Annotated in this window: 54 protein-coding genes and 1 pseudogene (1 of these 55 running past the window's edge); 23 read left to right on the top strand and 32 right to left on the bottom strand. The window is 68.8% G+C overall.

Annotation, left to right across the window (positions count from 1 at the left end; all coding sequences use genetic code 11):
- From VKQ35_RS13970 to flbT, 6 genes are all read right to left on the bottom strand, one after another.
- Nucleotides 1-462, bottom strand: the beginning of a protein-coding gene (locus VKQ35_RS13970; protein ID WP_324362608.1) for a hypothetical protein. The gene continues 2,421 nt to the left of window position 1, outside the view; 462 of the gene's 2,883 nt are visible here — the first part of the coding sequence; it begins with the start codon at nt 460-462; its stop codon lies beyond the left edge, outside the window.
- 191 nt (nt 463-653) lie between these two features.
- Nucleotides 654-1,481 carry a flagellin gene (locus tag VKQ35_RS13965; protein WP_324362606.1) on the bottom strand — a complete coding sequence of 276 codons (828 nt, stop codon included), beginning with the start codon at nt 1,479-1,481 and terminating at the stop codon, nt 654-656.
- Nucleotides 1,482-1,650: 169 nt separating this feature from the next.
- Nucleotides 1,651-1,944: a flagellar protein FlaG gene (locus VKQ35_RS13960; RefSeq protein ID WP_324362604.1), complete on the bottom strand. Its 294-nt coding sequence runs from the start codon at nt 1,942-1,944 to the stop codon at nt 1,651-1,653.
- 91 nt (nt 1,945-2,035) lie between these two features.
- Complete coding sequence (locus tag VKQ35_RS13955) at nt 2,036-2,863, bottom strand: flagellin (RefSeq protein WP_324362601.1); 828 nt, start codon at nt 2,861-2,863, stop codon at nt 2,036-2,038.
- Between the two features lie 302 nt (nt 2,864-3,165).
- On the bottom strand, nt 3,166-3,540 hold the full coding sequence (gene flaF, locus VKQ35_RS13950) for a flagellar biosynthesis regulator FlaF (protein ID WP_324362599.1): 375 nt from the start codon (nt 3,538-3,540) through the stop codon (nt 3,166-3,168).
- The gene (gene flbT, locus VKQ35_RS13945) at nt 3,506-3,925 is read right to left on the bottom strand and encodes a flagellar biosynthesis repressor FlbT (RefSeq protein ID WP_324362597.1); all 420 of its coding nucleotides are present in this window, start codon (nt 3,923-3,925) and stop codon (nt 3,506-3,508) included. Before flbT ends, flaF begins: the two co-directional genes overlap by 35 nt.
- 236 nt (nt 3,926-4,161) lie before the next feature.
- On the opposite strand from flbT, the gene VKQ35_RS13940 reads away from it, so the two are divergent.
- Both VKQ35_RS13940 and VKQ35_RS13935 read left to right on the top strand, forming a co-directional pair.
- Nucleotides 4,162-5,949, top strand: a complete 1,788-nt coding sequence (locus VKQ35_RS13940; protein WP_324362595.1) for a tetratricopeptide repeat protein — start codon at nt 4,162-4,164, stop codon at nt 5,947-5,949.
- Between the two features lie 42 nt (nt 5,950-5,991).
- On the top strand, nt 5,992-6,492 hold the full coding sequence (locus tag VKQ35_RS13935) for a hypothetical protein (protein WP_324362592.1): 501 nt from the start codon (nt 5,992-5,994) through the stop codon (nt 6,490-6,492).
- On the opposite strand, the gene pseH is transcribed toward VKQ35_RS13935, so the two are convergent.
- Both pseH and VKQ35_RS13925 read right to left on the bottom strand, forming a co-directional pair.
- Nucleotides 6,489-7,061, bottom strand: a complete 573-nt coding sequence (gene pseH / locus VKQ35_RS13930) for a UDP-4-amino-4,6-dideoxy-N-acetyl-beta-L-altrosamine N-acetyltransferase (RefSeq protein ID WP_324362590.1) — start codon at nt 7,059-7,061, stop codon at nt 6,489-6,491. The genes VKQ35_RS13935 and pseH overlap by 4 nt on opposite strands.
- Nucleotides 7,058-7,756, bottom strand: coding sequence for a glycosyltransferase family protein (locus tag VKQ35_RS13925; RefSeq protein WP_324362588.1), 699 nt, complete (start codon nt 7,754-7,756; stop codon nt 7,058-7,060). Before VKQ35_RS13925 ends, pseH begins: the two co-directional genes overlap by 4 nt.
- Before the next feature lie 179 nt (nt 7,757-7,935).
- Between VKQ35_RS13925 and VKQ35_RS13920 the strand changes: the two genes are divergently transcribed.
- The 3 genes from VKQ35_RS13920 to VKQ35_RS13910 all read left to right on the top strand — a co-directional run bounded on the left by VKQ35_RS13920 (nt 7,936) and on the right by VKQ35_RS13910 (nt 10,193).
- Entirely contained in the window at nt 7,936-8,805 is an 870-nt protein-coding gene (locus tag VKQ35_RS13920; RefSeq protein ID WP_324362586.1) for a MoxR family ATPase, read from the top strand.
- A gap of 92 nt (nt 8,806-8,897) precedes the next feature.
- Nucleotides 8,898-9,755 (top strand): hypothetical protein, encoded by an 858-nt coding sequence (locus tag VKQ35_RS13915; protein WP_324362584.1) that lies wholly within the window; start codon nt 8,898-8,900, stop codon nt 9,753-9,755.
- 114 nt (nt 9,756-9,869) lie between these two features.
- On the top strand, nt 9,870-10,193 hold the full coding sequence (locus VKQ35_RS13910) for a hypothetical protein (RefSeq protein WP_324362582.1): 324 nt from the start codon (nt 9,870-9,872) through the stop codon (nt 10,191-10,193).
- Between the two features lie 3 nt (nt 10,194-10,196).
- On the opposite strand, the gene VKQ35_RS13905 is transcribed toward VKQ35_RS13910, so the two are convergent.
- Together VKQ35_RS13905 and VKQ35_RS13900 are read right to left on the bottom strand one after the other, a co-directional pair.
- A complete protein-coding gene (locus VKQ35_RS13905) occupies nt 10,197-10,571 on the bottom strand; it encodes a hypothetical protein (RefSeq protein ID WP_324362580.1) in 375 nt (124 codons plus the stop codon).
- Nucleotides 10,572-10,590: 19 nt separating this feature from the next.
- A complete protein-coding gene (locus VKQ35_RS13900; RefSeq protein ID WP_324362578.1) occupies nt 10,591-11,403 on the bottom strand; it encodes a universal stress protein in 813 nt (270 codons plus the stop codon).
- Between the two features lie 136 nt (nt 11,404-11,539).
- On the opposite strand from VKQ35_RS13900, the gene VKQ35_RS13895 reads away from it, so the two are divergent.
- From VKQ35_RS13895 to VKQ35_RS13885, 3 genes and pseudogenes are all read left to right on the top strand, one after another.
- On the top strand, nt 11,540-12,184 hold the full coding sequence (locus VKQ35_RS13895; protein ID WP_414692345.1) for a YfbR-like 5'-deoxynucleotidase: 645 nt from the start codon (nt 11,540-11,542) through the stop codon (nt 12,182-12,184).
- Entirely contained in the window at nt 12,181-13,182 is a 1,002-nt protein-coding gene (locus tag VKQ35_RS13890; RefSeq protein ID WP_324362576.1) for an NUDIX hydrolase, read from the top strand. Before VKQ35_RS13895 ends, VKQ35_RS13890 begins: the two co-directional genes overlap by 4 nt.
- Nucleotides 13,183-13,217: 35 nt before the next feature.
- Nucleotides 13,218-13,334: pseudogene (locus tag VKQ35_RS13885) on the top strand (hypothetical protein); the annotation flags it as partial.
- A gap of 29 nt (nt 13,335-13,363) precedes the next feature.
- Here the strand turns inward: VKQ35_RS13885 and VKQ35_RS13880 are convergent.
- The 3 genes from VKQ35_RS13880 to VKQ35_RS13870 all read right to left on the bottom strand — a co-directional run bounded on the left by VKQ35_RS13880 (nt 13,364) and on the right by VKQ35_RS13870 (nt 15,303).
- A complete protein-coding gene (locus VKQ35_RS13880; protein ID WP_324362574.1) occupies nt 13,364-14,278 on the bottom strand; it encodes a sterol desaturase family protein in 915 nt (304 codons plus the stop codon).
- Complete coding sequence (locus VKQ35_RS13875) at nt 14,275-14,664, bottom strand: hypothetical protein (RefSeq protein WP_324362572.1); 390 nt, start codon at nt 14,662-14,664, stop codon at nt 14,275-14,277. The genes VKQ35_RS13880 and VKQ35_RS13875 overlap by 4 nt, the downstream gene beginning before the upstream one ends.
- Nucleotides 14,665-14,757: 93 nt before the next feature.
- A complete protein-coding gene (locus VKQ35_RS13870) occupies nt 14,758-15,303 on the bottom strand; it encodes a porin family protein (protein WP_324362570.1) in 546 nt (181 codons plus the stop codon).
- 226 nt (nt 15,304-15,529) lie between these two features.
- Between VKQ35_RS13870 and VKQ35_RS13865 the strand changes: the two genes are divergently transcribed.
- Entirely contained in the window at nt 15,530-16,648 is a 1,119-nt protein-coding gene (locus VKQ35_RS13865; RefSeq protein WP_324362568.1) for a beta-ketoacyl-ACP synthase III, read from the top strand.
- A gap of 51 nt (nt 16,649-16,699) precedes the next feature.
- Here the strand turns inward: VKQ35_RS13865 and VKQ35_RS13860 are convergent, their stop codons facing one another.
- A complete protein-coding gene (locus VKQ35_RS13860) occupies nt 16,700-17,938 on the bottom strand; it encodes a M48 family metallopeptidase (protein ID WP_324362567.1) in 1,239 nt (412 codons plus the stop codon).
- 104 nt (nt 17,939-18,042) lie between these two features.
- Here VKQ35_RS13860 and VKQ35_RS13855 point away from each other — a divergent pair, with 104 nt between their 5' ends.
- Complete coding sequence (locus VKQ35_RS13855; protein ID WP_324362565.1) at nt 18,043-19,776, top strand: D-aminoacylase; 1,734 nt, start codon at nt 18,043-18,045, stop codon at nt 19,774-19,776.
- Nucleotides 19,777-19,790: 14 nt separating this feature from the next.
- The gene (locus VKQ35_RS13850) at nt 19,791-22,421 is read left to right on the top strand and encodes a M1 family metallopeptidase (RefSeq protein ID WP_324362563.1); all 2,631 of its coding nucleotides are present in this window, start codon (nt 19,791-19,793) and stop codon (nt 22,419-22,421) included.
- Here the strand turns inward: VKQ35_RS13850 and ppdK are convergent, their stop codons facing one another.
- The 6 genes from ppdK to VKQ35_RS13820 all read right to left on the bottom strand — a co-directional run bounded on the left by ppdK (nt 22,422) and on the right by VKQ35_RS13820 (nt 29,763).
- Nucleotides 22,422-25,118, bottom strand: coding sequence for a pyruvate, phosphate dikinase (gene ppdK, locus VKQ35_RS13845; RefSeq protein ID WP_324362560.1), 2,697 nt, complete (start codon nt 25,116-25,118; stop codon nt 22,422-22,424).
- Between the two features lie 14 nt (nt 25,119-25,132).
- A complete protein-coding gene (gene glyS / locus VKQ35_RS13840) occupies nt 25,133-27,256 on the bottom strand; it encodes a glycine--tRNA ligase subunit beta (RefSeq protein ID WP_324362558.1) in 2,124 nt (707 codons plus the stop codon).
- A 2-nt stretch (nt 27,257-27,258) separates the two neighbouring features.
- Complete coding sequence (locus tag VKQ35_RS22055; protein ID WP_414692347.1) at nt 27,259-27,702, bottom strand: endonuclease domain-containing protein; 444 nt, start codon at nt 27,700-27,702, stop codon at nt 27,259-27,261.
- Between the two features lie 62 nt (nt 27,703-27,764).
- Nucleotides 27,765-28,649: a glycine--tRNA ligase subunit alpha gene (locus tag VKQ35_RS13830; RefSeq protein ID WP_324362554.1), complete on the bottom strand. Its 885-nt coding sequence runs from the start codon at nt 28,647-28,649 to the stop codon at nt 27,765-27,767.
- A gap of 109 nt (nt 28,650-28,758) precedes the next feature.
- The gene (locus tag VKQ35_RS13825) at nt 28,759-29,073 is read right to left on the bottom strand and encodes a hypothetical protein (protein ID WP_324362552.1); all 315 of its coding nucleotides are present in this window, start codon (nt 29,071-29,073) and stop codon (nt 28,759-28,761) included.
- Between the two features lie 57 nt (nt 29,074-29,130).
- A complete protein-coding gene (locus VKQ35_RS13820; protein ID WP_324362550.1) occupies nt 29,131-29,763 on the bottom strand; it encodes a fasciclin domain-containing protein in 633 nt (210 codons plus the stop codon).
- Between the two features lie 364 nt (nt 29,764-30,127).
- Between VKQ35_RS13820 and VKQ35_RS13815 the strand changes: the two genes are divergently transcribed.
- The 3 genes from VKQ35_RS13815 to VKQ35_RS13805 all read left to right on the top strand — a co-directional run bounded on the left by VKQ35_RS13815 (nt 30,128) and on the right by VKQ35_RS13805 (nt 32,462).
- Nucleotides 30,128-30,466, top strand: coding sequence for a P-II family nitrogen regulator (locus VKQ35_RS13815; protein WP_293372711.1), 339 nt, complete (start codon nt 30,128-30,130; stop codon nt 30,464-30,466).
- A 27-nt stretch (nt 30,467-30,493) separates the two neighbouring features.
- Nucleotides 30,494-32,023: an ammonium transporter gene (locus VKQ35_RS13810; protein ID WP_324362546.1), complete on the top strand. Its 1,530-nt coding sequence runs from the start codon at nt 30,494-30,496 to the stop codon at nt 32,021-32,023.
- 118 nt (nt 32,024-32,141) lie between these two features.
- On the top strand, nt 32,142-32,462 hold the full coding sequence (locus VKQ35_RS13805; RefSeq protein ID WP_324362545.1) for a hypothetical protein: 321 nt from the start codon (nt 32,142-32,144) through the stop codon (nt 32,460-32,462).
- A gap of 18 nt (nt 32,463-32,480) precedes the next feature.
- Here VKQ35_RS13805 and VKQ35_RS13800 read toward each other — a convergent pair whose 3' ends face one another.
- From VKQ35_RS13800 to VKQ35_RS13790, 3 genes are all read right to left on the bottom strand, one after another.
- Nucleotides 32,481-33,374 (bottom strand): 4-(cytidine 5'-diphospho)-2-C-methyl-D-erythritol kinase, encoded by an 894-nt coding sequence (locus VKQ35_RS13800; protein ID WP_324362543.1) that lies wholly within the window; start codon nt 33,372-33,374, stop codon nt 32,481-32,483.
- A complete protein-coding gene (locus tag VKQ35_RS13795; protein ID WP_324362541.1) occupies nt 33,371-35,083 on the bottom strand; it encodes a tetratricopeptide repeat protein in 1,713 nt (570 codons plus the stop codon). Before VKQ35_RS13795 ends, VKQ35_RS13800 begins: the two co-directional genes overlap by 4 nt.
- Before the next feature lie 66 nt (nt 35,084-35,149).
- Nucleotides 35,150-36,823: an electron transfer flavoprotein-ubiquinone oxidoreductase gene (locus tag VKQ35_RS13790; protein WP_324362539.1), complete on the bottom strand. Its 1,674-nt coding sequence runs from the start codon at nt 36,821-36,823 to the stop codon at nt 35,150-35,152.
- A 97-nt stretch (nt 36,824-36,920) separates the two neighbouring features.
- Between VKQ35_RS13790 and VKQ35_RS13785 the strand changes: the two genes are divergently transcribed.
- A complete protein-coding gene (locus tag VKQ35_RS13785; protein WP_324362537.1) occupies nt 36,921-38,117 on the top strand; it encodes an SGNH/GDSL hydrolase family protein in 1,197 nt (398 codons plus the stop codon).
- On the opposite strand, the gene VKQ35_RS13780 is transcribed toward VKQ35_RS13785, so the two are convergent.
- Nucleotides 38,114-38,578: a VOC family protein gene (locus VKQ35_RS13780; protein WP_324362535.1), complete on the bottom strand. Its 465-nt coding sequence runs from the start codon at nt 38,576-38,578 to the stop codon at nt 38,114-38,116. The genes VKQ35_RS13785 and VKQ35_RS13780 overlap by 4 nt on opposite strands.
- 113 nt (nt 38,579-38,691) lie before the next feature.
- On the opposite strand from VKQ35_RS13780, the gene VKQ35_RS13775 reads away from it, so the two are divergent.
- Both VKQ35_RS13775 and VKQ35_RS13770 read left to right on the top strand, forming a co-directional pair.
- Entirely contained in the window at nt 38,692-39,120 is a 429-nt protein-coding gene (locus VKQ35_RS13775; RefSeq protein WP_324362533.1) for a hypothetical protein, read from the top strand.
- 10 nt (nt 39,121-39,130) lie between these two features.
- Nucleotides 39,131-39,298, top strand: coding sequence for a hypothetical protein (locus tag VKQ35_RS13770; protein WP_324362531.1), 168 nt, complete (start codon nt 39,131-39,133; stop codon nt 39,296-39,298).
- Here the strand turns inward: VKQ35_RS13770 and VKQ35_RS13765 are convergent.
- On the bottom strand, nt 39,295-39,912 hold the full coding sequence (locus tag VKQ35_RS13765) for a DUF938 domain-containing protein (RefSeq protein WP_324362529.1): 618 nt from the start codon (nt 39,910-39,912) through the stop codon (nt 39,295-39,297). The two genes, VKQ35_RS13770 and VKQ35_RS13765, sit on opposite strands and share 4 nt — an antisense overlap.
- Nucleotides 39,913-40,022: 110 nt before the next feature.
- Here VKQ35_RS13765 and VKQ35_RS13760 point away from each other — a divergent pair, with 110 nt between their 5' ends.
- Entirely contained in the window at nt 40,023-41,162 is a 1,140-nt protein-coding gene (locus VKQ35_RS13760; protein ID WP_324362527.1) for a zinc-binding dehydrogenase, read from the top strand.
- Between the two features lie 20 nt (nt 41,163-41,182).
- Nucleotides 41,183-42,370, top strand: coding sequence for a class I SAM-dependent methyltransferase (locus VKQ35_RS13755; RefSeq protein WP_324362525.1), 1,188 nt, complete (start codon nt 41,183-41,185; stop codon nt 42,368-42,370).
- Here the strand turns inward: VKQ35_RS13755 and VKQ35_RS13750 are convergent.
- Nucleotides 42,367-43,638, bottom strand: a complete 1,272-nt coding sequence (locus VKQ35_RS13750) for a cytochrome P450 (RefSeq protein ID WP_324362523.1) — start codon at nt 43,636-43,638, stop codon at nt 42,367-42,369. The two genes, VKQ35_RS13755 and VKQ35_RS13750, sit on opposite strands and share 4 nt — an antisense overlap.
- A 119-nt stretch (nt 43,639-43,757) precedes the next feature.
- Here VKQ35_RS13750 and VKQ35_RS13745 point away from each other — a divergent pair, with 119 nt between their 5' ends.
- Both VKQ35_RS13745 and VKQ35_RS13740 read left to right on the top strand, forming a co-directional pair.
- Complete coding sequence (locus VKQ35_RS13745; protein ID WP_324362521.1) at nt 43,758-44,582, top strand: uracil-DNA glycosylase; 825 nt, start codon at nt 43,758-43,760, stop codon at nt 44,580-44,582.
- Nucleotides 44,583-44,719: 137 nt separating this feature from the next.
- Nucleotides 44,720-46,342, top strand: coding sequence for a lytic transglycosylase domain-containing protein (locus tag VKQ35_RS13740; RefSeq protein WP_324362519.1), 1,623 nt, complete (start codon nt 44,720-44,722; stop codon nt 46,340-46,342).
- On the opposite strand, the gene VKQ35_RS13735 is transcribed toward VKQ35_RS13740, so the two are convergent.
- The 3 genes from VKQ35_RS13735 to VKQ35_RS13725 form a co-directional block, all read right to left on the bottom strand.
- A complete protein-coding gene (locus tag VKQ35_RS13735) occupies nt 46,277-46,720 on the bottom strand; it encodes a cell wall biosynthesis glycosyltransferase (protein WP_324362517.1) in 444 nt (147 codons plus the stop codon). The two genes, VKQ35_RS13740 and VKQ35_RS13735, sit on opposite strands and share 66 nt — an antisense overlap.
- A 49-nt stretch (nt 46,721-46,769) precedes the next feature.
- Complete coding sequence (locus VKQ35_RS13730; RefSeq protein WP_324362516.1) at nt 46,770-47,855, bottom strand: PA0069 family radical SAM protein; 1,086 nt, start codon at nt 47,853-47,855, stop codon at nt 46,770-46,772.
- Between the two features lie 72 nt (nt 47,856-47,927).
- Nucleotides 47,928-49,130, bottom strand: coding sequence for a class I SAM-dependent RNA methyltransferase (locus VKQ35_RS13725; protein ID WP_324362678.1), 1,203 nt, complete (start codon nt 49,128-49,130; stop codon nt 47,928-47,930).
- Nucleotides 49,131-49,402: 272 nt separating this feature from the next.
- Between VKQ35_RS13725 and VKQ35_RS13720 the strand changes: the two genes are divergently transcribed.
- The gene (locus VKQ35_RS13720; protein WP_324362515.1) at nt 49,403-50,047 is read left to right on the top strand and encodes a glycine zipper 2TM domain-containing protein; all 645 of its coding nucleotides are present in this window, start codon (nt 49,403-49,405) and stop codon (nt 50,045-50,047) included.
- A gap of 80 nt (nt 50,048-50,127) precedes the next feature.
- Here the strand turns inward: VKQ35_RS13720 and VKQ35_RS13715 are convergent, their stop codons facing one another.
- A complete protein-coding gene (locus VKQ35_RS13715; protein WP_324362514.1) occupies nt 50,128-50,856 on the bottom strand; it encodes a TlyA family RNA methyltransferase in 729 nt (242 codons plus the stop codon).
- Nucleotides 50,857-51,022: 166 nt separating this feature from the next.
- Here VKQ35_RS13715 and VKQ35_RS13710 point away from each other — a divergent pair, with 166 nt between their 5' ends.
- Nucleotides 51,023-52,132, top strand: coding sequence for a hypothetical protein (locus VKQ35_RS13710; RefSeq protein ID WP_324362513.1), 1,110 nt, complete (start codon nt 51,023-51,025; stop codon nt 52,130-52,132).
- Here the strand turns inward: VKQ35_RS13710 and VKQ35_RS13705 are convergent, their stop codons facing one another.
- Nucleotides 52,133-53,887 carry a class I adenylate-forming enzyme family protein gene (locus VKQ35_RS13705; protein WP_324362511.1) on the bottom strand — a complete coding sequence of 585 codons (1,755 nt, stop codon included), beginning with the start codon at nt 53,885-53,887 and terminating at the stop codon, nt 52,133-52,135. It abuts the gene before it with no gap.
- A gap of 361 nt (nt 53,888-54,248) precedes the next feature.
- Nucleotides 54,249-54,530, bottom strand: a 282-nt coding sequence (locus VKQ35_RS13700; RefSeq protein WP_324362509.1) for a hypothetical protein, incomplete at its 5' end; no start/stop codon positions are given.

The following is a 54,530-nucleotide window of genomic DNA, read 5'->3' as shown; positions in this document are numbered from 1 at the left end:
CAGGCTGCTGGTGTCGATGTATTGCGAAAGCTGCGACAGGCCGCTGTCGAAGGCCTTGGAGAGCTGCGCCTGATACTGCGGCGAGATGCCCCCGGACGCCGCATTGGCCAGGTCCATCAGGGTCGACAGACCCTGGTACATTGTGAAGAGCTTTCGATAGTCCGTTGACGCGCCAGGCAAATCCAGTTGCGCGGCGCCCTCGTTGATGATCGCCTGCCCCGACAGGGCGGCGGTCACGTTGCTGTTGGATTGGTCGGCGGTCTCGCTCGAATTCCACGGCGGCGTCGGCGCCACGGGCTTGCTGGGCGTCGAGGAGTCGGAGCTGCTCGAGCTCGGCGCGATCAGGCTGGACAGGTCCATGCTGATGATGCCGTGGCTGTCGGCGGAGTTCGTCGTGCTGAACAGCCCCAGCAGGTAGCTATTGTTGACCGAGGAGACCATGACGCGCCTTGCGCGGAGCACACTGCTCCGCGCGTGGACTTTGCGGCCGCAACCCCTGCCCATTCGTTAAGACTTGGCCGATTTCACCTCGGCGGACCCGTTAATTCGGCCGTGTAAAACGGCCGCCGCGGGGTGGCCTTTCAGGCAAAGAAAAGGCCCGAGCGCCACTGCGGCCCGGGCCTTTCCTCACTAACGCCCCAACGGAACGGGTTTTACTTGAACAGCGACAGGATGATCTGCGGCGCCTGGTTGGCGATCGACAGCGCCTGGGTGCCGAGCTGCTGCTGCACCTGCAGCGACTGCAGACGGGCGCTTTCCCGCGCCAGGTCGGCGTCGACGAGGTTGCCGACACCGGTCTGCAGCTGATCGGACAGCTTCTGCACGAAGAGGTTGTGGTTGGAGATTTCCTTGGCCTGCGAGCCCAGGTTGCCCAACGCCTGGTTGGTGTTGAGGATCGAGGCCGAAAGCTGCGCCAGCGCGATACTGGCGGTGGCCACGCTGGTGATCGACGAGGTCGACGGCAGGGTGATGATCGCGCCGCCGAGCGTCAGGTTCTGGCTGGAAAGCGTGATCGTGCCCGTGGCGTCCGCATTGGCGATGAACTTGATCTGAGCCACGCTGCCGTCGAGCAGGTTCGCGCCATCGAAGTTGGCGTTCTGCACGATCGAGGTGATCTGCCGAAGTTCGGACTTGAAGGCCGAGTCCAGCGCATTGCGCGAGGCGGTGTCGATCGACGGGTCGAGCGCGCCGACCACGTTGGCCTTCATCTGCACCAGCAGATCGGAGATCGTGGCGCCGGCGGTGGACGCCACGTCGGCGATCGAGGTCGCCCGGTTCAGGCTGGACTGCACCGACCCCAGCGAGCCGATATCGGCCCGCTGCCCCTGGGCGATGGCCCAGACCGCGGCGTTGTCCTTGGCGTTGTTGATCGCCAGGCCGGTGCTGATGCGATTCTGCACGTCCTGCAGTTGAGTGCTGGTGTTGTTCAGGTTCTGCAGCGCGATCAGGGCTGCATCGTTGGTATGTACGCTCAGCGCCATTGCGGATCTCCTCGTGCCCGCCCTGATCGCAATTAAGCGAGTCGCGGGCCTGTTCGCCGAGGAAGCTATGGAATCGTGGTTGGCAGATGGTTAACGACAACGCCGATTGCCGCCTCGGATGACCGAAGCGGTTAAGACTTTTCAGTTCGCTCCCTCGTGGGGAGCCGGATCAGGCCTTGGTTCTTACGACGTTGCCGGCTTCGTAATCGAGCTGCTCCCGGAGCTGCAGCACCTGCTCTCTGGGCAGCTGCTGGATCACTTCACCGGTGAGCCGATTGACCGTCTTGTACACGTAGGAATTGGTGGCCTTGTCCTCTTCGATGACCAAACGCATGTCCACCGGATCCGGGCCTTGCGCGACACTCTTGGCGGCGGACCCTGTGTCGGGGCGCTGCTGAGGGGGCGTTTTCTGGCCGAAGGTGGGATCGGGGGTGGCTGCGAAGGCCGCAACCTTGTTGTCCATCTCTGCTGTCGCAGGCGCTCACGCGCCGGCGCTCCAATGAAGGAAAAAGCGTCGGCGGGAGGCTAGAAGCCCCCCGCCGCCGCCAAACGACCTACTTGAAGAGGCCGAGAAGGATCGAGGACGACTGGTTGGCGATCGAGAGCGCCTGAATGCCCAGTTGCTGCTTGGTCTGCAGCGCCTGGAGATTGGCGCTTTCCTTCGCCAGGTCGGCGTCCACCAGGTTACCCACGCCCACGTCGATCGTGTTCTGCAGGTTCGTGATGAACGTCTGGTGCGACCCCAGCGCCTTGCTGCCCGTACCGAGCTTCCCGAGGGCGCTCGAAACGTTGGCGATCGAGGCGTTGAGCGCCGCGATCTGGATGCTGGCGGCGGCGGTGGTGCCGATGGAAGCGGCCGCCGCAACCGTGACGTTCGCACCGCCCAGAGTCAGGCTCTGGTGCGCGACGCTGATCACCTGGCTGCCGGAATCGTTGGCCAGGGCCTGCAGCTGCGTGGTGCCGCCGTCGATCAGGTTCGCGCCGTTGAACACGGCGTTGGACGTGACCGTCGTGATCTGATTGCGCAACGAGATGAATTCGTTGTTCAGAGCCGCGCGGCTGGTGGTGTCCAGAGTGACGTCAACGGCCGCCAGGGCCTTTTCCTTCATCTGGTTCAGCAGGTCAGAGACGGTGGAGCCGGCCGACAGCGCCACATCGACGGTCGATTGACCGCGTTGCAGCGAAGAGATGACCGAGTTCAGCGCCTGAGAGGTCGCACGCTGGTTCTGCGCGATACCGAAGATAGCGGCGTTGTCCTTAGCGGACGACACCTTGAGGCCGGTGTTGATGCGGTTCTGAGTCGTCTGCAGTTGCGACTGCGTGGTGCTCAGGTTTTGGAGCGCAATCAGGGCGCCGGCATTGGTGTTGACGGAAAAGCTCATTGGGTAGTCCTTTTCTCAGGTCTTCGGCCGTCGTTTTGGCAGCCGTGAGCGTTTTGCTCGGGGGCGTAAGCAGCAAGCATCGGGCCATTTCGCCCACCTCGGGACTCACTCATAAGCTATTGAAATTATGCCGTTATACCCTCATTAAGCACGTTCTGGCCCGGCAGTTTTTGCCGAGCTGGAGCCCTGATCGGCAATTCCTGCCGGGCTCACTCGGCAGAATGCGCAGGGCGCCATGGAAAACGCCCGCGCAGGGGCTGCGCGGGCGTTCGGAACTCCGGCGGAAACGAGGGTTTCGGCGATCAGGCGGCGACGCCCGCGGCCACCGACTTGGGGGCCAGACCCTGCATGATCATGCGGTTGATCTCGATCAGCGACTCGATGGTGTCCTCGCGGCGAACCACCTTGCTCGTCTGGCGGCCGACCCAGATGGCCAGCGAGATGATCGAGGCGCGCAGCTGCGCCGGCAGGGCGTTGCCCGGATTCGAGCAGTCCTCGCTGAGCGCCGTCCAGACACGGCGATTCCAATCCAGCGCATCGATGCGCGCGGCGACGTCGTGGGGATCGGCCTTGGCCGCCTCCATCAGGGCCAGGGTGACCTGCGCGAACAGCCGATATTCGGTCTCGCGCGGACTTTCCGTCCTAACCGCCGCCTGGTGGTACGCTCGAAGGGACATTCCCGAGCCTCTCCTCTTCGTAGTCCATCAATTTGCGGCAGCGCATCAGCGCCTTGTAGTATTCCCGCTCCATGCAGTTCTTGGAGATCTCCACACATTCGGTGAGGATCGCGGGATTGCCGATCACGTTCATGAATTCGGTCAGGCGGCGCACGAACTCGTCGTAGTAGCGGTCGGCTCCGGCCTCATCGAGATACATCATCATGACCGGGAAATAGATATGCCGGGCAGGCGTATTGACCTCGTCTTCCTGCATGATGTCCTTCTCACGAAGGACGGAGGCCTTGTTCTGCAGGACGAGCACGCCTCGGCGGTCTCCGTTCTGCACGACGGCGCCGTTGAGAACGAACTTCTCCCCCGGCTTCAGCGACAATTTTAGCGGCAAACCCGCCTCCCGATCTCAGCGCGTGACGAACCGCCTCTCGCGATTCGAATGACCCATAGTCGCCTTCTGCAGGGCCCGGCGCACGAGAGAGTTAGTCGGCGCCGGGTTAACGCCCGATTGCTCGCCGAGATTTTGCGCGAACTTGCGTAACCACACTCAGGTTCAGGCGCGACCTTAAGCTGGCATTAGCCATGTTCGCCGAAAAGCTGGAGCTTCCATCGGGAGACTTCAGTCCTATGCCGCGCCAGGCCTTGCCGACCGCCACCTCCGCCCAGGCGCTGCACTCCGCGATCCCGGCGCAACCCGGGTTTTCGTCCGGCGTCGCCGGCGAGGCCGGGTCCAACGCGGCGCTCGAGAAGCTGAACGCCGCCGTCGCCGAGCTCAAGGCGCTGGCGCTGGCGCCCCTGCTGCAACGCGCCATCGACGCCATCCGGGCCGAGGACGCCACCACGGCCTACGAGTGCGCCGTCAAGGCGCTCGAACTGGATGAGCACAGCGGCCTTGGTTGGTATCTCCTGGGGATCGCGCTGGAGCGGCGCGGCGATTTCGCCAACTCCATCCGCGCCTATGAAGCGGCGCTGAAGCTGTTGCCGGACCACGGCGAGGTGGCCTGCGACCTGGGACGCCTGGCGCTGCGGCTGGGCATGAAGCCGGAAGCCGAAGAGCTGTTCCGGCGCTTTCTCGCGCGCTACCCCGACGACGCGGAGGCCGCCAACAACCTGGTCTGCGCGCTGCGCGACCAGGGCCGCGCCGACGAGGCCATCGAGAACCTGCGGGCGGCGATCCTCAAGGCGCCCGACAACCCCATGCTGTGGAACACCATGGGCACGATCATGTCCGACCAGGGCGACTTCCCCAACGCCCAGGTGTTCTTCACCGAAGCCCTGCGGCTCGATCCCGAATTCCCCAAGGCGCGGCACAACCTCGCCACCGTCTTGCTGATGCAGGGCGACATCGAGGGCGCCCTGGTCGAGAACCAGGCGGCGATCGCCAAGGTCAGGGCCGAGGACGACCGCCAGATGATGCGGCTCGCCCGCTCGACCATGCTGCATTGCGTGGGGCGGATCGGCGAAGGCTGGGACGAGTACGAATCCCGCATCCATCCGCAGTTCAACGGCCGCACCGCCTTCGCGATCGACCGTCCGCGCTGGGAGCCCGGCGCGGACCTGGCCGGCAAGTCGTTCCTGGTAATCTGCGAGCAGGGCCTGGGCGACGAGATCCTGTTCGCCAACGTCCTGCCCGACGTGCTCGAGCGCCTGGGACCCAAGGGCAAGCTGACGCTGGCCGTGGAGGCGCGGCTCGTGCCGTTCTTCCAGCGTTCGTTCCCCACCGCGACGGTCGGCGCGCACGCGACCTACGAAATCAGCGGCCGGCTGACCCGCGTGGTGCCGTTCATCGGCGACGGCGCGGCGATCGACCTGTGGGCGCCGGAAGCCTCGCTGATGCGCGAGTTCCGCCGCTCGCTGGCGGACTTCCCGGCCCGGCCCAGCTTCATGACCGCTGACCCCAAGCGCGTCGCCCATTGGCGCAAGGTGCTGCAGACGGCGCCGGCGGGCCTAAAGGTCGGCCTCCTCTGGAAAAGCGCGATCAGCCGCGATTCCCGTCACCGTTATTTCTCCCCGTTCGCGGCCTGGGCGCCGGTGCTGGCGCAAAAGGGCGTGACCTTCGTCAACCTGCAGTACGGCGACTGTTCCGAGGAACTGGCCGCCGCCAAGCGCGATTTCGGCGTCGAGATCTGGTCGCCGCCCGGCATCGATCTGAAGCAGGACCTGGACGAGGTCGCCGCCCTCTGTTGCGCCATGGACCTGGTGGTCGGGTTCGCCAACGCCACCTGGAACATCGCCGCCGCCTGCGGCGTGCCGAACTACCTGATCTCGGTGCCCGGCGCCTGGACGCGGCTGGGGACCCTCACCTCGCCATGGTATCCCGCCACCCGGGTCTTCCTGCCGCCGGGCTTTGGCGAATGGGATACGGTCATGGGCGAGATGGCCGACGCGCTGGGCGCCTTCGTCTCGGAACACTGACGCTGATTTGGGGTTCATCCCTCGAAGCCGAGGAGACGCCCGATGCCAGATCCGAACGACGCCTTCGACGACGCCGACCCGCAGGACAGCGCCGAGGCCTTTGACGAGGACAACCTCGATTCCGACGAACTGCGCGGCGAGATGCGAACCTTCGAGGAACTGGACGACGTCCTGGACGTGACCCAGGCCGATGGCGACCGCGACGAGGACGAGGCGCTGGCCCTCGACGCCGACGCGTTCGACGAAGACGCCGTCGACGACGCCGACACCGAGGAAGATCACGAACTGAACTACCGCGCCGCCGCCGAGACACGTGAGGACGACCTTGACGGCCAGGGTCCGGAGGACGGCTACGATGAAGACCGCCTGTCCGCCCGCGACCTCGAAGGCCTGGACCAGATCGGCGACGCCGACACGGTCGAGGGGGGCGAGGACGACGTCACCGACTTCCAGGCGACGAACCTCTCCGACGCCGACCTGCAATCGATGGGCTATTCGGAGGCCGGGCGCGACGGGACGGTGCGCGCCAAGTCAGACACCTAAGCGGGCAGGTCGAAGCCCCGGGTCACGAGGCGGGTGCGGCTGGCCGCCCGCGCCGCCGCCCAGTCGGATTTCAGGAGGCCCAGACCCACGACATCGGCGGGCAGGCCGTCCTTACGCACGTGCTGGCGGAACAGGGCCTCGCGCTGGAAGCCAAATCCCTCGTGCAGCCGCCAGACCGGCTCGTTGTCGACCAGCACCTCGCACCAGAGCTTGTTGAGTCCCAACTCGCCGAACACGTGCTCGATCACCCAGTACTCCACGAAGGCGCCGATCCCCTGCCCGCGCGTCGACGGATCGGCCAGGTAGTAGGCCCAGGAGGTGCGGCCATGCTCGGGGGCCAGGTCGTAGAGGTTGGCCAGGCCGACCGGCGTCCCGTCGGCCTCGATGATCCAATAGCGCCGGCGCGCGTCGCCCAGCGCGCCGACGAACCACAGGTCGTGCTCCTCGGCGCTGATCAGGTGGTCGGAGTACATCCAGCGCGCGACCTCCGGCAGGTTGCGCCAGACCAGCAGCCGCCCGCTGTCCTCGGCCGCCAGGGGCCGCAGCACCACCTTCACCGCGCCGCTCATGCCGGGACCTTGGCGGAGTTCACCGGCAGGGCGACGACCGCCTCCGAGGTAAAGGCCGGATCGAAGGGATAGAGCTTGGCGTAGACCTCGCGCACGAAGACCAGATCCTCCGGCAGATCCACCGTCCAGCGCAGCGCCGCCCAGCTGTCGTGCCGCGCCACCCCGGCCAGCTTATAGGTCTGCGGCCGGCGGTAGATATAGGGCGTCACGTGCTCGCGCTCATAGGGGTCGGCGGCGAGTTCGGCGGCTTCTATCAACACCTGCGTGCGGATCACCTCGGCGTCGAGGCCATGCGGATAGGTGCGGGTCCCGAGCGTGTTGGAGGTGTAGTCCGCGCCCACGGCGTGATGGTGCTCGATCACCTGGTCGATCAGGCCGGGGTCGGCCAAGGGGCAATCGGCGGTCAGCCGCACCACGGCGGCCGCGCCTGGCAGCAGGGCGGCCGCGCCCCGGAAGCGCTCCAGCACATCGTCCAGCGGCCCGCGGTAGACCGGCAGGCCCAGGCGCTCGATATAGGCCGCCAACGGGTCGTCGCTGGCGTCGACGCTGGTCGCCACGACCAGCATGTCGATGCGCTTCGAACGGCGCAGCCGCTCCAGCTGGCGGCCGATCATCGGCTCGCCCAGCACCGGCGCCATGACCTTTCCCGGCAGCCGGGACGAGGTCATGCGGGCCTGTAGGATGGCGAGGTTCAAGTGGCTTTGGCCTCTAAAGACGCCTCACCTAGCGCCGACTCTGCACGCCCGACAACCTGACGCTTACGCCGCAGCCGTCTGCGGGCAAAGCCGCTTGCAAGCCGCGCGCACGGCTTTAGGCTGGCGCAAACAAACAACTGTTCGAACTTGGGCTTAGACGCCCACCCGCGGGGATCCCAATGAGCCAGCGTTTCGAAGGCACCGAGAACTACATAGCCACCGAGGACCTGAAGGTCGCGGTGAACGCCGCCGTGGCGTTGGAGCGGCCGCTGCTGATCAAGGGCGAACCCGGCACCGGCAAGACGGTCCTGGCCTACGAGATCGCCAATGCGCTCGGCGCCGAGCTGATCACCTGGCACATCAAGTCGACGACCAAGGCCGCCCAGGGCCTCTACGAGTACGACGCCGTCACCCGCCTGCGCGACAGCCAGCTGGGCGACGAGCGGGTCAAGGACGTCCGCAACTACATCAAGAAGGGCAAGCTCTGGGAGGCGTTCACCGCCGAGAAGCGCCCGGTCCTGCTGATCGACGAGATCGACAAGGCCGACATCGAGTTCCCGAACGACCTGCTGCAAGAACTCGATCGGATGGAGTTCTACGTCTACGAGACCAATGAGACGATCAAGGCCGCGGTCCGGCCGATCGTGATCATCACCTCGAACAACGAAAAAGAGCTGCCGGACGCCTTCCTGCGCCGCTGCTTCTTCCACTACATCCGCTTCCCGGAAGCCGAGACGATGAACGAGATCGTCGATGTGCACTATCCGAACATCAAGCAGAAGCTGGTCGCCGAGGCGCTGCGGATTTTCTACGACATGCGCAAGGTGCCGGGCCTGAAGAAGAAGCCCTCCACCTCGGAGCTGCTCGACTGGCTGAAGCTCCTGATGGTCGAGGACATCGACGCCGAGGCGCTGAAGGAAAAGGACCCCACCAAGCTGATCCCGCCGCTGCACGGGGCGCTCTTGAAGAACGAGCAGGACGTGCACCTCTTCGAGCGCCTGGCGTTCCTGGCGCGGCGCGAGGGCGCGGGGTCGCGGCCTGGGCAATAGGCGCCACGTAACCGGCGTTACATCGAATTCACTCGCCTTTTGAAGGGGCTCCGGTCAGGTTTCGCAACGAGAGGGACTGGAGCCTTTTTCATATGAAGCCGCTGTTCACGCTTTCCGCCTGCGGGCTCGCGCTGATGAGCCTTTCGGCCTGCGGCCCCACCACGCCGCCGACCGCGCGCGTGGCGCTGGACTGCCCGTCGGATCAGGGCGACCTGAAGCTTTCGACCGTGGCGCCGGACAAGAAGACCTGCAGCTACACGAGCCGCAATGGCGATGAGGTGTCGCTGCGCCTGCTCCCGGTGTCCTCCACCTACGAAGCGGCCTTGCTGCCCATCGAAACCGAACTTCAGGGCGAGCAGGAGGTCGCGGCGCCGGGCGCCGACGCCAAGGCGGCGGGAACGCCGGTCGACACCAAGGCCGCCAAAAACGCCGCCGCCGACGCGGCCAAGGCCGCCCAGCAGGCCGAGAGCGACGCCTTCAACGATCTGCGCAAGGCGCGCAAGGAGGCCGACAGCGACGGCGACCACGACAAGGGCAATGGCTCCGACCACGTCTCGATCGGCGGCGGCACGATCGTCGCCGACTCCGGCGCGCATGGCGACCACGCCAACATCAACCTGCCCGGCATCCACATCAGCGCCGACGACGACAAGGCCAATGTCAGCGTGGGCGGGGTGCATGTGGACGCCGGCGAGGACGGGGCGACGGTGCGCATGTCGCGCGACGTGCGCCTGCGCGGCGAGGCGCTGTCACGTGAGCGCCGCGGCTTCCGGGCGACCTACATCCTGGCCAAGGACAATCTGAAGGACGGCTGGAAGGCCGTCGGCTACGAGGCGGCTGGGCCCAAGTCCGGCCCGATCACCGTGGCGGTGTTCAAGGCCCATCACGGCGATCATCACGACGTCTCCGAAGACGTCAAACGCCTGGTCCGCAAGAACGCGGGGGTCTAACCTCCGGCGCGCACGATCTTTTTGAGCGTTTGACAGCGCTCGGTCGGCTTTTTCGAGCGCGTGACAATGCAACGCCCGTGGCTAAGCTTTTCCTGAGTTTTCAGGAGGCGAGCGATGATCGGCGCCATCTTTTCCACGGCGGTGCTGTTGCTGCTGCAGGCCGCGCCCGAGGCGGCCGCGCCAGCTTCGACTCCAGTGTCCGCGCCAACGGCGGCGCCGGCCACTCACGCGGTGAGCCCGGTGACCGTCACCTCGGGGCGAAAGGCGAGCGCGCCCGACCCGGCGGAGATGATCTGCCATAAGGAGCCGGTGATCGGCAGCCTGTTCCCCAAGGAGGTCTGCGCCCGGCGGGACGAGATCGCCGAACGCCGCCGCGTCGACCAGGCCACCACGCGAGCCGCCCAGGCTCAGCGTCCGTGGAAGGATCCCGGCGGCTGATCCTCAGCCGGCGGGCTGCACCTCGACCACCTTGTAGGTGAGCGGCCGGCCGTCCTCGTCGGTGACGGTGACGTATTCGCCGACCGCGAAGCGGTGCTGGCCAAGGCGGAAGGGCTGTTCGTCCTCGGCCACGTCGTCCTCGTCATAGTCGAAGAACCAGCGCTGGCCCTTGCGCGAGAGGCGCCCGTCGCTGGGGTCCTCGTCCGGCGCGAAGCGGCGCACGGTGCAGGCGTCGCGCGCCTTGGCGTAGGCCGCCTCGTCCAGGTGTCCGTCATCGGTCAGCGGCGCGGTGAGCGCATAGCCGCGGTGGTCGTCGCCACCGGCGAATTCGGTGCCAGGGTTGCGGGCAAGCCGCATGACGATGCGCGACAGAGTCATTGGACGTCCTCGATGACAGCTAGTGAGATAGAAACAGCGAAGGCTCGTCAGAGTTCAACAGACTGCGCGTTGTGCCGCCAAAAATGAACTCCTGGAGACGCGGATGGCCAAAGGCGCCGGCCACCAGGATATCGGCCCCCGCCTTCTTGGCCGCATAGAGCAGCAGCGGGGCGGCGTCGCCGCTGTCGGGCAGGATATCGATCTGGGCGTCGACGCCGCGCGCGGCGTAGTAGGATTTCAGCCGCCCGGGATCGAAACTGCGGGAGCTCGCCTTGGGCGCGGCCAGGATCACCGCCTTCTTGGCCTTTTCCAGCAGCGGCAGGGCCAGCCGCGCGGCGCGGCTGGCCTCCTTGCCGCCGTCCCAGGCCACCGCGACCGTGCCGCCGACCTTGAGGCCCTCGCGCGCGATCAGCACCGGGCGCTGTTCGTCGGCCACCATTTGCTGGAAAGCCTCGGCCAGGGGGCCCCGGCCCCGCGCGGAGTCCGAGGTGAACACCACCACGTCGGAAAGCCGGCTCTCCGCCGAAAGCCCCGCCCAGACAGGGGTCTGCAGGGCGATGAAGCGGGCCTTGGCGTAGGTGGTGGTCTCCAGCGCGGCCCGAGCGCTCTTCTCGCCGGCGTCGGCGGCTTCCTTCAGGGACTCCAGCGCGGCGGTCTGCACACCGCCCAGGAACCCCTCGCCCATCCAGGGCATCACGTCGGCCACATCGGCGGGGGTGTAGGCGGCGACCATCTCGGCGTCGAACGGTTTGGCCAGCATCACCGCCGCCGCCACCGCCGCCTTGTCGCCCGCGCCGCCGGACAGCGGCGCCATGATCCGAGCCCAGCTCATCGGTTCGGCTCCTTCTTGCGTGAACGTCAGCCCCATTTTGGCGATTGGGGGCCTATGCTCGCATTGATATTTGCCAAGGCATGGGTCAGGTCACGCTCTTGCGTGGGATTGGCTTGACTGTGGAGGGAATGCTTTCGTGAGGAAAGGGCTGCGTCGTTCAAAGTCGGAACCCCGCGCCTGGCAACGCATGCTGTCGGGCCGCCGGTTGGACCTGCTCGACCCCTCGCCGATGGACATCGAGATCGAGGATATCGCCCATGGCCTGGCCCGCGTCGCGCGCTGGAACGGCCAGACCACCGGCGAGCACGCCTTCTCCGTCGCCCAGCATTCGGTCGTGGTCGAGGAGATCGTCGCCCACATCCAGCCGGGGGTGGCGCCGCGCTGGCGGCTGGCCGCCCTGCTGCACGATGCGTCGGAGTATGTGATCGGCGACATGATCTCGCCGTTCAAGGCGGCGCTCGGCGTCAACTACAAGGATTTCGAGGAGCGGCTGGAGACCGCGATCCACGTCCGCTTCGGTCTGCCCGCCAAGACACCGGGCGAGATCAAGCGGCTGATCAAACAGGCCGACCGGGCCTGCGCCTTCTTCGAGGCGACCCAGCTGGCGGGGTTCAACCACGCGGAATCCCTGGCGTTTTTCGACGCGCCGCCAAAGGGCTACAGCCTGACCATCGACCCCCTGCCGCCGGCCGCGGCCCAGGCGCGCTACATCGAGCGCTTCCATGTGCTCTCGGACGCCGCCGGCTACACCACCGGCGCCGGGGCTTTCGACACCGAATGAGCGGCGCCGCCGACAGCCCCCGGTCCGATGGGAACGTCGTCATCGGCCTCTCGGCCGTGGTGGTGGCGATCCAGGACGACGACGCCGTCGTGCTGACCGTGCGCCCGCCCGGCGCGACCGCCGAGGGCCTGCCGTTCGGACCGTTCGATCCGCTCGGGCACCGCACCTTCGAGCTCGCCATGCGGGCCTTCGTGACCGAGCAGACCCGCTTCACGCTCGGCTATGTCGAGCAGCTCTACACCTTCGGCGACAAGGGCCGCGACGCGCCGCTGGCCGACATGAGCGGTGGGGCCGATATGGGCGCGCGCTCCGACCATGGCCGGGTGATCTCCGTGGGCTACCTGGCGCTGGCGACGGCGGCGGTGGACACCCATGCGCCGGGCTCGGAGTGGCGGCCCTGGACGCGGTTCTTCCCCTACGAGGACTGGCGGGAGGGCCGGCCCGCCGCCCTGCCGCTGATCGAGGACGCGCTCTGGCGATGGGCGGCCAACGACGGGCAGCGCATGGCGCGTGCGCGCCTGCTGTTCGCGCTCGACGGCGCGCCCTGGAACGAGGAGCGGGTGCTGGAGCGCTATGAGCTGCTTTACGAAGCCGGCCTGGCCCCGGAGGCCGCCCGCGACCGGGGCGAGGTCGCCGCGGCCATGTCCGGCCCGCTCAGCGCCGCGCTCGGCGAGCCCATGCTGAGCGACCACCGCCGCATCCTGGCGACCGCCGTCTCCCGCCTGCGGGGCAAGCTGAAGTACCGCCCGGTGGTGTTCGAGCTGATGCCCGAGGCCTTCACGCTCTCGGCCCTGCAGCGGGCGGTGGAGGCGATCGCCGGCGTGCCGCTGCACAAGCAGAACTTCCGCCGCGCCCTGGAGCGCGCCGAACTGGTCGAGGGCCTGGGCCGCATGGACGCCGACACCGGCGGGCGCCCCGCCGAACTCTACCGCTTCCGCCGCGAGATCCTGGGCGCGCGCCCGGTGTCGGGGCTCAGCCTGCCGCTGCTGCGCGACTAGGTTGAAGACTCAATTATTCGCACGCTCAAATCCGTCATCCCGGCCGCAGCGTAGCGGAGAGCCGGGACCCAGGGGTTCAGGCTGTGCGGTTGCCCCTGGGTCCCGGGTCGGCTCTACGGCCGCCCGGGATGACGGGAATTTTAAGATATTGATTTTTATATACTATAATTGAGTTTTCAGCCTAGACCGCCTCACGCGCGGCGGGCGGTGCGCCTTGGCGCGCCGCCCATTCCGCTTTCAGCTTGGCGCTGGTGTCGCGGCTGCCGTCGGGGGTCCAGCCGGGGGCGCCGAACAGCCAGCCCAGGATGTGGCGGGGCGAACGCGCGATGTCCTGGGCGATGCCGATCCACTCGTGGAAGGCGACGCGCACGATGTTGAAGGTGCCCAGGTTGTGGACCAGGCCGTAGCGCGGCGCCTCTTCGTCCAGCTCCGGCTGGAAGGTGCCAAACAGGCGGTCCCAGATGATCAGGATGCCGGCGTAGTTCCGGTCGAGGTAGCGCGGGTTCCTGGCGTGGTGCACCCGGTGGTGCGAGGGGGTGTTGAACACCGCCTCGATGGGCCTGGGCAGCCGGCGGATCGCCTCGGTGTGGATCCAGTACTGGTAGACCAGGCTGACGTTCTTCTCGATCAGCACCATGACCGGCGGGAAGCCCAGCAGCGACAGCGGCAGCCACAGCGCCCAGGTCCCCGCGATCCCGCCGGTCCAGGTCTGCCGGAGCGCCGTCGAGAGATTGTAGTGCTGCGAGGAGTGGTGGTTGACGTGCGCCGCCCACCAGAGCCGCCGCTCGTGGCTGAGGCGATGGAACCAGTAGTAGGTCAGGTCCTCGGCGAAGAACACCAGAACCCAGGCCCAGACGGCGGTCATCGGGATCGTGAAGATGCGGTGCTGATAGATCCAAATGGCGGCGGCGAAGCTGGCGCCGGCGGTCAGCAGGCCGGCCAGAGAAGACACCAGGCCCATGGTCAGCGAAACCGCGGTGTCGGCGGTCTCATAGTCGGCTTTCAGCTTGCCGAACCGCGCCAGCACGATCTCCAGGATCACCGTCAGGACGAAGAAAGGCGTGGCCAGGGTGATGACCAGATCGGGGTTCGTCACGCAGCCAACTCCTTCGGCGGCCAGGCCGTCATGGCCAGCACCGCGCGCGGTGCGGCGACGTCGCCGAAGGCGATGCTGAGGCGGCCGTCCCGGAAGCTCGCCGCGGCGGCCTGGCGCCAGGGGACCTGGCGGGCGGCGTAGCCGAGGCCCATGCGGGTGAGCACCAGGGCCCGGTCGCCGGAGCGCGCGACGCATCCCTTGCCGTCCGCCGCCAGCCAGAGCCCGTCGAGGGTCCGGCCGGGAAACTCGTCGGCAAGCCACCGGCGGGCCGTGGCCTCGTCCAGCGGCGGCGCAGGGCGCCCCTGCGTCGCCCAGGCGGCCAGACCCACCATGGCGGCGACGGCGACGGCGGAAATGGCGAACTGGATGAGGGCGGCGCTGTTCACCGCCGGAAGCTGGCGATGCTCGCCCTCCGGGTCAAGAAAAAGCCCTCCCGCGAACGGGAGGGCTTTCCGACGCGGCCTTACGCCCGCGAGGTCTTAGAACTTCCGGACGTAGGCGACCGACCAGACGTTGGCGTCGCCGCCTTTGTTCTGGAACTGCTCGCGGGTGTAGTCGGCGCGGATGCCGTTCTTGCCGTCGAAGCTGTACTGGCCGCCGACGCCGTAGTTCCAGGAGTCGCCCTTGGCGTCCGCCGTCACGCCCGCCACCGAGCCTGTGCCGTCGGAGTGGCCATACCCGACCCGAGCCAGCAGGTCGAAGTTGGGCGAGAGCGGCAGGAAGCCCACGCCGTAGATGGCCTCCTGGCTCTTCAGCTTCACCTTCGCGTCCACGCCGCCCACGGTGACGGTGTCATCCTTGACGCCGCCGGCCAGTTCGCCCTCGACGCCGAAGTACTGGCCGAAGCGGGCGCCCAGGCGGCCCTGGATCGAACCCAGGTTCACGTGGTCGAGGTCGGTGTCGGCGTAGCCGAGGGTTCCGTAGAAGGTCGTGCCGGTATTGGCCGCGGCGGTCTGCGCCATGGCGGCGGCCGGCAGGGAAAGCGCGATCGCCGCGGCGGAGACGGCGAGAGTGGAAAGTTTCATTGGAGTAGATCCTTACGAGTACACACAAACAGCCCAACCCTTGTGGGGTTCGGCTCCAAACGCGGCCCTGCGTTGTCGGTTCGGCCTTATTGATATGGCGAACGCCGTATGTGGCTCGTGGGCCACGCACGCCCCTCGGGGGGCGGCTTGCGGCCACTCAACCTGCGGGAGCTTTTGAGCGGGGCGCGGCGTGCTATCACTCCGCCTTCGCCGCCGGAGAGAGCCCTTGACCGAAGCCGTGATCGCCGCCACCGGGCTCTATACGCCGCCCTACAGCCTCTCCAACGCCGAGCTAGTGGAGACCTTCAACGCCTATGTGGAGCGCTTCAACGCGGCCAACGCGCAGGCGATCGCGGCCGGCGAGACGGCGGCCCTGACACCCTCCTCGGTCGAGTTCATCGAGAAGGCCTCGGGCATCAAGGCGCGGTATGTGGTCGACAAGACCGGCCTGGTGGACCCCGACGTCATGCGTCCGAACATCCCCGAACGCTCCAATGAGGAGCTTTCGGTGCTGGCCGAGATGGCGGTCGTGGCGGCCAGGCAGGCGATCGAGCGCTGGGGCAAGCCCGCCAGCGAGATCGACGCGGTGATCTGCGCCGCGTCGAACATGCAACGCGCCTATCCGGCCATGGCCATCGAGGTGCAGCAGGCGCTGGGCGTCGGCGGCTTCGCCTTCGACATGAACGTCGCCTGTTCCTCCGCCACGTTCGGGATCAAGACGGCGGCGGACTTCGTGACCTCGGGCTCGGCGCGGGCCGTGCTGATGGTCAATCCGGAGATCTGTTCGGGGCACCTGAACTTCCGCGACCGCGACAGCCACTTCATCTTCGGCGATGTGGCGACCGCGGTGATCGTCGAGGCTTCGGACCGGGCGGGCGCCGGCGGCTGGGACATCCTGGGCACGCGGCTGAAGACCCAGTTCTCGAACAACATCCGCAACAACTTCGGCTTCCTGAACCGCGCGGCGCCGGAAGGGGTTGGGGCCGTCGACAAGCTGTTCGTGCAGGAGGGCCGCAAGGTGTTCCGCGAGGTGGTGCCGCTGGTCAGCGACATGATCGTCGAGCACGCCGGCGACCTGGGGATCGACCCGACGGGCCTAAAGCGCCTCTGGCTGCACCAGGCCAACATCAACATGAACGAGATGATCGGCCGCAAGGTGCTGGGCCGCGATCCGGCGCCCGGCGAGAACGTCATCATCCTGGACGAGTTCGCCAACACCTCCTCGGCCGGCTCGATCATCGCCTTCCACCGCGCCAACGACGACTTCGCGCCGGGCGAGATGGGCCTGATCTGCTCGTTCGGGGCGGGCTACTCAGCCGGGACCGTGTTCGTCAGGAAGCGCTGACCCAAATCCGTTCATCCCGGCGAAAGCCGGGACCCACGGGGCGTTTGCGCCTCAGTGCGGCGCTTCAGACTCGGCTTGGGCCCCGGCGTTCGCCGGGGTGATCGGTGTTTGAGAGGGCGGATGCGCCGCCTTCCAGTCCATCATCGCCTGCACCCGCGCGCGCACCGAGGGGTGGTCGTAGAAGATGAACTCCTCAAGCTTGGACGGGCTGTCGGCGCGGTATTCGATGGTCTTGACCAGCGCCTTGGCCAGGCCGTCCGGCTCGTTGAAGTGGACCACCGAGAAGTGGTCGGCGTCGGCCTCGCCCCAGCGGCTGAAGCTGTTGGTGATCGGCGTCGCCAAGAGGGTCAGCACGGTGATGATGATCGAGATCACCGGGAAGCCGGCCGGGTCGGCGATGCCGGTGACGCCCTTGGCGCCCAGCACCCTCGCCGTCCAGCCGAAGAGGCGGCTCACCAGGAACAGGCCGACCAGCGCCACCAGCCCCTGGAACAGCGCGCCCAAGAGGACGTGCTTGCGCACATAGTGGCCCATCTCGTGGCCCACCACGCCCTTCACCTCGGCGAGGTCGGCGTCCTTCTTGAACATCACGTCGCTCATGGCGACGCGGCCGTAGCCGAACAGGCCGCCGGCGTTGGCGGTGTAGCGGTTGGATTGCTTGGAGCCGTTGTAGATCAGGATCTTGTCGGACGGCACGCCCACCTGCTTGGCCATGGCGACGACCTCGTCGCGGACCGCGCCGGGCGGCGCCGGCTTGTAGGTGTTGAACAGCGGCTCGATCAGGAAGAGCCCGATGATGAAGAAGACGATGGTGACGACGGTGGTCGCCACGCCCGCCCACAGCCACCAGGTTCTGGGCGCCCGGCGGATCAGCCAGTAGAGCAGCGAATAGACGATGAGCGAGCTCACCACCCCGATCGCCAGGCCCATGCCGTGCTCGGTGAACCAGCCGGCGAAGGGCTGGCTGGTCAGGCCGTAGCCCTTCTCCCGCCACCAGCGGGCGTAGGCGTCCCAGGGGACGGAGAGCAGGCCTTCGATGACGAAATCCACGAGGAGGACGACGAGCACCGCCAGCCAGGGCCTGGGCTTGCGCCCCTCGACGCCCGCGCGCACCCGCACCAGCACCCCTGACTTCAGCACGAGCCACGAGATCAGCACGCCCACCACGGCGGTCCACAGCAGCACCCAGTGGCCGCCCTGGGTGTAGGCGGTCGCCTTGGCGTGGGCCTCCGGCGACAGGGTCGCCAGATAGGCGTTGGTCGCCGCGACCGGATCGAATCCCTGGGCCATCTAGGCCTCCCCCGTTTCCTCGGAGGCGCAGGAGGCCAGAGATTGTCTCGCTTGTCAGGCGATAAAGCGCGCTAGTCTGTGCCCCAAAATCAGGGAGTCGACGGATGAAACTGCTCGCCACCGCATCCTTGGCCGTCCTGGCCGCCGCGCTCAGCCTGGGCGCGGCGAAAGCGCCGGCGGCGGCCTATGATGTGGTGGTGCGCGGCGGCGAGATCCTCGACGGCTCCGGCGGCAAGCCGTTCGTCGGCGACGTGGCGGTGAAGGGCGACAGGATCGCCTATGTCGGTCCGCACGCGCCGGGCCGCGGAAAACGCGAGATCGACGCCCACGGCAAGGCGGTCGCGCCGGGCTTCATCAACATGCTCTCTCACTCCGAGGACAGTTTCATGGCCGACGGCCGGGGACTCTCGGAACTGCGCCAGGGCGTGACGCTCGAGGTGATGGGCGAAGGCGGCTCGATCGGTCCCTTGACGCCCAAGATGCAGACGCTGGAGGCGCAGCGGCAGCACGACATCAAATACCCCGTCACCTGGACGACGCTGGACGGCGGCCTGGAGGCGATGGTCAAGAAGGGCGTGTCGCTGAACGTCGCCTCCTTCGTCGGCGCCGCGACGGTGCGGGTCAATGTGCTGGGCGAGGACGATGTGCAGCCGACGCCCGCGCAGCTTGAGCAGATGAAGGCGCTGGTGCGCCAGGCTATGCAGCAGGGCGCCATGGGCGTCGGCTCGGCCCTGATCTACGCGCCCGGGACCTTCGCCCGCACCGACGAACTGGCCGCGCTGATGACCGAGGCCGGCAAGTGCGGCGGCATCTACATCAGCCACATGCGCTCGGAAGGCGACCGGCTGATCGAGGCCACCGATGAGCTGATCGAGATTTCCCGCCGCTCCGGCGCCCCGGCCGAGATCTTCCACATGAAGGTCAGCGGCCGCGACAACTGGCCCAAGGAAGGCGAGCTGATCGCCGACATCCAGAAGGCCCGCGCCCGCGGCCAGCGGATCACGGCGGACATGTACACCTACCCCGCCGGCTCGACGGGCTTCGACGCGGCCATGCCGACGTGGGTGCAGGCGGGTGGCACGGAGGCGTGGATAGCGCGCCTGAAGGACCCGGCGACCCGCGCCAAGGTGCTGGCCGAGATGCATCAGATGCACCCCAAGGACTGGGAAAACCTGTTCGGCCAGGCCGGACCCGAGGGCACCATCCTCGTCGGCTTCAAGAACCCGGCGCTGAAGCCGCTCACCGGCAAGACCCTGGCCGAGGTCGCCAAGTCCCGCGGCACGTCACCGGAGGACACGGTCATCGACCTGGTCATCGCCGACGGGAGCCGCGTGCAGGTGGTCTATTTCCTGATGGATGAGGCCAATGTCGCCAAGCAGATGACCCTGCCCTGGGTCAGCTTCGGGTCCGACGCCTCGGCCCAGGCGCCGGAAGGCGTCTTCCTGCTCTCTTCCACCCACCCGCGGGCCTATGGCAACTTCGTCCGCGTCCTGGGCAAATATGCGCGAGACGAAAAGCTGCTGACCCTTCCCGAAGCCGTGCGGCGCCTGGCCGCCCTGCCCGCCCACAATCTCGGCCTGCACGACCGCGGCATGCTGAGGGTTGGGAACTACGCCGATGTGGTGGTCTTCGACCCCAGGACGGTGGCCGACCACGCGACCTACACCCAGCCGCAGCAGCTGGCGACCGGCGTCACCGACGTGCTGGTCAACGGCCAGCAGGTGTTGAGGGACAGCCAGGCGACGGGGGCCAACGCCGGCCGCGTGGTGCGCGGCCGCGGCTGGACCGGCTGGAAGGACGGCGGATGCCGCAAGAGCGCCAAGGACTGGGCCTGGTGAGCGGGGCCTCTTCCATGCTCCGTTCAGCCCTTGCGCTCGTCGCCCTGCTCATGGGCCTCAGCGCGGCGCCGGCGTTCGCCGCGCCGCAGGTCCCGACCCAGCTGCCGACCGGGGTCGAGCCGGTCAGCTACGACCTGACCGTCACCCCCGACGCCCAGAAGCTGACCTTCGCCGGCCACCTGAGCGTCAGCCTGATGAGCGACCGCGGCGTTGGCCGCATCGTGCTGAATTCGCTGGACCTCGACATCTCTTCGGCCGCCATCGACGGCGCGACGGCCGGCGTGGCCATCGATCCCAAGACCCAGACCGCCAGCTTCACGCCGTCGAAGAGCCTCGGCGCGGGCCTGCACACCCTGGTGCTCGACTACACGGGCAAGATCGGCGGCAGCGCCACCGGCTTCTTCCACGTGGACTACGCCGGCGGGCGGATGCTGACGACGCAGTTCGAGCCGGCCGACGCGCGCCGCTTCCTGCCGGTCTTCGACGAGCCCTCCAAGAAGGCGGTCTTCAGCCTCACCGCCATCGTGCCGCAGGATCAGCTGGCGGTCTCCAACATGCCGCAGGCCGCCAGCGAACCGCTGCTCGGCGGCCTCAAGCGGGTGACCTTCAAGCCGACCCCCAAGATGAGCAGCTACCTGCTGTTCTTCGGCGTCGGCGACCTGGAGCGGGTCAGCAAGGAGGTCGGCGGCGTCACCGTCAGCGTGGTGATCCGCAAGGGGCAGACGGCCCAGGCGGCCTATGCGCTGGCCAGCGCCGAACAGCTGCTCGGCTACTACAACGACTATTTCGGTGTGAAATACCCGCTGCCCAAGCTCGACCTGGTGGCGGCGCCGGGCGACGTCTCCGGTTCCATGGAGAACTGGGGCGCGATCCTGTTCTCCCAGTCTAACGTCATCTACGACCCCAAGCTCTCCAGCGTCGGCGATCAGCAGGACGTCTTCCGGATCGTCGCCCACGAGATGGCCCACCTGTGGTCCGGCGACCTGGTGACCATGGCCTGGTGGGACGACCTGTGGCTGAACGAGGGCTTCGCCTCGTGGATGTCCACCAAGGCCACCGACCACTTCCATCCCGAATGGCGGCCGCTGCTGGTGGCGCTGGCCGACAAGGACGAGGCCATGAACCTCGACGCCCGGGCCGGCAGCCATGCGATCGTCCAGCGCGTCGCCTCCGTCGCCCAGGCCGAGCAGGCCTTCGACCCGATCACCTACAAGAAGGGCGAGGCGGTGATCCGCATGCTGGAGGCCTATGCCGGCCCTGACGCCTGGCAGGCCGGCGTGCGCGCCTACATGGCCGAGCACGCCTATGGCAACGCCACCAGCGACGACCTGTGGAAGGCTATCGACAAGGCGGCGGGCAAGCCGGTGTCGGCGGTCGCGCGCGACTTCACCACCCAGCCTGGCGTGCCGCTGATCCGTGTGGCGTCCAGCTCGGCGGGGACCAACCTCACCCAGGCCCGGCTGGCCAGCGACGCCCAGATGCAGAGCCTCAACATCGCCCAGAGCCAGCAGGACGTCGACGCCGCCCAGGCGCGAATCCTCTCCTGGCGCGCGCCGGTGAAGCTGCAGTCGCCGGACGGCGGGCCGGTCCGGGAACGCCTGGTCTCGCGCACCTCGCCGCAGTCGGCGGAGGGCGCCGTGGTCGTCAACGCCGGCCAGCTCGGCTACTTCCGCGTCGCCTATGACCGCCCCGCCTTCGCGCCTCTGGTGGAGAACCTGGGCAAGCTGCCGGCCGCCGACCAGTTCGGCCTGTTGAACGACGGCCTGGCGCTGGGCATGGGCGGCGAGGAGCCGATCTCCAACTATCTGCGCCTGACCGCAGCGCTCCCGCCCATGGCCGACGCGGTGGTCTGGCGCGACCAGGCCCGCACGCTCGCCGGCCTCGAGGGCTACTATGGCCCGGGCCCCGGCAAGACCGCCTTCCGCGCCTGGGCGTCGGGTGTGCTGGCCCCGGTGCTGAAGCGGGTGGGCTTCGATTCCCGGCCCGGCGAGCCGGCCACCGAGGCGGTGCTGCGCGAGACCCTGCTGCTGGCGCTGAGCCAGATCGGCGACCCCACCGTCAGCGCCGAGGCGCGCCAGCGGTTCGCCGCCGCGGCCAGCGATCTTTCCAGGCTCGCGCCCGGCGAGCGGCGCTGGGTGGTGGTGGGCGCGGCCCGCGCCGCCGATCCGCAGACCTTCCAGACGCTGCGCAGCCTGGCCAAAGCCGCCAAGGACCCGCTGGAGCGCAACGAGCTCTACATTGACCTAGCCGCCGTCGAGGACGAGACCCTGGCCGCCCAGGTGCTGGCGTTGTCGATCACCGACGAAGCGCCGACCAATATGGCGCCGGTGCTGGTTCGCGAGGTGGCCGCGGTGCATCCAGCGCTCGCCTGGCGCTTCACCATGGACAATGTGGCGACGATCACCAGGAACCTGGACACCTTGAACCGCTCGACCTTCGTGCCCCGCGTGGCGGAGTCGTCGAACGATCCCAAGATGGTCGCGGAGCTTTCCGCCTACGCCGCCAAGAACATCCCGCCCGACGCCATGCGCGAGGTGAAGGTCGCGGTCTCGCGGATCCGCAACAACGCCGACATCCAGGCCCGGCGCCTCACCCAGATCGACGCCTGGATCGCCGAGAAGCGCGGCGTCGCGGCGGGGCGCTAGCTAGCGGTCCTTCTCGCGCTCGCCGACGGCGGCCTGGGCGGCCGCGAGGCGGGCGATCGGCACGCGGTAGGCCGAGCAGCTGACGTAGTCCAGGCCGACGCTTTCGCAGAAGGTGATCGAGGCCGGATCGCCCCCGTGCTCGCCGCAGATGCCGAGCTTGACGTCGGGCCGCGCGGCGCGCCCGCGCTCGGCGGCGATGCGGATCAGGTCGCCGACGCCCTCCTGGTCGAGGCTGACGAAGGGGTCCTTCTCGAAGATGCCCTTGTCGATATAGGCGTTCAGGAACCGACCGGAATCGTCGCGGCTGATGCCGAAGGTGGTCTGGGTCAGGTCGTTGGTGCCGAACGAGAAGAACTCCGCGTGCTCGGCCAGATCGGCGGCGCGGATGGCCGCACGCGGCAGCTCCACCATGGTGCCGACGAGGTATTCGATCTCGCGCCCCTTCTCGGCGATCACCTGCCTGGCGACGCGGTCCGTCAGCACACGGAGGAACTTCATCTCCTCGCCCTTGGCGACCAGCGGATGCATGATCTCCGGGATCGGTGCGGGCCGCCCGGATGCGGCCACTTCGCAGGCCGCCTCGATGATGGCGCGGACCTGCATCTCGTAGATTTCGGGATAGCTCACGCCCAGGCGGCAGCCGCGGTGGCCCAGCATGGGGTTCACCTCGTGCAGCTCCTGCGCCCGGCGCAGCAGCTTGCCGGCGTCGAGGCCCGTGGCGGCGGCCACGGCGGCGACGTCTTCCTCCGTATGCGGAAGGAATTCATGCAGCGGCGGGTCGAGCAGGCGGATGGTGACCGGCAGGCCTTCCATGATCCCGAACAGTTCGACGAAGTCGTCCCGCTGCATGGGCAGGATCTTCTCCAGCGCCGCGCGGCGGCCGGCCTCGTCGTCGGCGAGGATCATTTCGCGCACGGCGGCGATCCGGGTGGGGTCGAAGAACATGTGCTCGGTGCGGCAAAGGCCGATGCCCTCGGCGCCGAACTGCCGCGCGGTCCGGGCGTCGACGGCGGTCTCGGCGTTGGCGCGGACCTTCAGGCGGCGCACCCCGTCGGCCCAACTCATCAGGGTCGCGAAATCGCCCGACAACTCCGGTTCGATCATCTTGACGACACCGGACAGCACCTCACCGGTCGAGCCGTCGATGGTGATCACGTCGCCGGCCCGGAAGGTGCGCCCGCGCGCCCGCAGTTCGCCGGCCCGCAGGTCGATGTGGATCTCGCCGGCGCCGGAAACGCAGGGACGGCCCATGCCGCGCGCCACCACCGCGGCATGGCTGGTCATGCCGCCGCGCGCCGTGACGATGCCGCGCGCCGCGTCCATGCCGCGGATGTCCTCAGGACTGGTCTCTTCGCGCACCAGGATCACCGCGCCGGCCGATCCGCCCTGGATCTCCGCCTCGGCGGCGGTGAAGACGATCTTGCCGGTGGCGGCGCCCGGCGAGGCCGGCAGGCCGGTGGCGATGACCTCGCGGTTCGAGGCCGGGTCGATGGTCGGGTGCAGCAGCTGGTCGAGCGAGCCGGGCTCGACCCGCATCACCGCCTCTTCCTTGCTGATCAGGCCCTCGGAGGCGAGGTCGACGGCGACCTTCAGCGCGGCCTTGGCGGTGCGCTTGCCGTTGCGCGTCTGCAGCATGTAGAGCCGGCCTTTTTCGACCGTGAACTCGATGTCCTGCATGTCGCGGTAGTGGGTCTCGAGCTTCTCGACGACCGCCTTGAACTGCACGAAGACCTCGGGCAGCGCCTCCTCCATGGAGGGGTTCTTCTCGCCCATTTCCTCGCGGGCGATCTTGGTCAGCGCCTGGGGCGTGCGGATGCCGGCCACCACGTCTTCGCCCTGCGCATTGATCAGATATTCGCCGTAGAGCCGGTTCTCGCCGGTCGACGGATTGCGGGTGAAGGCGACACCGGTGGCCGAGGTCTCGCCCATGTTGCCGAACACCATGGACTGGATATTGACCGCGGTGCCCCAGCTTTCCGGGATGTCGTGCATGCGGCGATAGAACTTCGCCCGGTCGTTCATCCAGCTGGCGAACACCGCGCCCATGGCGCCCCAGAGCTGGGCTTGCGGGTCCTGCGGGAACGGCTGGCCTAGCTCGTCAGCGACGACGCGCTTGTAGTCGGCGACCACCGCCTCCCAGTCGTCGGCGGAGAGCGCGGTGTCGATGGTGACGTCGAGACGTTCCTTATGTTCGTCAAGGATTTCCTCGAACATGTGATGATCGAGGTCGAGGACCACGTTCGAGTACATCTGGATGAAGCGGCGATAGGAATCGAAGGCGAAGCGGCGGTCGCCGGCCAGTTTCGCCAGACCTTCGACGGTCTCGTCGTTGAGGCCCAGGTTCAGGACCGTGTCCATCATCCCGGGCATCGAGGCCCGGGCGCCCGAGCGCACCGAGACCAAGAGCGGATTGGCCGCGTCGCCGAACGCCTTGCCGGTCTGCTGTTCGACGATGGCCAGCGCCGCGTCGACCTGCGCCTTCAGCTCGGCGGGGTATTGCTTGTCGTTGGCGTAGTAGTGGACGCAGGCCTCGGTGGTGATGGTGAAGCCCGGCGGCACCGGCAGGCCCAGCGCCGACATCTCGGCCAGGTTCGCGCCCTTGCCGCCCAAGAGGTCCTTCATCGAGGCGTCGCCGTCCGCGCGCCCGCCGCCAAAGGCGTAGACCCAACGCGTCTTGGTCATCGTCTCGGCCGGCATCAAGTGTCCCTCGTCTATCCGGTGATCTGGCCGAAGTCGGCGACGCGGCCCATGGCGTCGCGCACCTTCATCAAGAGCTTCAACCGGTTCTCGCGTTCCGTAGCTATGTCGGAGTTCACTAAGACCTTGTCAAAGAAGGCGTCCACCGGTTCGCGCAACTCCGCCAGCGCGGTCATCGCCGCGGCGTAGTCTTCCTTGGCCAGCGCCTTGCCGACCTCGACCTCCATGTGGCCGACGGCATTGGTCAGAGCGCCCTCCTCGCCCGGCGCGGAGTCGTTGGGCTCCCCGCTCGGCAGCGGGCCCTTCTTCTCCTCGGCCTTGAGGATGTTCACCGCGCGCTTGTAGCCGGCCAAGAGGTTCTTGCCGTCCTCGGTCCCGAGGAAGCCGGACAGCGCGTTGACCTTCGAGACGATGCGCACAATGTCGTCGTCTCCGAGTGCGAAGACCGCGTCGACCAGATCGTGCCGTTCACCCTGCTCCCGCAGGAGCACTTTCAGACGATCGATGAAGAAGGTTCGAAGCTCCTGTGCGAGCGGCAGATAGACGTTGCGGCGGAACTGATCGCCTTCGCTTAGGAAATCGATCCCCGCGGCAGGGGGAGCATTCGGCCCCACCATGCTGTCCACCGGCAACCCCCAGAAGCTTCGCTCAGCGGGCCCGGGAACGGACATTCGAATTCGATTTTGGAGAATAATGCGGATTGCGCCAAGTGCGGCGCGGCGCAGGGCATAGGGGTCGCGGCTCCCGGTCGGCTTCTCGCCGATGGCGAAGAAGCTCACCAAGGTGTCGAGCTTGTCGGCCAGCGCCACGGTGGCGGCCACCGCCTGCACCGGCACGTCATCGGTCGGGCCCTGCGGCTTGTAGTGCCAGCGGATCGCGTCGACGACCTCCGGCTCCAGGCCTTCCTTCTCGGCGTAGTAGCTGCCCATGATCCCCTGCAGCTCGGGGAACTCTCCGACCATGCCGGTCCCAAGGTCGGCCTTGCAGAGCAGCGCCGCCTGCTGGGCCTTGGTCTTGGTGGCGCCGTCGTCGCGGACGTAGGGGGCCAGTTCGCCGGCCAGCGCCACGATCCGCTCGACGCGCTCGTACATCGTCCCGAGCTTGGCGTGGAAGGTGACGCCCTTCAGCTTCTCCAGGCGGTCCTCCAGCCGGACCTTCTGGTCCTCGGTCCAGAAAAATCGGGCGTCGGCGAGCCGCGCGGCCAACACGCGGGCGTTGCCGGTGGCGATGGTCTTGCCGCCATCGGTCGCTTCGATATTGGCGACGGTGATGAAGTGCGGGACCAGGAAGCCGGTCTGCGGGTCACGCACGGCGAAGAACCGCTGGTGGACGCGCATGGAGGTGCGGATCACCTCCGGCGGCAGGTCCAGGAACTCAGGGTCCATGTCGCCCATCACCGGCGTCGGCCATTCGGCAAGGCCCGCGACCTCGTCCAGCAGGCCCTCGTCCTCCACCAGCTCGAAATTGCGCGCGAAACAGAGGGTGCGCGCGGCGTCCATGATCCGCTCGCGCCGCTCCTGCGGGTCGATGACCACGAAGTTCTTCGCCAGCCCGTCGGCATAGTCGTCGAAATTGCGCACGTGGAAGGCCTGGCCGGTCCCCATGAACCGATGGCCCTGGGTCAGGTCGCCCGCCACGTGGCCGTCGATCTCGAAGGGCACGACCTCGCCGTCGAAGACGCAGAGGATGCGCTGCAGGGGCCTGACCCAGCGCAGCTTGGAGACGCCCGAAACCATCGACTTGGGCCAGGGGAAGTTGCGCACGATCGCCTCGACCATCTCGGCGATGATCTCCGGCGTCGGGCGGCCGGCCTTGTGGATATGCGCGAAATAGAGCCCGTCGCGCTCGGTGAGCTGGTCGCGGGTGAGGCCGGTGGAGCGCAGGAAGCCCTCGATCGCCTGGTCGGGCGAGCCGACGCGGGGCCCCTTGCGCTCCTCATGCCGCTCGGCCTGGGCGGCGGCGAGCCCTTCGGCCACCAGGGTCAGGCGCCTGGGCCCCGCAAACGCCGTCAGCGCCTCCGGCAGCAGCCCCTCGGCCGCCAGCTTCTCCCGCGCCAGCCGCTCAAGGTCCTTCGCCGCCTGCGCCTGCATGCGCGCCGGGATCTCTTCGGAGAACAGTTCAAGCAAGAGTTGGGGCATGGCTAAGCTCCCTTTCCCCTCGATGGGGAAAGGGTTGGGGATTGGGGTGAGTGCGGAGCGGCCGAATAGTGAGCGCCGTTTGGCGCCGACGCCAATTCGCACCCAATCGTCCCTTCAGGCGTCACACCCCATCCCAACCCTTCCCCATCGAGGGGAAGGGCTAGGTGGCGTTCGATCTCGCGCACCACCGAACCAACGTCGGCGTCGACCTGCCGGTTGGTGAAGCGAACGATACGGTAGCCCTGACTGCGAAGCCATTCCGCCCGTTCGAAGTCTCTCAACACGACGTCGTCCAGTCGTTCGTGAATGTCGCCATCCACCTCGATCACCAACCTGCGAGCGTGGCAGGCGAAATCGGCGATGAAAGCGCCGATGGGCGCCTGGCGTCGGATATGAACGTCAAGCTTCCGTAACGCCTTCCAGAGGCGCTGCTCCGATGGCGTCATCGCCTCACGAAGTCGGCGGCCGCGCGCGACAGCGCCCTTGGCATGCCCCTCATGCTCGAACATCAGGCGTTCCCGCCCTGCTGGGCCACATAGACCTCGGCGCACTGTTTGCAGAGGTCGCGGATGCGGCCGATGTAGCTCTGCCGTTCGGCCACCGCGATGGCGCCGCGGGCGTCCATGATGTTGAACATGTGGCTGGCCTTCAGCACGTGGTCGTAGGCCGGTAGCACCAGTTGTTCGCCCTTGCGGCCGCGCGATCCCAGGATGATCGGCACCTGGCGTTCCATGTCCTCGAAGTGGCGTTTGAAGACGTCCACGTCGGCGACTTCCAGCTCGAAGGCCGAGAACTGCTGCTCGTTGGCCAGGAACACCTCGCCGTAGGTGAATTCGTCGTTGTAGCGCAGGTCGTAGACGCTATCGACGTTCTGCAGGTAGAGGCTGAGCCGCTCCAGGCCGATGGTCAGCTCGCCCGCGACTGGGAACACGTCCAGGCCGCCGACCTGCTGGAAATAGGTGTACTGGGTGATCTCCATCCCGTCGCACCAGACCTCCCAGCCCAGGCCCCAGGCGCCGACGGTGGGGTTTTCCCAGTCGTCCTCGACGAAGCGGATGTCGTGCACCTTGGGATCGATGCCGATGGCCTCCAGCGAGCCCAGGTAGAGCTCCTGCAGGTTGGCCGGATTGGGCTTGAGGATCACCTGGTACTGGTGGTGCTGGCGCAGCCGGTTGGGGTTCTCGCCATAGCGCCCGTCGGCCGGCCGGCGCGAGGGCTGCACATAGGCGACCTTCCAGGGCTTGGGGCCGAGCGCGCGCAGCACCGTCGCCGGGTTGAGCGTGCCCGCGCCGACCTCGACGTCATAGGCCTGCAGGATCACGCAGTCCTGGCGGCTCCAATAGTCGTGCAGCTTCAGGATCAGGTCCTGAAACGAAAGCGGCTTGTCGGGCATAGGAATGGGGCTTTGGGGGCTTGTTCGCAGGCGCAAAAAAAGTCGGCGGACCATAGGGCCCGCCGACTGTGGCTTCAACCCGCTCGTAAAGAGCGGAAGAGCGCCTTGGTTAGTTGCCCTTGGCCGGGGTGCGCTTGCCGGCATGGGACATGGGCTGGCCGTACTTGGCGCGGTTCTCGGGGGTGTCCGGCACCGGGCCATTGGTGGTCAGGGTATTGGTCACCGAGGCGCCCGTCGCTGGGTCGACGGCTGTCGTCGAGGTCGAGGTGGCCGTACCGGTGGGCGCAGCCGTCGTCCCAGTCGACGTCGTGGCCGCCGGCGCCGGCGTCGTCACGGTGGTGGTCGTGGTGGATTGTTGCGCGTAGGCCGCGCCGCTGATGAGAGCGGTCGCGGCGGCGGCGGTCAGCAGGTGAGCGATCTTCATGGCGGGGGCCTCCAAATGCCTTTGTCGGCATCTAAAGCGCCCCACGCCGGTGAAGGTTCATTTCTTCTTCTTGGCCGGGGCCTTGGCGGCGGGCTTTTCCGGCTCCGGCGCCGGGGCGGCGGCCGGCGCTTCCGGCGGCGGCGGCAGGGTCTCGGGCACCGATCCCGGGACGAGGACGGCGTCGATCACGTGGATCACGCCGTTGGACACCATCACATCGGGCTGGATGATGGTGGCGTTGTCGGCCTTCAGCGCGCCGTCGGCCGCCGTGCCGTCCACCACGATCTTGTCGCCGGCGCCGGTCGGCAGGCCGCCGTGGGCGCCCTTGATCTTCGAAGAGTCGATCTTGGCGTTGATGATGTAGTGCAGCAGGGTCTTCTGCAGGGCGTTCTTGTCCGCCGAGATGGCCGCCAGCTTGTCAGCCGTCAGGGCTTCGTTGGTCGGCGCGAAGACCGTCAGGCCTGGGCTGGCTTTCAGCAGCGACATCAGGTTCACCGCGGTCAGCGCCTTCACGAAATTGCTGAAGTCGGCGTTGGTCTGCAGGGTGGTGTCCAGGCCGCCGTTGGCGACCAGCTTGCCGGCGGAGGCGGCCGCCGGCGCGGCGGCGGCCGGAGCCGGGGTCTGCGCCGCAGCGGCGCCGGCGATCAGGGAAACGGCCGCGGCCGCAGTCAGCAAACGATGGAACGGCATCAGGTCCTCAGATTTGAAGGCGAACAACTCCGCCACGCGTATGCATCGGCAGGGTTCGCGGTGTCTACGGGCAGCGCAGCCTAGGCCGCCTCGTCACGGCTTCGTGAACGCGGCGTTTCCCAGCCTAGAACAAACCCGCTGGGCGTCCCAATCGCCCAATTTTCGGGCGCCTGCCGCCAGAGCCGCCCAGGAATCGGGCGAGCGGCGGCTTCTTGTCCAGCTTGGCCCGCCAGCCGGGCGCGCCGCCGTCCGGCCCCGATAGCGTCAGCCGACCGCTGCGAGACGGGGATGGGGACACTTCGCGGCGGCGCACACTCAACACTGACGGCCGGTCCAGCCTCAAGGACCGCGCGGGAGCGAGCGGATGAAACTGATCATGGCGATCGTCAAACCCTTCAAGCTGGACGACGTGCGCGAAGCGCTCGTCGGCGCCGGCGTCGAGGGCCTGACGGTTTCGGAAGTCAAAGGCTACGGCCGGCAAAAGGGACAGACCGAGATCTACCGGGGCGCTGAGTACCAGGTGAACTTCCTGCCCAAGGTGAAACTGGAGGCGGTCGTCGATGACGCCGCTGTCGGCAAGGCGGTCGAGGCGGTCAAGGCCGCCGCGGCCACGGGCAAGATCGGCGACGGCAAGATCTTCGTCCTCAACGTCGAAGACGCCGTGCGCATTCGGACCGGTGAGACCGGCGCTGCGGCGCTCTAGCGGTCAAAGAACAGGGGACATTTGAAAATGAAGCTCATCGGATTGAAAAGGCTGGCGGGGCTCGCGCTCGCCGCCGCCGTGATCGGGGGTCCGCTCGCCGGGTCCGCGATCGCCCAGACCGCACCTGCGCCCGCCACGCCGGCGCCCGCCGCGGCAGCTCCGGCGGCGACGCCGGCGCCTGACGCAACAGCTCCTGCGGCCGCCGCCGCGGCTCCGGCCGCGCCCGCGGCCGCCGCGGCTCCGCCGGCGCCCGACTCCTGCGCGGCGCTCAAGAACTGCGCGACCCAGACCTACCCCAAGGACTCCGTCAACTCCGGCGACACCGCCTGGATGCTGACCTCCTCGGTGCTGGTGCTGATGATGACCATTCCGGGTCTCGCCCTCTTCTACGCGGGCATGGTGCGCAAGAAGAACATCCTGGACACCCTGGCCCAGAGCTTCGGCGCGACGGCGGTGATCACCGTGCTGTGGATGATCATCGGCTACTCGATCGCGTTCACGGGCAAGAATCCGTACATCGGCGACTTCAAATACTTCCTGCTCGCGCCGCTGAACGGGGACATCAATATCGCCAACACGGACCTGGCCCCGACCATTCCAGAGACCGTGTACATGTTCTTCCAGATGACGTTCGCGATCATCACGCCGGCCCTGATCGCCGGCGCGGTGGCCGACCGCATGAAGTACTCGGCGTTCCTGTGGTTCATGGCCCTGTGGCTGCTGCTGGTCTATTGCCCGGTCGCGCACTGGGTGTGGTCCGCCAAGGGCTGGCTGGGCGCGGGCGGCATCGGCGCGCTGGACTTCGCCGGCGGCACGGTGGTGCACCTGAACGCCGGCACCGCCGGCCTGGTCGCCGCGATCATGCTCGGCAAGCGCAAAGGCCTCGGCACCGAGAACATGGCGCCGTTCAACCCCGCCTACGCGGTCATCGGCGCCTCGCTGCTGTGGGTCGGTTGGTTCGGGTTCAACGCCGGTTCGGCGGTGGAGTCGCATGACGGCCAAGCCGGCATGGCGGCGGCCGCCACCCAAATCGCGACCGCCATGGCGGCCGTGGCGTGGATGGCCATGGAATGGCTCATCGCCAAGAAGCCCACCGTCATCGGCATGGCTTCGGGCGCGGTGGCGGGGCTGGTGGCGATCACCCCGGCTTCCGGCTACGTGAACCCGACCGGCGCGCTCTGGATCGGCCTGGCGGCAGGCATCGTCTGCTACTTCGCGGCCGTTCACATGAAGAAGGCGCTGGGCTTCTACGACGACGCGCTGGACTGCTTCGGCGTCCACGGGGTCGGCGGGGCGCTGGGCGCGATCATGACCGGCATGTTCGCCTCGAAGGCCATCAACAGCAGCATCCCGTCCAAGGGCGGCTGGCTGATCGACCACAACTTCGATCAGATGCGCCTGCAACTCATCGACGTGGGGGTCGTGTTCGTCTTCTGCGGCGTCGTCACCTTCCTGATCCTCGCGGTGCTGAAGTACACGATCGGCATCCGTGTCAGCGAAGAGGTCGAGGTCGAAGGCCTGGACATCAACCTCCACGGCGAGGTGGTGCAGGGCTGATCGGCGATCGTCCGATCGAAGATCAAGACTGGAGAGCGTTGGGAGCGGGGGTCCTTTTTGGGGCCCCCGCTTTCATTTGGGTCTGGCGCCCGTTCGCCGGATGGAGGATGCAATTCGCATGACCACGCAGCGCCAATCGCCCGTCGCCAAGTTCACCGGCTTCCCGGCCGCCGGCATAGCCTACGGGCTCGTCGTCGCTCTCGCCCTAGGCTTCGGCTGCGGCCTCGTCCATGCGCCCTTCCTGGCGGTGGTGGTCCTGGGCCTGATCGTGGCGGGAGGGAGCCTCTGGGCCGAGCGCGACGCCCTGACCCTGGGGCCGAACGGACAGCGACGGACGAACATCCGGCTGCAGCTGGCCGCCGCCTACGTCTTCATGGCCATCGTGGCGATCGGCCTGGTCAGCCTGGGCTATTTCCTGCGCACGGCCATGCGCCACTGAGGGCCGCCTGGACGGCGCCTAGGCCGGGTCTGGCCAGGGGCCGCCCAGGCGGCAGCGCTGGACCCACCAGGTCGGCGACATCGCCTCAAGGCGCTCTGCGAGGCCCTCGGCCTCGATGTCGCCCGAGCAGAGCGCAAAGCAGGTTCCGCCGGAGCCGCTGACCCGCGCCAGCAGAGTCTCGGGCTCGCCGGCGAGCGTCTCCAGCACCGCGCCGACCTGTGGCGCGATCGCGATGGCCGGCGCTTCCAGGTCGTTGCGCTGGGTGGCCAGCCAGCCGGCCAACTCGGCGGCGTCCTCGAAGGCGTCCGGCCAGGCTGGCGGGCGCACGTCGCCGAAGCGCCCCGCGGCGTCGAAGGCGCGGTAGACCGCCGCCGTGGAGACCGGGACCGGCGGGCGCACCAGCACCGCGTCCAGGGTTGGCAGGCCCGGCGCCGCGGACAGGCGCTCCCCGCGTCCCTGCGCGATCGCCGGCGCGCCCCAGAGACAGGCCGCCCCGTCCGCGCCCAGCGCGGCCGCCAGCGCCTCCAGGGCGTCGTTGCTCTGGTCCAGGCCCAACTCTTCCCGCAGCAGCCGCAGAGCCGCGCCCGCGTCGCCCGAGCCGCCGCCGAGCCCCGAGGCCACCGGCAGGCGCTTTTCCAGCCGAAGTCCGATGGGCGCCACCGGCCGTTTGGCCTGCGCGATCAGGGCGCGGGCGGCGCGCAGGACGAGGTTGTCCCCTTCGCCTGCCAGCTCGCCCGCGAACGGCCCGGCGATGCGCAGCGTCAAGGCGTCGGCGGCGAAACTCGACACCACGTCGCCGACATCGGCGAAGGCCATCAGGCTGCAGATCGGGTGATAGCCGCCCTCGCCTTCCGGCGGGCCTACGTGCAGGAAGAGGTTGACCTTGGCCGGCGCGAAGGCGCTGCGGCTCATGGCTCCTTGGCGAGCTTCGGGGTCGGGCCATCAGGACCCAGGCCCGAGGCCAGCTTGGCCTCGGCGCTGGCCTTGATCTTGTCATCCGGCTTCAGGGTCAGGACCCGGCGCCATTGGAACTGCGCCTCGTCCTTGCGGCCCACCTTCCAGTAGGCGTCGCCCAGGTGGTTGTTGATTTCCGGGTCGCCGGCCTCGAGCTCGACGGCCTCCTCCAGCCGCTGCACCGCCTGCTTGTAGTCGCCCAGGCGGTAGTAGGCCCAACCCAGGCTGTCGACCATGGCGCCGGAGCGCGGATCAGCGGCCACGGCCTTTTCGACCATGGCCAGCGCCTCCTGCAGATGCTCGCCGCGGTCGATCCAGGAATAGCCAAGATAGTTCAGCAACTCCGGCTCGTCCGGCCGCTGCTTCAGCGCCGCCTGCAGGTCGGCCTGGCCCTCGGTCCAACGGTTCAGCCGCTCGTTGGCGACGCCGCGCGAATAGAGCAGCCGCCAATCGGGCGTCTTCTGCTCGGCGATGACGTTGTCCAGCACCTTGACCGCCTCGGCGTACTGCTCGTCGGAGCGCAGCAGGTCGGCCAGGTTGATGCGCGAGTCCAGGTCGCCCGACGCCGCCGCGGCGCGCGCCAGCTTCAGCGCGGTCGGCTTGTCGTCGGCGGATTGGTAGGTCCAGGCGAGCTTGGCCTGTGCGGCGGAAAAATCGGGCGAGCCGGGCTTGGGATGGCTGTAGGCGACACGCGCGGACTCGACGTCGCCGGACCCCTGCATCAGGTCGCCGACCATCACCCAGGCGTCGTCCCGGGCCGGGTCGAGGCGCAGCAACAGACGCAGATAGGCGAGCGCCACCTGGGTCTGCTTGGCCTGGATCATGGTGGCGGCCGGCGCGAGCATGGCCGAGGCCGCGCCTTCGCGGATCGTCGGCATGGGCGGCGCGGGCTTGCCCGAAGAGGCGCGCGCGAGGGCGGCCTTCACCGGCGCGCTCTCCGGCTCGCGGGCCAGATGCTCGGTGTAGAGCGCCAGGGCGTCGACCTTACGCCCACGCCGCTCCAGGAAGCCGCCGTAGGCGATGACCGCCATCTCGGTGGGCGTCTGGACGGAGACGGTCGCCTTCAGGTCCGTCTCGGCCTCGTCATAGCGCTTGGCGCGCTCGAACAGCAGGCCCTGGTCGAGCTGGCCGAAGTAGTCGACCAGCCGATCGCCGCGCACCTGCGGGCGGACCAGCGAGCCCTCCACGTCGCCCGCCTGGGCCGCGGCCCAGGGGGCCAGCAGGGCGCCGGCCGATTTGTGCGGGAAGGCGATGTTGGCGTCGGTGAGCAGGGCCTTGGCGTCCTTGCCCTTGTCGGTGGCGATGTCCTCGACGGCGATCACCAGCTTGCCCAGGCGTTTGGAGGCCTCCGAGGCGTCTTCGCTGGCCGGCGCCAGCACGGCCGCCTTGGGGATGTCGCCGGAGAGCAGCGCGGCGGTGAAGGCCCGCTCGCCGATCATCGGGTTGCCGGTCTCCTGTCGCGCCTGTTCGAAGAAGCGCGCCGCGTCCTGGCTCTTGCCGTTGTTGAGCGCCGACTCGCCGGCGAGGAAGGCGCCGTAGGGCGAGACATTGGCGGCGATACCGCCGGGTTGGCCGGCGGCGGAAGCGGACCCCGCGCCTCCCGGCCCGGTGGCGCAGGCGGCGAGCAGGACGAGCGGGGCGGCGGCGAACAACAGGGACAGGCGCATGATCAGACCTTCGGACCTAACGATGGCCGCGGCAAGGCGGCTTGCTGTCACTGTGCGGAGCCAGGGTTACATATTCGGGTAGTTCGGGCCGTCTCCGCCCTGCGGCGTCGTCCAGTTGATGTTCTGCGACGGATCCTTGATGTCGCAGGTCTTGCAGTGGACGCAGTTCTGGAAATTGATCTGGAACTTCGGGTTCTGGCCCCTGTCGTCGTAGAGCACCTCATAGACGCCGGCCGGGCAGTAGAGACGCGCCGGCTCCCCATATTTCGGCAGGTTGATATCGATCGGCACCGCCGGGTCGCTGAGCTTCAGGTGCGCCGGCTGGTTCTCGTCATGATTGGTCGACGACAGGAAGACGCTTGAGAGCTTGTCGAAGGAATAGACCCCGTCGGGCTTGGGATAAACGATCGGCTTGTAGTCCTTGGCGAGCCCCGTGGAATCCGCGTCGGACTTGCCGTGATGCATCGTCCCGAAGAACGAGAAACCGCCGAAGAGGCTCGTGCACCACAGGTCGAACATGCCGAGCGCCCCGCCCAGCAGGGTGCCGAACCGGGTCAGGATCGGCTTGAAGTTCCGTGCGACGTGCAACTCCTTGCGCACCCACGACGCCTGATAGGCCGCATCGTACTCGACGAGATCGTCCCGCGAGCGGCCGGCCTGGATGGCCGCATAGGCGGCCTCGGCCGCCATCATGCCGCTCTTCATGGCGTTATGGCTGCCCTTGATCCTGGGCACGTTGACGAAGCCGGCGCTGTCGCCGAGTAGCACGCCGCCGGGGAAGTAAAGCCGCGGCACCGACTGTAGACCGCCCTCCGAGATCGCCCGCGCGCCATAGGCGATGCGTTTGCCGCCGGCCAGGTACTTGGCGATGTCCGGGTGCTGCTTGAAGCGCTGGAACTCATCGAACGGCGAGAGCCAGGGGTTCTTGTAGTTCAGGTGCACCACGAAGCCGATCGACACGTAGTTGTCGCCGAAATGGTAGAGGAAGCTGCCGCCGCCGGTGGCGTCTTCCAGGGGCCAGCCGACAGTGTGTTGCACCAGGCCGGCTTGGAAGACCTCGTCGGGGACCTGCCAGATCTCCTTCAGCCCAATGCCGTATTTTTCCGGATCCGCGCCCTCGGCCAGGCTGTACTTGGCCCGCAACTGCTTGGAGAGCGACCCGCGCACACCCTCGCCGATGAAGACGTACTTGCCGTGCAGCTCGATGCCCGGCTGATAGTCCGGACCGTGAGTGCCGTCCTTCTGGACGCCGAACACGCCGGCGACCACGCCCTTCAGGGCGCCGGCCTCGTCGAACACCGCTTCCGACGCGGCCATGCCCGGATAGACCTCAACGCCCAGCGCCTCAGCCTGCTGTCCCAGCCAGCGGCAGACGTTGGCTAGCGACGCGATGTAGTTGCCGTGGTTGTGCATCAGCCCCGGCATGCCGAACATCGGCAGCTCCGCCGAGCCCTGCGGGCCCAGCAGCACGAACTTGTCGGCCTTGACCGGCGTCTCCAGCGGCGCGCCCATCGCTTTCCAGTCTGGGAAGAGTTCGCTGATCCCTCGCGGGTCGATCACCGCACCCGACAGGATGTGCGCCCCGACCTCGGAGCCCTTCTCCAGCACCGCCACGGTGATCTCGGTCCCGGCCGCGGCGGCGAGCTGCTTCAGGCGGATCGCCGCCGACAGCCCCGACGGCCCGGCGCCCACGATGACGACGTCATATTCCATCGCCTCGCGTTCAACCTGTTCGCTCATTGGCCCCGCCGCTCCGTTGATCCCTGCGCCGACTTATCGGAAGGTCACCTAGCGGTGGTCAAGGAAAAGCCGCCCAAGAGCGGTTTGGGGGAACATCATGCGTCCGTCGATTCTGGTCTTCGCGCTGGCGCTCGCGCCCCTCCAGGCCCAGGCGGCCGGGTATTGGATCGGCAGCTGGGGCGCCTCGCCGGCCATGCCCATGGCCGCGCCCGCCAACAACCCGGCCCGCGGCACGGCCAGCTTCAACAACCAGACCGTGACCCAGGTGGTGCGGCTGTCGGCCGGCGGGCCGCGCCTGCGCATCCGTCTCTCCAACGAATATGGTCCCAAGCCCCTGCAGGTGGGCGCGGCGCGCGTCGCCCTGGTGGCGGCGGACGGCGCGGTGGTCCCGGGCAGCGAACGGACGGTGAGCTTTTCGGGCGCGGCCGGCGCGGTCATTCCCGCCGGCGCGCCGATGGTCAGCGACCCGGTGCCGCTGCCGACCAGGGCGCTCGCCCATCTGCGGGTGAGCCTCTACCTGCCCGCCGACAGCAACGGCTGCACCTGTCACATGACCGGCCAGGACCTGATCTCCATCGCGCCCGGCGACGCGACGGCGGCCCCGCCGCCACCGGCCAAGGGCGCCGGCGACTACCGCACCTTCCTCACCGAGGTGGATGTGGAGAGCGCCGCGCCGGTCCGGCCGGTGATCGCGACCTTCGGCGACTCCATCACCGACGGCTACCGCTCGACGGACGGCGCCGACCACCGCTGGCCCGACCGGCTGGCCGAGCGGCTGGCGGCGGCGAAAAGGCCCTTCGCCGTGGTCAACGCCGCGATCAGCGGCAACCGGGTGCTGAGCGAGCAATTGCCGATCTTCGGCCAGAACGCGCTCAGCCGCTTCGACCGCGATGTGCTGGCCGTGCCCGGCGTAACCCACGTGACGGTGCTGGAGGGCGTCAATGACCTCGGCATGACCAAGCCCACGCCCGCCGCCGCCGACCTGATCGCCGGCTATCGGCAGCTGATCGCCCGGGCGCACGCGCACGGCGTCAAGATCATCGGCGCGACCGTCCTGCCCTACGACGGCGCGGCCTATTTCAGCGCCGCCGGCGAGGCCGAACGCCAGAAGATCAACGCCTGGATCCGCACCGGCCGCGAGTTCGACGGGGTCATCGACTTCGACGCCGCGATCCGCGATCCCGCGGCCCCGACCAAGATGCGCGCCGACCTGCAGTCCGGCGACTGGCTGCACCCCAACGACGCCGGCTACCGGGTGATGGGCGAGGCGATCGACCTCAGCCTCTTCCGCTAACCCTCGCCCGCGTAGGCCGCCTGCAGCTTGGCGACGTCGAGCTTGACCATCTGCATCATGGCCGCGGTCGCCCGTTCGCGGCCCGCGGGGTCCGGGCCATAGATGGTTTCGAAGAGCTGTTTCGGCACGACCTGCCATGTGAGACCGAAGCGGTCCTTCAGCCAGCCGCATTGCATCGGCTCGCCGCCCTCCAGCAACGCGTTCCAGTAGTGGTCGACCTCCGCCTGGTCCTGGCAATCGATGAAGAAGGAAAAGGCCGCGTTGAGCGTGAAATAGTCGCCGCCGTTCAGGGCCGTGACCCGCTGGCCGTCCAACTCGAAGTCGATGGCCAGCACCCCCGGCGCGCCGTCAGTGTTGCCCTGATCGCCCAGGATCTTCGAATTGGGGAAGACCGAGACGTAGAACTTCGCGGCCTCGACCGCCTGGTCACGGAACCACAGGAACGGATGGATCTTCGGCATGCGGGGCCTCCTTGGGCGCTGTCCGTCCGAAGGACGCGCGGGCGTGCGCCAATCCGACAGCGCCCGCGCACTTTTTGCAATCCAAGGACGGCGAAGCGCGATAGGCCAGCCGTATGGACCGCCCGCCCGCGCTTCGCCGCCTGTTCGACCTGCCGGGCGTCTCCGACCTGGAGTACCAGGCGATCCTCAAGCGCGACTTCGCCGAGCCCGAAGCGCGGGCCGAACATCCCGCCATCGAGGCATGCTCAGTCGCCAACTTTGGCCTCACCGCCGAACAGGCGGAGGACCACCCTCGCCCGGCCAACTGGGATCGGCCCGAACGCCTGCCGATCCCGGCCCAGGTCGCGGCCTTTGAGGCCGAGGGCTGGGACGTCACCGACGACAAGCGCCGGCCGCTGCGGGTGCTTGGCCACTTCAACCAGCAGCTCTGGCTCGCCATCCGCGGCGTCGCCGGAACGCTCCCCTTCCTGCCGGACGACGACAGGCCCGATCCCTGGGGTTCATCCCTGGCGGCCGAGGCCAAGCGTTTCCGCAAACGCTAGGACGCCCGCCATGAGCCCGCCGCCGATCAAACGCTTCGCGGACCTGAAGCCCGCACCAGGACCGACCGGCGTCTACGCCCCGCCGACGCCGAAGGTCTCGCGGCAGAAGAAGGCCAAGGTGCTCACAGCCGCCGAACGCGCGGCGTTCCTGGCCTCGCGCCCCGATCTGAAGAGCTAGGCCTTCTCGAACACCAGGATGAGGTTGTTGGCGGGCATGGGCGCCCGCTCGGCGAAGCGCAGGCCCCGCGTCGCCGCCTCGGCCCGCACGTCGGCCACGTGGCGCAGGCCCCAGGCCGGATCGCGGCTTTTCAGGCTCTCATCGAAGGCCAGGTTGGAGGCCGCGGTCTCCACCTGAGCCTCGAGATAAGGACCATAGAGGAAGAGCTTGCCGCCGCGCCGCAGCACGCGGCCCGCGCCTTCCATCAGCCCCCGCGTCGCCGCCCAGGGCGAGATGTGGACCATGTTGATGCAGACCACCGCGTCGAACGGGCCCTTGGGCCACGTGTGCTGGTCGGCCGCGTCCAGCCGCACCGGGGTGGCGAGGTTCGCGGGCCCCGCCGCGGCGCGCCAGGCCGAGATGCTGGCGATGGCTTCCCAGTCGCGGTCGGTCGGCTGCCAGATCACGCCTGGCAGGTGGGCGGCCAGGAACATGGCGTGCTCGCCGGCCCCGCTCGCCACCTCCAGCACCCGCGCCCCACCGGTCAGGCGCGGCTCCAGCACCTCCAGGATCGGCTGGCGGTTGCGCGCGGTCGAGGGCGATGTCCGGGCGCCCGGAGGAACGGCGTCGTTCATGGAGCATCACCGTAAGCTCTGCTGACGCCTAGGCGAAGGCTTCTGTTGTTGCCCCGAGCCACGCAAAGCGGTTCTGTGCCCCGCTTCAACGGCGTCACGAGGAGGCCACCATGGCCGACGGCAACCCGGGTTCCGGCCTGCAGCTTCGCTCGCTTATCAAGGCGAGCGGCGAGCTGGAGCTTTCGCTGGCCAAGGTCGACGTCCCCGATCCCGCGCCGGACGAGATCGTGGTCCGCGTCGAGGGCTCGCCGATCAACCCGTCGGACCTGGGCCTGCTGCTGGGCGCGGTGGATGTCTCGACGCTGAAGGCCGGCGCCGGCCCGACCCTGAGCGGGACCGTGCCGCCGCATCTGATGCGCGCCATGGCCGGGCGCCTCGACCAGTCGATGCCGGTGGGCAACGAGGGCGCGGGGACCGTCGTCGCCGCCGGCTCCGATCCCGCCGCTCAGGCGCTGCTCGGCAAGCTGGTCGCCGGCATCGGCGGGGCCATGTACGCCCAGTACCGCACGCTGAAGGCCGCCGACGCGCTACCCTTGCCGCCCGGCGCCACCGCCGCCGACGGCGCCTCCTGCTTCGTCAATCCGCTGACGGCGCTGGGCATGGTCGAGACGATGAAGCGCGAGGGCCACTCAGCCCTGGTGCATACGGCCGCGGCCTCCAACCTCGGTCAGATGCTGCAGAAGATCTGCCTCAAGGACGGCGTGTCGCTGATCAACATCGTGCGCAGCGCCGAGCAGGCCAAGATCCTCACCGACATCGGCGCGAAATACGTGCTGGATTCGACCACGCCCAGCTTCGTCGCCGACTTGACCGACGCGCTGGCCGAGACCGGGGCGACGCTGGCCTTCGACGCCATCGGCGGCGGCAAGCTGGCGGGCCAGATCCTGGGCGCGATGGAAGCGGCGCTGAACCGCACCGCCAAGGTCTACAGCCGCTACGGCTCGGCGACCCACAAGCAGGTCTACATCTACGGCGGCCTGGACGTGGGGCCCACCGAGTTGGTCCGCAGCTTCGGCATGTCCTGGGGGCTCGGTGGCTGGCTCTTGACCTACTTCCTGATGAAGACCCCGCCGGCCGAGGCACAGGCGCTGCGCCAGCGGGTCGCCGACGAGCTGAAGACCACCTTCGCCAGCCACTACACCGCCGAGATCGGCCTGGCCGAGGCCCTCGATCCCAAGGTCGTGGCCGCCTACAACCGGAAGACCACCGGGGCGAAGTACCTGATCAATCCGAGCAAGGGCCTGAGCTAGATCGAGGCCAGTCGCGTTCCATGTCCGACCCTCCCGCCCAGACGCCGCTCGATCTGAAGATGAGCCGCGCCGTCGGCTGGCTGCAGTCCCACCTGCTGAACCACGCCGAGATCACCCTGCGCGAGGTGCTGGCGGAAGATCCCAAGCGCCCCATGGCGACCCGCATGCACGGGATCGCGCTGTTCAAACTGGGGCGGCGCGACGAAGGCCTCGCCGCCCTGCAGGCCGGCGTGATCGAGGAGGCGGACAACCCCCGCGCCTGGGCCGACCTTGCCGTGGCCCTGCGCGACAGCGGCCAGGTCCAGGCCGCCGAAGAGGCCTACGCCAAGGGGCTGGCCCTCTCGCAGAACGCCGGCGCCCTGCCGCTTGGCGATGCGGTGTTCTGCATCGAGCACGGGTTCCATGACTTCACCCTGCTCGACTACCCCTACCATGCGCACGTCCGCTACGGCGCCGGCCGGCCGGCCCACCCTGAGCTCGCGGCCCTGATCGGCGCGGGTCGCAAGCAATACCGCGCCGTGCTCGATCTCTGGGGCCCGTTGCAGCCGGACTTCGCCGACGTGCCGCTCGGCGGGACCTACGAGACGCTCACGCCGTTCTGGTTCAATTCCTGGTTCTCGCCGCTCGACGCCATCGCGCTCACCGGCATGCTGCGGACGGAAAATCCCCGGCTGATGGTGGAGATCGGTTCGGGCGTCTCGACCAAGTACGCACGGCGGGCGGTCGCCCGTTACGGCCTGCGCACCCGGCTCGTCTCCATCGATCCGCAGCCGCGCAACCAGATCGATCAACTCTGCGACCAGGTCATCCGCAAGCCGCTGGAGCAGTGCAGCACCGACATGTTCGACGTGCTGGAGCCCGGCGACATCTTCTTCCTCGACTCCTCGCACCGGTCGTTCCAGGGCTCCGACGTCACGGTCTTCTTCCTGGAGATCCTGCCCCGGCTGAAGCCCGGAGTGATCGTCCACATCCACGACATCTACCTGCCCTACGACTACATCGCCGGCCACGTCCCCAGGATGTGGAACGAACAGTACCTGCTGGCCGCCGCCCTGCTGTTCGGCCCCCAGCGGTTCGAGATCCTGTTCCCGAGCTGGTTCGTCGGCCGCGACCCCGACCTTATGGCCCACGCCGAAGCCCTGTTCCGCAAAGGCCCGATGGAATCCGTCGATCTCTATGGCGCCAGCTTCTGGATGCGGATGACCTAGTTCCGCGTTGGAATCACCACCGGCAGGGTCTCGTAGCCCTTCACGAAGACCGAGTGGGTCCGCGTCGGCTCGCCGGCCAGTTCGATCGAGGGGAAGCGCTTCATGATCTCTTCCCAGATGATCGTCAGCTGCAGCTCGGCCAGGCGATTGCCCACGCAGCGGTGGATGCCGAAGCCGAAGGACATGTGATGCCGCGGCCGCTCGCGGTCGATGATGTAGGCGTTGGGGCTTTCCATCACCGCCTCGTCGCGGTTGCCCGAGACGTACCACATGGCCACGCGGTCGCCGGCCTTGATGGTCTTGCCGCCGAGCTCATGGTCCTGCGTCGCGGTGCGCGCCATGTGCGCCAGCGGCGTCTGCCAGCGGATGGTCTCCGACACCATCGAGGGGATGAGCGCCGGATTCGCCTTGAGCTTGGCGTATTCGCCCGGGTGCTTGTTGAGCGCATAGACCGAGCCGGAGATGGTGTTCCGCGTGGTGTCGTTGCCGCCGATGATCAGCAGGCCCAGGTTCCCGGCGTATTCCAGGCGGTCCATGTCGCGGGTCGAGGCGCCGTGGCAGAGCATGGAGATCAGGTCGCCGGCCGGCGGCGCGTTCACCCGCTCGTTCCACAGGCCCACGAAGCGTTCGACCATGCCGTCGATGGCCTCGCGCTTGTGCTCCCAGCTCTTCACCGGCCCGTGCCCCGGCATGTTGGTCATCATGTCCGACCAGTAGGGGAGCAGCTGGCGCTCCTCCTGCGGGAAGTCGAAGAGCGTGGCGAGCGTCATCGCCGTCAGCTCTTTGGAGACACGCTCCACCCAGTCGAATTCCTCGCCGATCGGCAGGCCGTCGAGGATCTTGCCGGCGCGCTCGCGGATCACCGGGCCCATAACCTGCAGGTTCGAGGGCGCCACCACCGGGCTCACCGTCTTGCGCTGCTCGTCGTGGCGCGGCGGATCCATGGAGATGAAGCTGGGCCGCGTGCCGCGCCGGACCTGCTCGGCCTTGGCCTCGTGGCTCTGCAGGGTGATGCCGTCGGCGGACGAGAACACCTGGTGGTTGGAATCCACCGCCATGATGTCGTCCCAGCGGGTGATCGACCAATAGGTCCCATAGGTCGGCGAGGTCACCTGGTGCACCGGGTCCTCGGCCCGCAGGCGCTCGAAGATCGGCCACATGGCGTCCTGCGTGAACAGCTCCGGCTGCGCGGGATCGAGCTCCTCAAGGGGCTGGGCGTAGATCCGCGCCCGCGCCTCGGCCTTCAGGTCCACGGCTCCGTCGTGCATGGCGACCTCCCAAGGGTCTTTTGCTCTTGCCCGTATTCAGACCCCAGCCGCCCCGTGATGCAATGGGCGACGCAATGGGGTGCTGACAACCGCCGCCGGGACCGCCAAGACTGAGCGCGATGTCCCTCGACCCCGCGACCGCCGAATCCCTGCTGGCCTTCTGGGCCGAGGGCGGCGTGGACGCCATGCTGCTGGACGCGCCGGTCGACCGGATCGCCGCGGGCAAGATCGCCCCGCCCGCGCCCCCCGCCCGCAAGGCCGCCGTGGCCGCCCCGCCGCCCTCGCCGCTGCGCGCGGCGAGCCAGCCCGACGTCTCGGCCGCCGTCGCCCAGGCGCAGGCCCTGGCGGCCAGCGCGGATAGTCTTGAGGCGCTCGCCGCCGCCATCGCCGGCTTCGACGGCTGCCCGCTGAAGTTCGAAGGCGCCGCCACCCAGGCGGTGGTCTGGCGCGGCGAGCCGACCGCGCCGCTGATGGTGATCGGCGAGGGGCCCGGCGCCGACGAGGACCGCCAGGGCCAACCCTTCGTCGGCCGGGCCGGCCAGCTGCTCGACAAGATGCTGGCCGCCGCCGGCCTGACCGGCCGGGTTTTGATCACCAACACCGTCTTCTGGCGCCCGCCCGGCAACCGCACGCCGACGCCACAGGAGCAGGCGGTCTGCGCGCCCTTCGTCGAGCGGGCCATCGCGCTGGTGCAGCCGAAGATGCTGCTGCTGGTTGGCGGCGCCTCGGCCAAGGCCATGCTGAGGAAGGACGAAGGCATCCTGTCGATGCGCGGCCGCTGGCACGAATGGCGCTCGGCGGACGGGACGCTGGAGCTGCCGGCGCTGCCGACCCTGCATCCGGCCTTCTTGCTGCGTCAGCCGGCCGCCAAGAAGCGCGCCTGGGCCGACCTCCTCACGCTCACCGAGCGTCTGGACCGCCCCGAACGCACATCTGCCCCTTAACCCTGCGGCGAAACCGCTTGGAAAGGCCGTTGGGGGTTGATCGCACCGACCACCCCGCTTAACCCTTAGCGCCGGGGACTTCGAGAAGAGGATTGCGCCGCCGCCCGCGACAAGACGGGTTCGCGCAAAGAGACGGCATGACGCTGAAGAAGCGCCTGTGGGCGGGAGCCTTTGCTCTGGCCTGCTCCGCCTCCATCGCCACCGCTGCGGCCGCTGATGCGCCGCCGGCATTGTCGAGCGACGACGCCCGCGCCTACGCCGCCGCCTTCGACGCCACCGAGCGCGGCGACTTCATCGACGCCCAGATGCAGAGCGCGGCGGTCAAGGACCGCTCGCTGGTCGGCTACCTCACCTTCCACGAACTGATGCATCCGACCGCGCATGTCGCCGCCTTCGACGAACTGTCGGCCTGGCTCGCCAAGTTCCGCGACCTGCCGGTGGCCGACCGCATCTTCGCGCTGGCCTCGAAGCGCAAAACCGATCCCACCGCCGACGCCGGCCCCAAGCCGATGGACCTGGGCGACGGGCCGCGGATCGCCAACCCGGTGCTGTCGGAAAAGGCGCGGCGCGGCCGCGAGGCCTTCTTCGCCGGCGACCTGAACCGGGCGCTGACGCTCGCGTCGGCCTCCGGCGACCGCTGGATCGTCGGCCTCGCCGCCTATCGGCTGAAGTCCTACGACAAGGCCCGCGACGCCTTCGCCGACCTCGCCCGCGACGGCGAGTGCGACGCCTGGATGCAATCGGCCGCCGCCTACTGGGCCTCGCGCGCGTCCGACGCGCTGAGCGACAGCCAGGCCTCGGCGAAGTACCTGCGCGCCGCTGCCCGCAACTCCGAGACCTTTTACGGCCTGGTGGCCGGCCGCCAGTTGAAGCTCATCGACCAGGCGAGCGTCGCCGCGGCCGACGATCCGGTGGGCCGCCTGCTGCTGGCCGGCTACGTCACCCAGCCGGCGTCCGTGCCGACCGTCGACCTCGCCCGCTTCGTGGCCAACGACCCGCGCGCCCATCGCGCCGCGGCGCTGGCGCAGATCGGCCGGGGGGCCGACGCCATCCAGGAACTGCGCGCCGGCCTGGCGCTCGCCCGCACGCCCGATGAGCGGGAACGCTGGAAGTCCCTTACCCTGGCCATGGGCGCCTCGCTCGCCGACCGCGCCAGCCCGCCGCGCAGCGGCGACCTGGACTATCCGCAGCCGGAACTGATTCCGATCGGCGGCTTCACCCTCGACAAGGCGCTGGTCTACGCCATGGTCCGCGCCGAGAGCCGCTTCAACCCGCAGGCGGTCTCGCCGGTGGGCGCGGCGGGCCTGATGCAGATCATGCCGACCGCCGCCGCGGCCGCCGCCGGCGACGACAAGCTGAAGACGGACCGGACGCCGCTGTTCGACCCGGCCTTCAACCTGCGGGTCGGCCAGGACTACTTCACCTGGCTGCTGGAAAAAGGCGTCGGCCACGATCTGGTCCGCGCGGTTGCGGCCTACAACGGCGGCCCGACCACCGTGGCGCGCACCGTCCAGATGATCGGCGGCGACAGCGACAGCCTGCTCCTGATGGAGTGCCTGCCGGCGCAGGAGACCCGCGCCTATGTCCAGAAGGTGCTGACCGGCTACTGGACCTATCGCAAGATGTGGGGCCAGCCCTCGCCGACCCTCGACGCGCTGGCGGCCGGCGGCCGCGCCGTCGACGAGCGCCTGGACCTAGGCCAGCCGCGCGGCGCCTCGCCCCAGTACGCCGCGCAGACGCTTCAGGTCGGGATGCGCTAGGCCGGCCGCCGCCGACCTCAGGACCAGCACGCCGAACGGCTTGTCGCCGAAGAACCCACGGCCCTCGCCGACGATCATCGCATCCCCGCCGCCCTCGCGCAGGTGGCGGCCCAGCGCGTCGAGCCAGCCGGGCTTCAGCCGGATCTTGGCCGGCAGCACCAGCAGCCGGTCGCCCCGCGCCGCCGCGATCCCCGCCGCCAGGTCCGCCGCCAGCTCCGCCCCGGTCTCCTCGCGCAGCACCGCCAGCAGTTCCGGCGGCCCGCCGCCGGCGATCAGCACCTCGCGCACCAGGCCGTCCACCGCCGCCGAGGTCAGCGCCCCCAGCAGGGCCGGCAGCCGGTCCCCGGCGTCGGCGGTCTCGACGATCACGCTCAGCATGCGGGCACAAGGCGGCGCGTCGGGCCCAAGGTCAACCGCCTAAGGAAGGTCACCCAAACAGGTCTATCTGATCCCCGGCCTTGGGCGGGACCTTGAACAGGCGCAGATCGAGCGGCGGCAGCTTTCCGGCAATGCCGAGCCTCGCCTTGGCGACGGCGAAGCGGCGGGAGGTGAGCGCGGCGATGGGGCCGTCGCCCTTCATGCGCTTACCCCACTGGCTGTCGTAGGTCTTGCCGCCGCGCATCTGGCGGACCAGCGACATGACCCGCGCCGCGCGGTCCGGGTGGTCGGTGGCCAGCCACTCCTGAAAGAGGTCGGCGATCTCCATGGGGAGGCGCAGCGCCACATAGCCTGCGCCGCGCGCTCCGGCGGCGGCGGCGCGTTCCAGCACCGCCTCCATCTCGTGGTCGTTGAGGCCCGGGATGCAGGGGGCGAACATGACCACCGTCGGCACGCCAGCGTCACTTAGGCGCCTGACCGCGTCGATGCGCTTCTCCGGCGTGGCGGCGCGGGGCTCCATGGAGCGGGCGAGCTTACGGTCGAGGCTGGTGATCGAGACCGCCACGCGGACCAGGTTGCGTTCAGCCATGGGCGCCAGCAGGTCGAGGTCGCGCAGGATCAGGCCGGACTTGGTGATCACCGAGAACGGGTGGTTGAAGCGCGACAGCACCTCGATGATCCCACGGGTGATGCGCAGGCGCCGTTCCTGCGGCTGGTAGGGATCGGTGTTGCCTCCGATGTGGATCACCTCGGGGACGTAGCGCGGGTTGGAAAGCTCGCGCGCCAGCAACCGCGCGGCTTCCGGCTTGAAGAACAGCTTGGATTCGAAGTCGAGGCCCGGCGAAAGGCCCATGTAGGCGTGGGCCGGGCGCGCGTAGCAGTAGATGCAGCCGTGCTCGCAACCCCGGTAGGGATTGATCGAGGCGGAGAAGCCGACATCGGGGCTGTCGTTCCTTGTGATGATGAGCTTGACCTTCTCCGGCGTGACCGTGGTGGTCAGCTGGACGGGCTCCAGGTCATCGGGCGTCCAGCCGTCGTCGAAGGCCTCGCGGCTGTCGGCCTCGTAGCGGCCCGACGCATTGGTGCGCGCGCCGCGACCGCGAACGACGGTGATCTGCTGGGTGAAGGTGCTCACCCGCTGAAGCTAATACGGCGACTAGAACAAAACAAGAACTCATCCGCACAAGGTGGGCGCGCGAAAGGACGATCACCTCGAAAACACGCCGACCAGTTCGATGTGCGGCGACCAGAGGAACTGGTCCACCGGCAGAACGCGGTCCAGGGAGAAGCCGGCGTCGATGAGGGTGCGGGCGTCTCTCGCGAAGGTGGCGGGGTTGCAGGAGACGGCGATGACGCGGGCGAGCGACGAGCGGGCCAGTTCGGCGGTCTGTTCGGCGCCGCCGGCGCGGGGCGGGTCGAAGACAGCGAGGTCGGTCTTGCGCAATTCCTCGGCCAGGACCGGGCGGCGGACCAGGTCGCGGGCCTCGGCGGTGACGCCATGCAGGCCCGGCGCGGCCGCAAGCGCAGATGTGAGCGCACGGATGGCGTCCGGCGCGAAGTCGGCGGCGTAGACCTGGGCGATCTCGGCCAGCCGGAAGGTGAAGGTCCCGACCCCGCAATAGAGGTCGGCGATCCGCGTCGCGCCGGCGCCCTGTTCGGCCACGAAGGCGCCCATGGCGGCCTCCGCGCCTGGGGTCGCCTGCAGAAAGGCGCCGGGCGGCAGGCTGACCACCGCCTGGCCCAGGCGGACCTGCGGCAGGCGGGCGAGATAGGCCATCTCGCCATCGATCGTCACCCGCGCGAAATCGGCCTCGGCCGCGCGTTCGGCGACCTGCATGCGGGCGTCGGCGGAGAGGCCGCCGGACTTGCGCTCGACGCCTGTGATGTCGATGTCGAGGCCGCTGGGCGTGCACGTCACGTGCAGGGTCGGCGCCGATTTCGGGTGCTCGAACAGGGGCGCGGCCAGCCGTTTCAGGGCCGGGATCGCCGCCTGGATCGCCGGGTCGGAGATCGGGCAGACGGCGATGTCCACCAGGTCCCAGGACTTGCGCGCCTTGTAGCCGAGCTTGGCGGCCTCGCGCCCGCCGCGCCGGGCGTGCAGCGCCACGCGGCGCCGGGTCCCCGGTCCGGCCATGAAGGCGGGCAGGATTTCCGTCTCGATCCGCTCGCGGGCGAACGTGCCGACGAGGCGCGCGACCTTCCAGGCCAGGTAAGGTTCAGGCGCCCAGTGCTGCAGGGCGCAGCCGCCGCAGGTCCCGAAGTGCGGGCAGACGGGCGCGATCCGCTCGGCGCTGGGTTCCAGGACCTGGGCGAGCTCCCGCCGCTCGCCCGCGCCCACCGCCAGCACCCGCTCGCCCGGCAGGGTGAAGGGCACGAAGGCGGGTCCCCCACCAGCCAGACCAGGCGCCATGCCGTCGCCCTCGCCGCCAACCTCAGCGATCAGCAGTTCCGACGGCGGCCCCGACGGCCGCGCCGGACGGTCGGGCCGGCGCTTGGCGGAGCGGTGGTGGCGCGGCGGCGGCGGCATGATCGGCGGCAGATCCTTGGGCGAAGTCGGTAAACGGCTGGTTCACCAAGATGAACGAAGATGAACGGGGCGCTCAAAATCCGTTCAGCTTGGCCGCACCATAACGATCCGCGAAGCCGCCGAACGGCGGCCCGAGAGTCGAGAGAGGGATACCCATGACCAAGTCTTCCGTCTTCGCCAAGGCCGGTCTGGTCGCCGCCGCCGCCATTCTGGCGCTGGGCGTCGCGTCGAGCGCCTCGGCGCAGTCGGGCCCGCCGGTGGGCGGCCCGGGCTACAGCAACTACGATCCGTGCCAGCGCGACGCCAATGGCCGCGCCGTGGCCGGGGCCGTGATCGGCGGCGCCGGCGGCGCGGTCGTGGGCTCGCAGATGGCCGCCAGCGGCCACCGCCGCGACGGCTCGCTGCTGGGCGGCGTGCTGGGCGCGGTCGCCGGCGCCGCCATCGGCCACAACACCGCCGCCTGCCGGGACGCGCCTCCTCCGCCGCCGCCGCCGGCCTATGGCGACGCGCCGCCGCCCCCGCCGCCGCCCGGCCCGCAGGCCTACTATCAGCCCGAAGGGCCGCCTCCGCCGCCGCCCGGCGCCTACTACGGCCCGCCGCCGCCCCCGGCCTATGGCCCCGGCCCGGCGATCTTCGTCTATGGCCGGCACGGCGTGCGCTATCGCGTGGTCGAAGACCGGGTCGCGCCGGACGGCTGCACGCTCGCCGAGAGCCCGGTCTACCTGCCCGACGGCCGCGTCGACCGCCGCTTCGTGCGCGTCTGCCCGGACTATCGCGGCCGCTACCACATCGTGGACTGACCAGTTCTGTCGCTAGCGCCTGACTTCCGCTAGCTGAACTGGGCCGCCCGCTTCACGGCGGGCGGCCATTTTCTTGGGCCTCAGGCCTTGCGCGCCCAGAGCAGGTATTCGCGCGCGCCCTCGCCGCCTTCGATGGGGCTGTCGGCGCTGGCCTGGACGGTCCAGCCCATGGACGCGAGGAACGCCTTCACGCCCTCCAGGGCCTCGGCCCGCACGCCTTCGTCCCTGACCAGCCCGCCCTTGCCGACCCGATCCGGCCCGACCTCGAACTGCGGCTTGACCAGCGCCATGAGGTCGGCGCCCGCGCCGGCCAGGGCCAGGGCCGCCGGCAGCGCCTTGGCAAGCCCGATGAAGCTGACGTCGCAGACGATGAGCTGCGGCGGCTCGGGGACCTCGGCGGCCGTCAGGCTGCGCGCGTCCAGCCCCTCGAGCCTCACCACGCGCGGGTCGTCCGTCAGGCTGGCGTGCAGCTGGCCGCGGCCGACGTCGACGGCGTAGACCCGCCGCGCGCCCGCCGCCAGGCAGACCTCGGTGAACCCGCCGGTGGACGCGCCGACGTCCAGCGCCACCCGGCCCTCGACGGCGATCGGCCAGAGCGCCAGCGCATGTTCCAGCTTCAGCGCGCCGCGCCCCACCCAGGGATGGGCCGGCGTCGCGTCGATGACGGCGTCGTCGCTCAGCATCTCGGACGCCTTGGCGACCGGCTTGCCATCGGCCGTGACGCCGCCGGCCTCGATCGCCGCGCGGGCCTTGGCCCGGCTCTCGCAGAGCCCCCGGGCGACCAGCAACAGGTCCGCGCGCGTCTTCATCCGCGCAGAAGACGTGAGAGCGCCCGGCGCGGTCAACCGGGCTTGGCCGCCCGCGAGTGTTGAGCCCGCCGCCGGTCTGTGATGCAATCCTGCTCAGGCGGCCGTTACGGCGCTGGGCTCAAAGGCCCTGAAGCGCCCTCGAAGCCGCGAATGGGAGGCTTCGGATATGCGCAGCACCATGATCCTGGCGCTCGGAACAGCGCTCTTCGCCGCCGCGGCGGTCGCGGCCCCCAAATCGGGGGCGCCGGCCGATCCGACCCTCGAGACGCCCGGCTGGAAGGCGCCGAGAAACGCGGCGGGCCAGCCCGATCTCTCGGGGTTCTGGAGCAGCGCCACCATGACGCCCACAACCCGCAACCTGCAGATCGGCAAGGAGGCGAGCCTGCCGGCGGAGCAGGTCAAGGTCATGGAGGCGCGGTTCGCCGCGGCCCTGGCCCAGCGCGACGAGACGAAGGACCCCAACCACCTGCCCGGCAGCGCCGAGGACAAGGCCAAGGACGCCAAGCTGTTCGCCGTGCGTCCCGACTTCGAGTTCGCGGGCGGCGACGTCGGCGGCTACAACATCTTCTGGCTGGACCCGGGCAACCACATCCTGGAGGTCAACGGCCAGTTCCGCACCTCGATCGTGACCACGCCCGACGGCCAGATCCCGCCGCGCAAGGACGGCAAGTCGGCGGCCCGGTTCAACTACAACCTCGATGAGGGCGCCAGCAGCTACCTGGGCTCCTTCGACAGCTATGAGATGCGGCCGGAGGGCGAGCGGTGCATCACCTTCGCGCGCAACGCCCCGCCGCCGATGCTGCCCAACGGCTACTACAACAACAACTACCAGATCCTGCAGACCCGCGACGCCGCCGTGATCGTCGCCGAGGGGATCCACGACGCGCGCATCGTGCGCCTGAACGCGTCCCATCGGACCGACGGCGTGCGCCCGCGGATGGGCGACAGCATAGGCCACTATGAGGGCAACGCCCTGGTGGTGGAGACCACCAACCTGCCGCAGCCGGACAATTTCTACGGCGCCTGGAAGGACCTGAAGGTCACCGAGTGGTTCACGCGGGTCTCGCCCACCCGCGTTAAGTACCGTTTCGAGGTGGACGACCCCGGCGTCTGGGCCAAGCCCTGGGGCGGCGAATACGAGTTCTTCCCGCTGCACGGGGTCGTCTACGAATACGCCTGCCACGAGGGCAACTACGCGCTCCCCGCTATCCTCGCCGGGGCGCGCCGGCAGGAGAAGGAGGCGCAGGCCGCCAAGGCCAAGAGCGGCGCCGACTGATCAGACGTCTTCGGCTTCGAACAGCTTCTTCAGCTCGTTCTTCATGATCTTGCCATTGGCGTTGCGCGGCAGGACCTCGGGCCAGAACTTGACCGCGATCGGCACCTTGAAGGCCGCCAGCCGCTCGGCCACGTGGGCGCGCAGCTCGGCCTCGGTGGCGTGCGCGCCGGGCTTCAGGGTGACCACCGCGCCGGGCTCTTCGCCGAGCGTGCGGTGCGGGATGCCGACGACGGCGGCGTCCATCACGGCGGGATGGTCGTAGAGGGCGTTCTCGACCTCGATGCAGTAGATGTTCTCGCCGCCGCGGATCAGCATGTCCTTGGCCCGGTCGATGATGAAGCAGAAGCCCTCGTCGTCGAGCTTGGCGAGGTCGCCGGTGCGCACCCAGCCGTCGACCAGGGTCTGGGCGGTGGCTTCGGGCTTGTTCCAGTAGCCCTTCATCATCTGCGGCCCGTTGCACCACAGCTCGCCCACCGTGCCGACCGGCAGGACGGTGACGCCATCGGCCGGATCGCGGATCTCCAGCTTCGAGACCGGCACGGCGACACCGCAGCTTTCCGGGCGATTGATGTAGTCCTCGGCGGCGTTGCCGGTCACCGTGGCGCAGGTCTCGGTCATGCCCCAGCCCTGGCCGGGGACGGAGTTGGGGAAGGTCTTCTTCAGCGCGGCCACTAGCTCCTTGGCCGAGGGCGCGCCGCCGTAGGCGACCGACTCCAGGGACGACAGGTCATAGTTGGCCCGCGCCGGATGCTCGATCAGCTGCCAGGCGATGGTCGGCACCCCGCCGGCCAGCGTCACCCGCTCGCGCTCGATCAGTTCGAAGGCGCGGATCGCCTCCCACTTGCGCATCATCACCAGCTTGCCGCCGCCGAAGATCGTCGGGTTCAGCACCGCGAAACAGCCGGTGACGTGGAAGAACGGCACCGACAGCAGGGACGCCCGCTGCGGCGCGTCCGGGTCGGGCGCCGGCGGCTGTTCGCCCCGGCGCAGGAACGACCGGGCCCCGCCGCAGACCGCGGCCATGATGTTGGAATTGACGCCGCGCTGGGTGGCCAGCGCCCCTTTCGGGCGCCCCGTCGTGCCGGAGGTGTAGAAGATGGTGGCGTCGTCCTCCGGCCCGATCTCGACGTCCGGCAGGGCGATGTCGGGGAGGTCCTTCCAGCTCGGCGGCGGGCCGATCACGCTCTCCAGCTTGGTGACCAGCGGGTGGGCGATCTCCTCGCGCTCGCGGCTGACGTAGACGCGGACGAGGTCGCCGCAGTTGGGCAGGTGCTCGGCCAGGCGCTCATAGCGCTCGCGGTCGACGATCAGCACCTTGGTCCCGGAATCGGTCAGGCCATATTCCAGCTCGGGCCCCGTCCACCAGGCGTTCAGCGGCGTCACCACCGCGCCGACGCTGGCGGCGGCGTAGAAGGCTGCGACCCACTCCGGCAGATTGCGCATGATCACCGACACCCGGTCGCCCTTGACCACGCCCCGGGCGGTCAGTTCGGCGGCGAAGTTGGCGACGGCCCGATAGAAGGCTTCGTAGCTGACCCGCTCGTCCTCATAGACCAGGCAGATCTTCTCGCCGTGCGCGCGGGCCGCCTCGACGACGCTGCGCAGGCTGGGCGGCAGGTTCTTCCAGACCTTGGTCGCGATGCCCCGGATGACCACCTCGTCCATCTCGGTCGGCATGCCCGGCCCGGTGAGGATCGCGTGCGCCGCCTCGATCGACATGGCGGGCCAGCCGGCCGGAAGGGGGGCCTCGGACATGGGGTCACTCCTACGGTTCTCGCGGGTCTTCCGCCCGCGCGGTTTCGTAGGTGAACAACCATAACCCAGGGCGCGAGGCAAACCGGGAACAGTGCTCTTTCCTTCCCATGGCAGGGCGATCGCCGGATCGGTGTTGCGCGCCGCAGGCGCCGTCTTTTGACGCGAAGACCACGAAGATCATGAAGGCGCCTTGCCCGAAGCGGCGCCGCGCACCGCGGCGGGACTCTTCGTGGTCTTCGTGTCCTTCGTGGTCTTCGTGTTCCGTCTTGCCGCTCTGCGAGCGGCCATAGGTGATCGCCCGCCGTCGAGGGACGGCCAGATGGTTCCGCGATGCGATTGAAGACCCTTGAGCGCGCGGGCGTCAGCGGCGCGGCGGTCCCGTCGCGCGGCGCACGGCAAGGCCGGCGGAGGTTCCCGCGGGCCGTGGAGGCCGTTCGAGCGTCAGGGAGGCGCTGGAGCCTGCGAGTCTGGCGCGTAGGTCCGCCTTGCGGGGTGTCGGCGGTGTCTTTGCGGGCGATCCCGGCGCCATGTGCGCCAGAAGTTCGCGCAGGGTCGGGAGCGCCGCCGGCTCAGGACCGGGGAGCGCCGCGGCGTCGGCGACGACGTCCTCCAGGGTGCGCAGCAGCACCGGCAGGCTGGCCCG

It is taken from the genome of Phenylobacterium sp. (assembly GCF_035309685.1).
Lineage (GTDB): Bacteria > Pseudomonadota > Alphaproteobacteria > Caulobacterales > Caulobacteraceae > Phenylobacterium.
The sequence above is the reverse complement of the archived record's forward strand: the minus strand, read 5'-3'. Positions and strand labels throughout refer to the sequence as shown.

What these genes read in the sequence shown, in the direction of transcription:
- VKQ35_RS13965 (WP_324362606.1), bottom strand. Translation starts at nt 1,481, where the DNA reads ATGGCGCTGAGCGTACATACCAACGATGCAGCCCTGATCGCGCTGCAG.
- VKQ35_RS13960 (WP_324362604.1), bottom strand. Translation starts at nt 1,944, where the DNA reads ATGGACAACAAGGTTGCGGCCTTCGCAGCCACCCCCGATCCCACCTTC.
- VKQ35_RS13955 (WP_324362601.1), bottom strand. Translation starts at nt 2,863, where the DNA reads ATGAGCTTTTCCGTCAACACCAATGCCGGCGCCCTGATTGCGCTCCAA.
- flaF (WP_324362599.1), bottom strand. Translation starts at nt 3,540, where the DNA reads ATGTCCCTTCGAGCGTACCACCAGGCGGCGGTTAGGACGGAAAGTCCG.
- VKQ35_RS13940 (WP_324362595.1), top strand. Translation starts at nt 4,162, where the DNA reads ATGCCGCGCCAGGCCTTGCCGACCGCCACCTCCGCCCAGGCGCTGCAC.
- VKQ35_RS13935 (WP_324362592.1), top strand. Translation starts at nt 5,992, where the DNA reads ATGCCAGATCCGAACGACGCCTTCGACGACGCCGACCCGCAGGACAGC.
- pseH (WP_324362590.1), bottom strand. Translation starts at nt 7,061, where the DNA reads ATGAGCGGCGCGGTGAAGGTGGTGCTGCGGCCCCTGGCGGCCGAGGAC.
- VKQ35_RS13920 (WP_324362586.1), top strand. Translation starts at nt 7,936, where the DNA reads ATGAGCCAGCGTTTCGAAGGCACCGAGAACTACATAGCCACCGAGGAC.
- VKQ35_RS13915 (WP_324362584.1), top strand. Translation starts at nt 8,898, where the DNA reads ATGAAGCCGCTGTTCACGCTTTCCGCCTGCGGGCTCGCGCTGATGAGC.
- VKQ35_RS13910 (WP_324362582.1), top strand. Translation starts at nt 9,870, where the DNA reads ATGATCGGCGCCATCTTTTCCACGGCGGTGCTGTTGCTGCTGCAGGCC.
- VKQ35_RS13905 (WP_324362580.1), bottom strand. Translation starts at nt 10,571, where the DNA reads ATGACTCTGTCGCGCATCGTCATGCGGCTTGCCCGCAACCCTGGCACC.
- VKQ35_RS13900 (WP_324362578.1), bottom strand. Translation starts at nt 11,403, where the DNA reads ATGAGCTGGGCTCGGATCATGGCGCCGCTGTCCGGCGGCGCGGGCGAC.
- VKQ35_RS13890 (WP_324362576.1), top strand. Translation starts at nt 12,181, where the DNA reads ATGAGCGGCGCCGCCGACAGCCCCCGGTCCGATGGGAACGTCGTCATC.
- VKQ35_RS13870 (WP_324362570.1), bottom strand. Translation starts at nt 15,303, where the DNA reads ATGAAACTTTCCACTCTCGCCGTCTCCGCCGCGGCGATCGCGCTTTCC.
- VKQ35_RS13860 (WP_324362567.1), bottom strand. Translation starts at nt 17,938, where the DNA reads ATGGCCCAGGGATTCGATCCGGTCGCGGCGACCAACGCCTATCTGGCG.
- VKQ35_RS13855 (WP_324362565.1), top strand. Translation starts at nt 18,043, where the DNA reads ATGAAACTGCTCGCCACCGCATCCTTGGCCGTCCTGGCCGCCGCGCTC.
- VKQ35_RS13850 (WP_324362563.1), top strand. Translation starts at nt 19,791, where the DNA reads ATGCTCCGTTCAGCCCTTGCGCTCGTCGCCCTGCTCATGGGCCTCAGC.
- ppdK (WP_324362560.1), bottom strand. Translation starts at nt 25,118, where the DNA reads ATGCCGGCCGAGACGATGACCAAGACGCGTTGGGTCTACGCCTTTGGC.
- glyS (WP_324362558.1), bottom strand. Translation starts at nt 27,256, where the DNA reads ATGCCCCAACTCTTGCTTGAACTGTTCTCCGAAGAGATCCCGGCGCGC.
- VKQ35_RS22055 (WP_414692347.1), bottom strand. Translation starts at nt 27,702, where the DNA reads ATGACGCCATCGGAGCAGCGCCTCTGGAAGGCGTTACGGAAGCTTGAC.
- VKQ35_RS13830 (WP_324362554.1), bottom strand. Translation starts at nt 28,649, where the DNA reads ATGCCCGACAAGCCGCTTTCGTTTCAGGACCTGATCCTGAAGCTGCAC.
- VKQ35_RS13825 (WP_324362552.1), bottom strand. Translation starts at nt 29,073, where the DNA reads ATGAAGATCGCTCACCTGCTGACCGCCGCCGCCGCGACCGCTCTCATC.
- VKQ35_RS13820 (WP_324362550.1), bottom strand. Translation starts at nt 29,763, where the DNA reads ATGCCGTTCCATCGTTTGCTGACTGCGGCCGCGGCCGTTTCCCTGATC.
- VKQ35_RS13815 (WP_293372711.1), top strand. Translation starts at nt 30,128, where the DNA reads ATGAAACTGATCATGGCGATCGTCAAACCCTTCAAGCTGGACGACGTG.
- VKQ35_RS13810 (WP_324362546.1), top strand. Translation starts at nt 30,494, where the DNA reads ATGAAGCTCATCGGATTGAAAAGGCTGGCGGGGCTCGCGCTCGCCGCC.
- VKQ35_RS13805 (WP_324362545.1), top strand. Translation starts at nt 32,142, where the DNA reads ATGACCACGCAGCGCCAATCGCCCGTCGCCAAGTTCACCGGCTTCCCG.
- VKQ35_RS13800 (WP_324362543.1), bottom strand. Translation starts at nt 33,374, where the DNA reads ATGAGCCGCAGCGCCTTCGCGCCGGCCAAGGTCAACCTCTTCCTGCAC.
- VKQ35_RS13795 (WP_324362541.1), bottom strand. Translation starts at nt 35,083, where the DNA reads ATGCGCCTGTCCCTGTTGTTCGCCGCCGCCCCGCTCGTCCTGCTCGCC.
- VKQ35_RS13790 (WP_324362539.1), bottom strand. Translation starts at nt 36,823, where the DNA reads ATGAGCGAACAGGTTGAACGCGAGGCGATGGAATATGACGTCGTCATC.
- VKQ35_RS13785 (WP_324362537.1), top strand. Translation starts at nt 36,921, where the DNA reads ATGCGTCCGTCGATTCTGGTCTTCGCGCTGGCGCTCGCGCCCCTCCAG.
- VKQ35_RS13780 (WP_324362535.1), bottom strand. Translation starts at nt 38,578, where the DNA reads ATGCCGAAGATCCATCCGTTCCTGTGGTTCCGTGACCAGGCGGTCGAG.
- VKQ35_RS13775 (WP_324362533.1), top strand. Translation starts at nt 38,692, where the DNA reads ATGGACCGCCCGCCCGCGCTTCGCCGCCTGTTCGACCTGCCGGGCGTC.
- VKQ35_RS13770 (WP_324362531.1), top strand. Translation starts at nt 39,131, where the DNA reads ATGAGCCCGCCGCCGATCAAACGCTTCGCGGACCTGAAGCCCGCACCA.
- VKQ35_RS13765 (WP_324362529.1), bottom strand. Translation starts at nt 39,912, where the DNA reads ATGAACGACGCCGTTCCTCCGGGCGCCCGGACATCGCCCTCGACCGCG.
- VKQ35_RS13760 (WP_324362527.1), top strand. Translation starts at nt 40,023, where the DNA reads ATGGCCGACGGCAACCCGGGTTCCGGCCTGCAGCTTCGCTCGCTTATC.
- VKQ35_RS13755 (WP_324362525.1), top strand. Translation starts at nt 41,183, where the DNA reads ATGTCCGACCCTCCCGCCCAGACGCCGCTCGATCTGAAGATGAGCCGC.
- VKQ35_RS13750 (WP_324362523.1), bottom strand. Translation starts at nt 43,638, where the DNA reads ATGCACGACGGAGCCGTGGACCTGAAGGCCGAGGCGCGGGCGCGGATC.
- VKQ35_RS13745 (WP_324362521.1), top strand. Translation starts at nt 43,758, where the DNA reads ATGTCCCTCGACCCCGCGACCGCCGAATCCCTGCTGGCCTTCTGGGCC.
- VKQ35_RS13740 (WP_324362519.1), top strand. Translation starts at nt 44,720, where the DNA reads ATGACGCTGAAGAAGCGCCTGTGGGCGGGAGCCTTTGCTCTGGCCTGC.
- VKQ35_RS13735 (WP_324362517.1), bottom strand. Translation starts at nt 46,720, where the DNA reads ATGCTGAGCGTGATCGTCGAGACCGCCGACGCCGGGGACCGGCTGCCG.
- VKQ35_RS13725 (WP_324362678.1), bottom strand. Translation starts at nt 49,130, where the DNA reads ATGGCGCCTGGTCTGGCTGGTGGGGGACCCGCCTTCGTGCCCTTCACC.
- VKQ35_RS13720 (WP_324362515.1), top strand. Translation starts at nt 49,403, where the DNA reads ATGACCAAGTCTTCCGTCTTCGCCAAGGCCGGTCTGGTCGCCGCCGCC.
- VKQ35_RS13715 (WP_324362514.1), bottom strand. Translation starts at nt 50,856, where the DNA reads ATGAAGACGCGCGCGGACCTGTTGCTGGTCGCCCGGGGGCTCTGCGAG.
- VKQ35_RS13710 (WP_324362513.1), top strand. Translation starts at nt 51,023, where the DNA reads ATGCGCAGCACCATGATCCTGGCGCTCGGAACAGCGCTCTTCGCCGCC.
- VKQ35_RS13705 (WP_324362511.1), bottom strand. Translation starts at nt 53,887, where the DNA reads ATGTCCGAGGCCCCCCTTCCGGCCGGCTGGCCCGCCATGTCGATCGAG.